This window comes from Mycobacterium sp. IS-1264, from assembly GCF_001954195.1.
In the GTDB taxonomy this organism is placed as follows: Bacteria; Actinomycetota; Actinomycetes; order Mycobacteriales; family Mycobacteriaceae; genus Mycobacterium.
Genome location: NZ_MBES01000081.1, coordinates 56,888 through 112,357, shown reverse-complemented (window position 1 = coordinate 112,357; position 55,470 = coordinate 56,888). Strand labels below are relative to the sequence as shown.

The 55,470-nt window shown below is 67.0% G+C and carries 56 protein-coding genes, 1 tRNA gene and 1 pseudogene (1 of these 58 running past the window's edge); 28 read left to right on the top strand and 30 right to left on the bottom strand.

All coding sequences use genetic code 11. From position 1 onward, the window contains the following. Together A5744_RS22160 and nudC are read left to right on the top strand one after the other, a co-directional pair. On the top strand, nt 1-184 hold the 3' portion of the coding sequence (locus A5744_RS22160) for a potassium channel family protein (RefSeq protein ID WP_076064517.1). The gene continues 887 nt to the left of window position 1, outside the view; only the last 184 of its 1,071 coding nucleotides appear in the window; the start codon falls outside the window, past its left edge; the stop codon is at nt 182-184. 49 nt (nt 185-233) lie between these two features. Then, complete coding sequence (gene nudC / locus A5744_RS22155; RefSeq protein WP_076064516.1) at nt 234-1,166, top strand: NAD(+) diphosphatase; 933 nt, start codon at nt 234-236, stop codon at nt 1,164-1,166. 12 nt (nt 1,167-1,178) lie between these two features. Here nudC and mrx1 read toward each other — a convergent pair whose 3' ends face one another. Beyond that, nucleotides 1,179-1,430, bottom strand: a complete 252-nt coding sequence (mrx1, locus tag A5744_RS22150) for a mycoredoxin Mrx1 (protein WP_076064515.1) — start codon at nt 1,428-1,430, stop codon at nt 1,179-1,181. A 111-nt stretch (nt 1,431-1,541) separates the two neighbouring features. Between mrx1 and A5744_RS22145 the strand changes: the two genes are divergently transcribed. The 3 genes and pseudogenes from A5744_RS22145 (at nt 1,542) to A5744_RS22140 (ending at nt 4,339) form a co-directional block, all read left to right on the top strand. After that, entirely contained in the window at nt 1,542-3,656 is a 2,115-nt protein-coding gene (locus A5744_RS22145) for an ATP-dependent DNA helicase UvrD2 (protein ID WP_170874564.1), read from the top strand. 115 nt (nt 3,657-3,771) lie between these two features. Then, nucleotides 3,772-4,076 (top strand): annotated as a pseudogene (locus tag A5744_RS24735) (hypothetical protein); the annotation flags it as partial. Further along, nucleotides 4,073-4,339, top strand: a complete 267-nt coding sequence (locus A5744_RS22140; RefSeq protein WP_076064513.1) for a WhiB family transcriptional regulator — start codon at nt 4,073-4,075, stop codon at nt 4,337-4,339. The pseudogene A5744_RS24735 and the gene A5744_RS22140, both read left to right, overlap by 4 nt. On the opposite strand, the gene A5744_RS22135 is transcribed toward A5744_RS22140, so the two are convergent. From A5744_RS22135 to A5744_RS24730, 3 genes are all read right to left on the bottom strand, one after another. Further along, nucleotides 4,336-5,679, bottom strand: a complete 1,344-nt coding sequence (locus tag A5744_RS22135; RefSeq protein ID WP_076064512.1) for an AarF/UbiB family protein — start codon at nt 5,677-5,679, stop codon at nt 4,336-4,338. The two genes, A5744_RS22140 and A5744_RS22135, sit on opposite strands and share 4 nt — an antisense overlap. Nucleotides 5,680-5,739: 60 nt before the next feature. Next, entirely contained in the window at nt 5,740-6,597 is an 858-nt protein-coding gene (locus tag A5744_RS22130) for a cyclodehydratase (RefSeq protein WP_076064511.1), read from the bottom strand. Between the two features lie 98 nt (nt 6,598-6,695). Then, nucleotides 6,696-7,691: a hypothetical protein gene (locus A5744_RS24730; protein WP_076064510.1), complete on the bottom strand. Its 996-nt coding sequence runs from the start codon at nt 7,689-7,691 to the stop codon at nt 6,696-6,698. A gap of 318 nt (nt 7,692-8,009) precedes the next feature. Between A5744_RS24730 and A5744_RS22120 the strand changes: the two genes are divergently transcribed. After that, nucleotides 8,010-8,300 carry a hypothetical protein gene (locus tag A5744_RS22120; RefSeq protein WP_076064509.1) on the top strand — a complete coding sequence of 97 codons (291 nt, stop codon included), beginning with the start codon at nt 8,010-8,012 and terminating at the stop codon, nt 8,298-8,300. Nucleotide 8,301: 1 nt separating this feature from the next. On the opposite strand, the gene A5744_RS22115 is transcribed toward A5744_RS22120, so the two are convergent. Next, nucleotides 8,302-9,663, bottom strand: coding sequence for a zinc-dependent metalloprotease (locus A5744_RS22115; RefSeq protein WP_076064508.1), 1,362 nt, complete (start codon nt 9,661-9,663; stop codon nt 8,302-8,304). 94 nt (nt 9,664-9,757) lie between these two features. Between A5744_RS22115 and A5744_RS22110 the strand changes: the two genes are divergently transcribed. Both A5744_RS22110 and A5744_RS22105 read left to right on the top strand, forming a co-directional pair. After that, nucleotides 9,758-10,780 carry a PDZ domain-containing protein gene (locus A5744_RS22110; protein WP_076064507.1) on the top strand — a complete coding sequence of 341 codons (1,023 nt, stop codon included), beginning with the start codon at nt 9,758-9,760 and terminating at the stop codon, nt 10,778-10,780. An 83-nt stretch (nt 10,781-10,863) separates the two neighbouring features. Further along, the gene (locus A5744_RS22105; protein WP_076064506.1) at nt 10,864-13,854 is read left to right on the top strand and encodes a UPF0182 family protein; all 2,991 of its coding nucleotides are present in this window, start codon (nt 10,864-10,866) and stop codon (nt 13,852-13,854) included. Between the two features lie 2 nt (nt 13,855-13,856). Here A5744_RS22105 and A5744_RS22100 read toward each other — a convergent pair whose 3' ends face one another. Further along, a complete protein-coding gene (locus A5744_RS22100) occupies nt 13,857-14,825 on the bottom strand; it encodes a GlxA family transcriptional regulator (protein ID WP_170874558.1) in 969 nt (322 codons plus the stop codon). A gap of 99 nt (nt 14,826-14,924) precedes the next feature. On the opposite strand from A5744_RS22100, the gene A5744_RS22095 reads away from it, so the two are divergent. The 4 genes from A5744_RS22095 to A5744_RS22080 all read left to right on the top strand — a co-directional run bounded on the left by A5744_RS22095 (nt 14,925) and on the right by A5744_RS22080 (nt 17,014). Further along, nucleotides 14,925-15,572 (top strand): HD domain-containing protein, encoded by a 648-nt coding sequence (locus A5744_RS22095; RefSeq protein ID WP_076064504.1) that lies wholly within the window; start codon nt 14,925-14,927, stop codon nt 15,570-15,572. Nucleotides 15,573-15,602: 30 nt separating this feature from the next. Beyond that, nucleotides 15,603-16,298, top strand: a complete 696-nt coding sequence (locus A5744_RS22090; RefSeq protein WP_076064503.1) for a nitroreductase family protein — start codon at nt 15,603-15,605, stop codon at nt 16,296-16,298. Between the two features lie 60 nt (nt 16,299-16,358). Further along, nucleotides 16,359-16,889 (top strand): cupin domain-containing protein, encoded by a 531-nt coding sequence (locus tag A5744_RS22085; RefSeq protein WP_076064550.1) that lies wholly within the window; start codon nt 16,359-16,361, stop codon nt 16,887-16,889. A gap of 51 nt (nt 16,890-16,940) precedes the next feature. After that, a tRNA-Met gene (locus A5744_RS22080) sits at nt 16,941-17,014 on the top strand. 55 nt (nt 17,015-17,069) lie between these two features. Here A5744_RS22080 and A5744_RS22075 read toward each other — a convergent pair. The 3 genes from A5744_RS22075 to A5744_RS24725 form a co-directional block, all read right to left on the bottom strand. After that, nucleotides 17,070-17,504 (bottom strand): DUF4383 domain-containing protein, encoded by a 435-nt coding sequence (locus A5744_RS22075; RefSeq protein WP_076064502.1) that lies wholly within the window; start codon nt 17,502-17,504, stop codon nt 17,070-17,072. A 71-nt stretch (nt 17,505-17,575) separates the two neighbouring features. Continuing rightward, the gene (locus A5744_RS22070) at nt 17,576-19,132 is read right to left on the bottom strand and encodes a succinic semialdehyde dehydrogenase (RefSeq protein ID WP_076064501.1); all 1,557 of its coding nucleotides are present in this window, start codon (nt 19,130-19,132) and stop codon (nt 17,576-17,578) included. Between the two features lie 38 nt (nt 19,133-19,170). Further along, nucleotides 19,171-19,308 (bottom strand): hypothetical protein, encoded by a 138-nt coding sequence (locus A5744_RS24725; protein ID WP_170874557.1) that lies wholly within the window; start codon nt 19,306-19,308, stop codon nt 19,171-19,173. A 145-nt stretch (nt 19,309-19,453) separates the two neighbouring features. Here A5744_RS24725 and A5744_RS22065 point away from each other — a divergent pair, with 145 nt between their 5' ends. Further along, a complete protein-coding gene (locus A5744_RS22065) occupies nt 19,454-19,882 on the top strand; it encodes a pyridoxamine 5'-phosphate oxidase family protein (RefSeq protein ID WP_076064500.1) in 429 nt (142 codons plus the stop codon). A 71-nt stretch (nt 19,883-19,953) separates the two neighbouring features. After that, nucleotides 19,954-20,295, top strand: coding sequence for a hypothetical protein (locus A5744_RS22060; protein WP_240563151.1), 342 nt, complete (start codon nt 19,954-19,956; stop codon nt 20,293-20,295). Nucleotides 20,296-20,375: 80 nt separating this feature from the next. Here the strand turns inward: A5744_RS22060 and A5744_RS22055 are convergent, their stop codons facing one another. Both A5744_RS22055 and A5744_RS22050 read right to left on the bottom strand, forming a co-directional pair. After that, complete coding sequence (locus tag A5744_RS22055) at nt 20,376-21,056, bottom strand: PAS and ANTAR domain-containing protein (protein ID WP_076064498.1); 681 nt, start codon at nt 21,054-21,056, stop codon at nt 20,376-20,378. Between the two features lie 227 nt (nt 21,057-21,283). Next, the gene (locus A5744_RS22050) at nt 21,284-21,733 is read right to left on the bottom strand and encodes an HSP20 family small heat-shock protein (RefSeq protein ID WP_076064549.1); all 450 of its coding nucleotides are present in this window, start codon (nt 21,731-21,733) and stop codon (nt 21,284-21,286) included. A 140-nt stretch (nt 21,734-21,873) separates the two neighbouring features. Here A5744_RS22050 and A5744_RS22045 point away from each other — a divergent pair, with 140 nt between their 5' ends. After that, complete coding sequence (locus A5744_RS22045; protein WP_076064497.1) at nt 21,874-22,230, top strand: helix-turn-helix transcriptional regulator; 357 nt, start codon at nt 21,874-21,876, stop codon at nt 22,228-22,230. Between the two features lie 9 nt (nt 22,231-22,239). Here the strand turns inward: A5744_RS22045 and A5744_RS22040 are convergent, their stop codons facing one another. Next, nucleotides 22,240-23,703 (bottom strand): ornithine decarboxylase, encoded by a 1,464-nt coding sequence (locus A5744_RS22040; protein ID WP_076064496.1) that lies wholly within the window; start codon nt 23,701-23,703, stop codon nt 22,240-22,242. Nucleotides 23,704-23,778: 75 nt separating this feature from the next. On the opposite strand from A5744_RS22040, the gene A5744_RS22035 reads away from it, so the two are divergent. Next, a complete protein-coding gene (locus A5744_RS22035) occupies nt 23,779-25,554 on the top strand; it encodes a glycoside hydrolase family 15 protein (protein WP_076064495.1) in 1,776 nt (591 codons plus the stop codon). Between the two features lie 62 nt (nt 25,555-25,616). Beyond that, nucleotides 25,617-26,168, top strand: coding sequence for a DUF1360 domain-containing protein (locus A5744_RS22030; protein ID WP_076064494.1), 552 nt, complete (start codon nt 25,617-25,619; stop codon nt 26,166-26,168). Between the two features lie 75 nt (nt 26,169-26,243). Here A5744_RS22030 and A5744_RS22025 read toward each other — a convergent pair whose 3' ends face one another. After that, nucleotides 26,244-26,513 carry a hypothetical protein gene (locus tag A5744_RS22025; protein WP_076064548.1) on the bottom strand — a complete coding sequence of 90 codons (270 nt, stop codon included), beginning with the start codon at nt 26,511-26,513 and terminating at the stop codon, nt 26,244-26,246. Between the two features lie 92 nt (nt 26,514-26,605). Further along, nucleotides 26,606-27,916, bottom strand: coding sequence for an NAD(P)/FAD-dependent oxidoreductase (locus A5744_RS22020; RefSeq protein WP_076064493.1), 1,311 nt, complete (start codon nt 27,914-27,916; stop codon nt 26,606-26,608). 215 nt (nt 27,917-28,131) lie between these two features. Here A5744_RS22020 and A5744_RS22015 point away from each other — a divergent pair, with 215 nt between their 5' ends. The 4 genes from A5744_RS22015 (at nt 28,132) to A5744_RS22000 (ending at nt 33,118) form a co-directional block, all read left to right on the top strand. Further along, nucleotides 28,132-28,839, top strand: a complete 708-nt coding sequence (locus A5744_RS22015) for a GAF and ANTAR domain-containing protein (RefSeq protein WP_076064492.1) — start codon at nt 28,132-28,134, stop codon at nt 28,837-28,839. Between the two features lie 39 nt (nt 28,840-28,878). Beyond that, nucleotides 28,879-30,060, top strand: a complete 1,182-nt coding sequence (locus A5744_RS22010) for a zinc-dependent alcohol dehydrogenase (protein ID WP_076064491.1) — start codon at nt 28,879-28,881, stop codon at nt 30,058-30,060. Nucleotides 30,061-30,128: 68 nt separating this feature from the next. Continuing rightward, nucleotides 30,129-32,285, top strand: coding sequence for a glycogen debranching protein GlgX (glgX, locus tag A5744_RS22005; RefSeq protein WP_076064490.1), 2,157 nt, complete (start codon nt 30,129-30,131; stop codon nt 32,283-32,285). Between the two features lie 65 nt (nt 32,286-32,350). Next, a complete protein-coding gene (locus A5744_RS22000) occupies nt 32,351-33,118 on the top strand; it encodes an SDR family oxidoreductase (RefSeq protein WP_083679369.1) in 768 nt (255 codons plus the stop codon). A gap of 6 nt (nt 33,119-33,124) precedes the next feature. Here the strand turns inward: A5744_RS22000 and A5744_RS21995 are convergent, their stop codons facing one another. Genes A5744_RS21995 through A5744_RS25255 form a run of 5 tightly spaced genes read right to left on the bottom strand, consistent with a single transcriptional unit; the run spans nt 33,125 to nt 38,687 of the window. Further along, nucleotides 33,125-34,093 (bottom strand): aldo/keto reductase, encoded by a 969-nt coding sequence (locus tag A5744_RS21995; protein WP_076064488.1) that lies wholly within the window; start codon nt 34,091-34,093, stop codon nt 33,125-33,127. Between the two features lie 30 nt (nt 34,094-34,123). Continuing rightward, nucleotides 34,124-35,146, bottom strand: coding sequence for a sensor domain-containing protein (locus A5744_RS21990; protein ID WP_076064487.1), 1,023 nt, complete (start codon nt 35,144-35,146; stop codon nt 34,124-34,126). 37 nt (nt 35,147-35,183) lie between these two features. Next, on the bottom strand, nt 35,184-36,410 hold the full coding sequence (locus tag A5744_RS21985) for a hypothetical protein (protein ID WP_139331452.1): 1,227 nt from the start codon (nt 36,408-36,410) through the stop codon (nt 35,184-35,186). A gap of 41 nt (nt 36,411-36,451) precedes the next feature. Next, nucleotides 36,452-36,934 (bottom strand): nuclear transport factor 2 family protein, encoded by a 483-nt coding sequence (locus A5744_RS21980; protein ID WP_139329624.1) that lies wholly within the window; start codon nt 36,932-36,934, stop codon nt 36,452-36,454. A gap of 25 nt (nt 36,935-36,959) precedes the next feature. After that, a complete protein-coding gene (locus tag A5744_RS25255; RefSeq protein WP_076064485.1) occupies nt 36,960-38,687 on the bottom strand; it encodes a serine/threonine-protein kinase PknH/PknJ in 1,728 nt (575 codons plus the stop codon). A gap of 257 nt (nt 38,688-38,944) precedes the next feature. Between A5744_RS25255 and A5744_RS21970 the strand changes: the two genes are divergently transcribed. The 3 genes from A5744_RS21970 to A5744_RS21960 are packed head-to-tail and all read left to right on the top strand — an operon-like array spanning nt 38,945 to nt 41,242. Continuing rightward, nucleotides 38,945-39,394 carry an oxidoreductase gene (locus A5744_RS21970; RefSeq protein WP_076064484.1) on the top strand — a complete coding sequence of 150 codons (450 nt, stop codon included), beginning with the start codon at nt 38,945-38,947 and terminating at the stop codon, nt 39,392-39,394. A gap of 8 nt (nt 39,395-39,402) precedes the next feature. Further along, nucleotides 39,403-40,899 (top strand): molybdopterin-dependent oxidoreductase, encoded by a 1,497-nt coding sequence (locus tag A5744_RS21965; RefSeq protein ID WP_076064483.1) that lies wholly within the window; start codon nt 39,403-39,405, stop codon nt 40,897-40,899. 1 nt (nt 40,900) lies between these two features. Next, nucleotides 40,901-41,242, top strand: a complete 342-nt coding sequence (locus A5744_RS21960) for a hypothetical protein (protein ID WP_076064482.1) — start codon at nt 40,901-40,903, stop codon at nt 41,240-41,242. On the opposite strand, the gene A5744_RS21955 is transcribed toward A5744_RS21960, so the two are convergent. Continuing rightward, a complete protein-coding gene (locus tag A5744_RS21955; protein ID WP_076064481.1) occupies nt 41,190-41,552 on the bottom strand; it encodes a hypothetical protein in 363 nt (120 codons plus the stop codon). The genes A5744_RS21960 and A5744_RS21955 overlap by 53 nt on opposite strands. A 23-nt stretch (nt 41,553-41,575) precedes the next feature. Next, on the bottom strand, nt 41,576-42,622 hold the full coding sequence (locus tag A5744_RS21950) for a hypothetical protein (RefSeq protein WP_076064546.1): 1,047 nt from the start codon (nt 42,620-42,622) through the stop codon (nt 41,576-41,578). A gap of 145 nt (nt 42,623-42,767) precedes the next feature. Here A5744_RS21950 and A5744_RS21945 point away from each other — a divergent pair, with 145 nt between their 5' ends. Beyond that, entirely contained in the window at nt 42,768-43,328 is a 561-nt protein-coding gene (locus tag A5744_RS21945) for a hemerythrin domain-containing protein (protein WP_076064480.1), read from the top strand. A gap of 115 nt (nt 43,329-43,443) precedes the next feature. After that, the gene (locus A5744_RS21940; protein ID WP_076064479.1) at nt 43,444-44,106 is read left to right on the top strand and encodes a UdgX family uracil-DNA binding protein; all 663 of its coding nucleotides are present in this window, start codon (nt 43,444-43,446) and stop codon (nt 44,104-44,106) included. Here A5744_RS21940 and A5744_RS21935 read toward each other — a convergent pair. The 6 genes from A5744_RS21935 to A5744_RS21910 all read right to left on the bottom strand — a co-directional run bounded on the left by A5744_RS21935 (nt 44,056) and on the right by A5744_RS21910 (nt 52,730). Then, nucleotides 44,056-46,983, bottom strand: coding sequence for an FAD-binding and (Fe-S)-binding domain-containing protein (locus A5744_RS21935; protein ID WP_076064478.1), 2,928 nt, complete (start codon nt 46,981-46,983; stop codon nt 44,056-44,058). The two genes, A5744_RS21940 and A5744_RS21935, sit on opposite strands and share 51 nt — an antisense overlap. Before the next feature lie 3 nt (nt 46,984-46,986). Beyond that, a complete protein-coding gene (locus A5744_RS21930; protein WP_076064477.1) occupies nt 46,987-48,780 on the bottom strand; it encodes a thiamine pyrophosphate-requiring protein in 1,794 nt (597 codons plus the stop codon). 40 nt (nt 48,781-48,820) lie between these two features. Then, the gene (locus A5744_RS21925; protein WP_076064476.1) at nt 48,821-49,873 is read right to left on the bottom strand and encodes an SDR family oxidoreductase; all 1,053 of its coding nucleotides are present in this window, start codon (nt 49,871-49,873) and stop codon (nt 48,821-48,823) included. Between the two features lie 92 nt (nt 49,874-49,965). After that, nucleotides 49,966-51,021 (bottom strand): DNA topoisomerase IB, encoded by a 1,056-nt coding sequence (locus tag A5744_RS21920; protein WP_076064475.1) that lies wholly within the window; start codon nt 51,019-51,021, stop codon nt 49,966-49,968. A 204-nt stretch (nt 51,022-51,225) separates the two neighbouring features. After that, nucleotides 51,226-51,648, bottom strand: coding sequence for a heme-binding protein (locus A5744_RS21915; RefSeq protein WP_076064474.1), 423 nt, complete (start codon nt 51,646-51,648; stop codon nt 51,226-51,228). Between the two features lie 311 nt (nt 51,649-51,959). Then, nucleotides 51,960-52,730 carry an NAD(P)H-binding protein gene (locus A5744_RS21910; protein ID WP_076064545.1) on the bottom strand — a complete coding sequence of 257 codons (771 nt, stop codon included), beginning with the start codon at nt 52,728-52,730 and terminating at the stop codon, nt 51,960-51,962. A gap of 369 nt (nt 52,731-53,099) precedes the next feature. Between A5744_RS21910 and A5744_RS21905 the strand changes: the two genes are divergently transcribed. Next, on the top strand, nt 53,100-53,336 hold the full coding sequence (locus A5744_RS21905) for a CsbD family protein (RefSeq protein WP_076064473.1): 237 nt from the start codon (nt 53,100-53,102) through the stop codon (nt 53,334-53,336). A 158-nt stretch (nt 53,337-53,494) separates the two neighbouring features. Next, nucleotides 53,495-53,773 carry a DUF3349 domain-containing protein gene (locus A5744_RS21900; protein ID WP_076064472.1) on the top strand — a complete coding sequence of 93 codons (279 nt, stop codon included), beginning with the start codon at nt 53,495-53,497 and terminating at the stop codon, nt 53,771-53,773. Nucleotides 53,774-53,787: 14 nt separating this feature from the next. Here A5744_RS21900 and A5744_RS21895 read toward each other — a convergent pair whose 3' ends face one another. From A5744_RS21895 to A5744_RS21890, 3 genes are read right to left on the bottom strand one after another with little or no spacing between them, the layout of a single operon-like run. Then, nucleotides 53,788-54,579 carry an endonuclease/exonuclease/phosphatase family protein gene (locus A5744_RS21895; protein ID WP_076064471.1) on the bottom strand — a complete coding sequence of 264 codons (792 nt, stop codon included), beginning with the start codon at nt 54,577-54,579 and terminating at the stop codon, nt 53,788-53,790. Further along, entirely contained in the window at nt 54,570-54,698 is a 129-nt protein-coding gene (locus A5744_RS25250) for a hypothetical protein (RefSeq protein WP_276206971.1), read from the bottom strand. The genes A5744_RS21895 and A5744_RS25250 overlap by 10 nt, the downstream gene beginning before the upstream one ends. After that, nucleotides 54,695-55,468 carry a PIG-L family deacetylase gene (locus A5744_RS21890; protein ID WP_076064470.1) on the bottom strand — a complete coding sequence of 258 codons (774 nt, stop codon included), beginning with the start codon at nt 55,466-55,468 and terminating at the stop codon, nt 54,695-54,697. The genes A5744_RS25250 and A5744_RS21890 overlap by 4 nt, the downstream gene beginning before the upstream one ends. Nucleotides 55,469-55,470 lie beyond the last annotated feature (2 nt).

The following is a 55,470-nucleotide window of genomic DNA, read 5'->3' as shown; positions in this document are numbered from 1 at the left end:
CGCCGGGATGGTGATCGCCGAGCGCGAGGTGGAGCAGACGGAAGTGGGCGGATCCCCACGGCATCTGCGCGACATCGTGCTCGGCGTGGTGCGCGACGGCCACCTGCTGCGGGTCGGCGCGCCCGAGGCGGACGCCATCGAGGCCACCGACCGATTGCTCTACATCCGCGACGTGGGACGTTAGCGGCGGCTCGCCGCCAGCAGGCTCGGCAGGAGACTCGGCAGGAGACTACGTGGAGTTCCAGCTGCGGGACGTTCCGGTGCTCTCGCGCGTCGGCGCGGACCGCGCCGATCAGTTGCGCACCGATGTCGATGCGGCCACCGCGGGATGGGCCGACGCGGCGCTGCTGCGGGTGGATTCGCGCAACCAGGTGCTGGTCGCCGACGGCCGGGTGGTGCTGGGCGCCGCGGCCGAGCTGGGCGACAAGCCCCCGGTTGACGCGGTATTCCTGGGCCGCATCGAGGGCGGCCGGCATGTCTGGGCGATCCGGGGCGCGCTGCAAGCGCCCGAAGACCCCGGCGTGCAAGCCGAGGTGGTGAACCTGCGCAGTCTCGGGCCCATCTTCGACGACACCAGCAGCCAACTGGTGTCGTCGGCCATTGCGCTGCTGAATTGGCATGACAGCGCCCGGTTTAGCGCGGTGGACGGCTCGCCGACCAGGCCGTCGCGAGGGGGCTGGTCACGCGTCAACCCGGTCACCGGTCACGAGGAGTTCCCGCGCATCGACCCCGCCGTAATCTGTCTGGTCCACGACGGGGCTGACCGCGCGGTGCTGGCCCGCCAGGCGGTGTGGCCCGAGCGGATGTTCTCGCTGCTGGCCGGATTCGTCGAGGCGGGCGAGTCTTTCGAAACCTGCGTCGCCCGGGAGATCAAGGAGGAAATCGGCCTGCACGTGCGCGAGGTGCGTTACCTGGGCAGCCAGCCCTGGCCGTTTCCCCGTTCGCTCATGGTCGGATTCCACGCGGTGGCCGACCCCGACGAGGGTTTCTCGTTCAACGACGGCGAGATCGCCGAGGCGGCATGGTTCACCCGCGACGAGGTCCGTGCCGCGCTTGCGGCCGGCGACTGGAGCAGCGCGGACTCTAAGGAATCGAAACTGCTTCTGCCCGGGTCGATTTCGATCGCCCGCGTGATCATCGAATCCTGGGCCGAGATTACCGGCTAGGCGGGTTGAGCCCTAGCCGACTTCGGCGAGCTTGGCTTTCACCTCGGCGGCGCTCGGGTTCGTCAGCGTGGACCCGTCGGCGAACTTCACCGTCGGCACCGTGCGGTTACCGCCGTTGACCGAGCTGACGAATTCCGCCGCCGCCGGGTCCTCTTCGATGTCGATCGCGTCGTAGGGGATCCCATTGGACTTGAGCACCGTCATGAGTCGGTGACAGAAGCCGCACCATGATGTGGTGTAAACGGTAATCGCCGCGTTGGTCATAGCCCGTTAACGTAGCGCGGCGACGATGAATTCCGAAGCGACTCTCAGCGTGGCGATGCACCTGGTTTGTCGGCCATCGCTGCCAAGATGGACGCCATGCCAATGGTCCCCGTGCCGACCATGACCGACCCGTTGACCGCCGGGCTCGACGACGAGCAGCGCGAAGCCGTGCTGGCCCCGCGCGGACCGGTCTGTGTGCTCGCGGGGGCCGGAACGGGCAAGACCCGCACCATCACGCATCGGATCGCCCAGCTCGTCGCGAGTGGCCATGTCGCCGCGGGGCAGGTGCTGGCGGTCACGTTCACCCAGCGGGCCGCGGGGGAGATGCGGTCGCGGTTGCGCACGCTCGACGCCGCCGCGCAGAGCGGCTGCGGAGTCGGCGCCGTGCGGGCCCTGACCTTTCACGCCGCCGCGCATCGCCAGCTGCGGTATTTCTGGCCCCGGGTGGTCGGCGGGACCGGCTGGCAGCTGCTGGACAGCAAGTTCGCCGTCGTGGCCCGGGCGGCCAGCCGCAGCAGGCTCAACGTCAGCACCGACGACGTGCGCGACCTGGCCGGTGAGATCGAGTGGGCCAAGGCGTCGCTGATCGGCCCCGAGGAGTACGCCGCCGCGGTGGCCGCCGCGGGCCGGGACATCCCGCTGGACGCCGCGCAGGTCGCGGCCGTCTACTCCGCGTACGAGGCGCTCAAGACCCGCGACGAGGCGGTGACCCTGCTCGACTTCGACGACCTGCTGCTGCACACCGCGGCCGCGATCGAAAACGACGCCGCGGTGGCCGACGAGTTCCGGGATCGCTACCGCTGCTTCGTGGTCGACGAGTATCAGGACGTCACCCCGCTGCAGCAGCGGGTGCTCTCGGCGTGGCTGGGCGACCGCGACGACCTGACCGTGGTCGGCGACGCCAACCAGACGATCTATTCGTTCACCGGGGCCTCGCCGCGCTTCCTGCTCGACTTCTCGCGCCGGTTTCCCGACGCCACGGTCGTGCGGCTGGAGCGCGACTACCGGTCCACCCCGCAGGTGGTGTCGCTGGCCAACCAGGTGATCGCCGCGGCCCGCGGCCGCGTCGCCGGCAGCAAGCTGCAATTGTCCGGCCAGCGGGCCCCGGGCCCGGCGCCGTCGTTTCACGAGCATCCCGACGAAACGGCTGAGGCCACCGCGGTGGCGGCAGCGATCACCAAGCTGATCGAATCCGGCACGGCGCCGGCCGAAATCGCAGTGCTCTACCGGGTCAACGCGCAGTCCGAGGTCTACGAGGAGGCATTGACCGAAGCCGGCATCGCCTACCAGGTTCGCGGCGGCGAGGGATTTTTCAACCGCCAGGAGATCAAGCAGGCGCTGCTGGCGCTGCAGCGCGCGGCCGACCGCGGCTTCGAAAACCGCGAAGACGGACCGCTGCCCGACGTGGTGCGCGCCATCCTGGAACCGCTGGGCCTGACGGCGCAACCGCCGGTGGGAACGCGCGCCAGGGATCGTTGGGAGGCGCTGACCGCGCTGGTCCAGCTGGTGGACGACGAAGTGGCGCACAATCCGCAGCTGGAATTTCCCGGTCTGCTGGCCGAGCTGCGGATGCGGGCCGACGCGCGGCACCCACCGGTGGTGCAGGGCGTGACGCTGGCCTCGCTGCACGCCGCCAAGGGACTCGAATGGGATGCGGTCTTCCTCGTGGGGCTGGCCGACGGCACGCTGCCCATCTCGCACGCGCTGGCGCACGGCGCCGAGAGCGAACCCGTGGAGGAGGAGCGCCGCCTCCTCTACGTCGGAATCACCAGGGCCCGAATGCATTTGGCGCTCAGCTGGGCGCTGGCGCGGAACCCGGGCGGACGCCAGAGCCGCAAGCCGTCGCGGTTCCTCAACGGGATCGCGCCGCAGGCGCGGCCCGATCCCGCGCCGAGCAGATCACGGCGCAACAAGGGCGTCCCCACCCGCTGCCGTATCTGTAACAGCGACCTGACCACCCCGGCGGCCGTCATGCTGCGCCGCTGCGAGACGTGTGCGGCCGACATCGACGAGGAACTGTTGCTGCAACTCAAGGCGTGGCGGCTGGATCTCGCGCGGGAACAGAAGGTGCCCCCGTACATCGTCTTCAGCGACAACACGCTGATCGCGATCGCCGAGGCGCTGCCCGCCGATGAGGCGGCCCTGGTCGCGATCCCGGGCATCGGCGCACGCAAACTCGAGCAATACGGGCCGGACGTGCTGGGGTTGGTGCGCGCCCGCGGCTAAACACGCAGGTCAGAAAATCGGTTGTCACCGTCGTCGGCTACCATTTACCCTCGAAACACGCATTCTGCTGCTGGCTGAAGGCTGGCAAGCGTCCAAGCGGGAGGAGGTGGCCACGATGATCCACAACACGTTCGGTGTAGCCGTGGCCGGCGCGGTGCTGACCGCGGGGACCTCCCATGCCGCTCACACCGCTACCCAGGCGGCCGCGGTCAAGCATCGCGCCGCCGCCACCGCGACTGACGTGTCCGTGGATCGGGGTCATACGTAAGCGCAACGTAACCCGCCCGATTTTCGCCGAATGGCCACGGACCCGAAGTCACCAGGATCCGTGGCCACACTTGTAGGGTCGACAGCCTCCCTACCTGGTCCGGATCAATCCCAGACATCCACCAGACCAGGAAGCAGGTGAGAAGGACATGTCGGCATCGACAGTCCCCAGACCGCCGCGGCCGGCGTTGCCGTGTCACGCCGGAGATCCCGACCTGTGGTTCGCCGAGACGCCGGCCGACCTCGAGCGCGCCAAGGCGCTGTGCGCGAGCTGCCCGATCCGGCGTCAGTGCCTGACCGCGGCGCTGGAACGCGCCGAACCCTGGGGCGTCTGGGGCGGCGAGATCTTCGAGCGGGGCTCGATCGTGAGCTTCAAACGCCCGCGCGGACGCCCGCGCAAAGACGTTGCCGCTTAGACGACGGCCGCGTCGGGCTCGGCGAAACCCGGGACCAGTTCCTCCGACAGCGCCTTGATCGGCACATGGGCATCCAGCTGGCAGAGGATCGCGGCCACCGACATGATCACCCGCATCGGGATCACGAGCTTGGGCGGCAGGTCCATCTGCCGTGCCGTCCTGATCTGCGACACCGACTTGTCGATCTCGATGGCGCTCATGCGCTGCAGCCACTTCCGGGTGTAGTGGAACACCTCGACCTCGATGGGCTCGACGTACTGGCGCAACATGTCGTCGATGTCGCGCACCGACACCTGCTGGCCCTTCTGGATGAAGCCGGCCTTCTCCATCGTCGGCAACAGCAAGTCGTAGTTCTTGTCGCGGGCCAACCGGATGGACATCCCGAGCTCGATCGGCAACCCGCCCGGCAGCGGCGCGACGGCGCCGAAGTCGATCACGCCCATCCGATCGTCGGGCAACAGCATGAAGTTGCCCGGGTGCGCGTCGCCGTGCAGCATCTGCAGCCGGCGCGGCGCGTCGAAGGTGAGCTCGAGCAGCCGGGTGCCGATCAGGTCGCGCTGCTCGGCGGTGCCGTGGCGGATGATCTCGGCCATCGGCACGCCCTGCATCCACTCCTGGACCACCACCTTGGGGGCGCTGGCCACGACATGCGGGATCGCGAAGTGCGGGTGGCCTTCGTAGGCCTTGGCGAACGCGCGCTGGTTGTCGGCTTCTAGCCGGTAGTCGAGTTCCATCTCGGTGCGCTCGATCAGCTCGTCGACCACGCCCTGGACGTCGGCTCCCGGCGCGAGCTGTTTGACCACCCCGACCATCCGCTGCATCGTCTTGAGGTCGGCGCGCAGCGCCTCGTCGGCGCCCGGGTACTGGATCTTGACGGCCACGTCGCGGCCGTCGGACCACACCGCCTTGTGCACCTGGCCGATGCTGGCCGAGGCCACCGGCGTGTCGTCGAACGAACTGAACCGGTCGCGCCACTTGGTGCCGAGTTGCGCGTCGAGCACCCGGTGCACTTTGGCGGCGGGCAGCGGCGGGGCGTCCTTCTGCAGCTTGGTCAACGCCTCGCGGTACGGTTCGCCGTACTCCTCCGGAATCGCGGCCTCCAGCACCGAGAGCGCCTGACCCACCTTCATCGCACCGCCCTTGAGCTCGCCCAGGACGGTGAACAATTGGTGGGCGGCCTTCTCCAGCAACTCGGCCTGGACCTCGTCCTTCGACTTGCCGGTCAGGCGTTTACCGAACCCGAGCGCCGCCCGGCCGGCGAACCCGACCGGAATGGTGGCCAGCTTCGCATTGCGCGCAGCACGGCCGCGTTTGATATCTGACACACCCCCATCATCCATGACGATTCGGGCCCCGCGGTGTTGATCTGGGTAACACCGGCGCTGCGTGTGGGAGATCCGTCAGCACGAGCACAGCGGATGCCTAGTCCACCGGCGCGCGACGATCGCGCCGGCATGCAGATCGAACTCGAGCGTCGCGTTGAGCGCCTGGGGCGGCTCGGGGTCCGGCGCCGCCTGCCCGCGCACGGCCGCGATCACCCGGTTCACCTGACTCAGCGCCAGCGCCGCGGTCGCGAGCAGCGTGGCCCGATCCGCCACGCCAACGGTCTCCCGCAGCTGAGCCGCGATCGCCGGCCACGCGGCGTCGCGGTCGCTGCGATGCAGATCGGCGCAGCCCAGGCAGCTGGTCACGCCGGGGATGACCAGCGGCCCGACCAGCCCGGTGCCGTCGCGCACCCGAACCGCGAGGTGCGGCACTCCCTGTAAGTGCAGGTCGCGCAGCATCCGGGGGTCGGCGACCAGGTAGTCCGACAACACCACCAGGTCGACGGCGTCGGGCGACACGGTCGCGTGCGGCTGGCTGCTGTGCGCAATGCGGGCCCCCGAGCAGCGCAACGCCTCCACCAGCAGGTCCGACAGCGGGCCGCGACCGTGCACCCGGATCGACGCGGCCCGCCCGCCGGACTGCCGGCGGCCGCGGGTCGCCACACCCGCGCCGACCAGTTGCGCGACGAGGCTGGTCAGACCGTCGGCGTCGGTTAGCCCGCGGTCGGCGGCCTGCCGCTGCAGCTCGGTGATCGGTATCGGTGATCGCATGGACCGCAGTAGCGCGGCCAACTCGGCCGCGGCCAGGCCGTTCGGCGGGCGGACCAGCACGGCCCGGCGCGGGTCCCAGCCGACCTGAACCGCGCCGTCGGGCCGCAGCAGCACTGGCATCGCCGGGTCCAACGCATACAGAGAAGGCGCGGCCCGCGGCATGAGTTCAGACTGTGCCACGCCGGGAGCCAACCGCCGGCTCAGTTATCCACAGAACCGCCGCGCCACCGCGCTGTTGGTCTCCCGCCCCGGCTTCCGCCTCAAGCAGCTCGCAGCCGGATCGCTCGCGTCCGCGCTTCGACGGCCAGAGCGGCGGCTTCGGCGGCTTCTGCTCGCGCCCGCGCTTCGGCGTTCAGAGCGGCGGCTTCGGCGGCTTCGGCTCGGGCCCGCCTTTCGGCGGCTAGCGCGGCGGCTTCGGCGGCCTCTGCTCGCGCCCGCGCCCGCGTCCGCGCTTCAGCAGTCAGAGCGGCGGCTTCGGCGGCTTGCGCCCGGGCCCGGGCTTCGGCGTTCAGAGCGGCGGCTTCGGCCGCTTGTGCTCGGGCGCGGGCTTCGGCGGCCAGCGCTTCGGCTTCGGCTGCTTCCGCTCGGGCCCGGGCCTCGGCGGCCAGCGCGGCGGCTTCGGCTGCTTCCGCTCGCGCCCGGGCTTCGGCGGCCACCGCGGCGGCTTCGGCGGCCTCTGCCCGCCCCCGCGCTCGCGCCCGCGCTTCGGCGGTCAGAGCGTCGGCATCGGCCGCTAGTGCTCGCGCGCGCGTTTCGGCGTTCAGCGCGGCGGCTTCGGCGGCCTCTGCCCGTGCCCGCGCTTCGGCCTTCAGAGCCTCAGCGTTCAGCGCCTCGGCTTCGGCGGCCTCGGCTCGTGCCCGCGCTTCGGCGGTCAGAGCTTCGGCGGTCAGCGCTTCGGCTTCGGCGGTGACGGCTTTGGCTTCGGCGGCGATAGCTTCGGCTTCGGCGGACACGGCTTTGGCCCCGGCGGTGACAGCTTTGGCTTCGGCGGCTTGTGCTCGTGCCCGTGCTTCGACGGCCAGGGTTTTGGCTTCCGTGGCCAGAGTTTTGGCTTCGGCGGCTTGGGCCCGTGTCCGCTCCTCGGCTTCCAACTGCGCTCGCGCCAGCTTTCGCTCGGCCCCTTTGTACAAATCCATCACGACGAAAGCCATGCCGGCCAGCACGGTCAGCGCCAGCGGCAGCACGAACACGAACAGAAATGGATGCCCGATCAAAGCGCCTACGAGGAATATCGCCATCGGCACCACGAGCGCCACGGCGACCCACGGATCGCGATCCAGCCATCTAATAATCGCGCTCGGAGACCGCGTGATCCCCTTCCTTCGCGGAGGTACTGGCACAGCGTCGCCCGGCTCGATGGCAGCGTGTGGGCTCGCGTGCTTGACCACCTTCAGAGCTTCCCACTAGCTGGCGGTGGTCGTCCAGCGCTGCGTGCCGTGTCCTAGGGAGAGCATGGTCCCGCCTCGCTCGCGCGTCGGTCCGCGCGCCTGGCGGTCGCACGTCACCCCGTCGGCAGGGACGTCGGCAGCGACGTCCTAGGTAACGTCAATGCGGTACCAGCCGACTTAACGTCCATGATGCTGAGAAGGCTTATCTGGCTCATTGTTACGAGCTTCTCCTTTGCGTTCATCATGACCGCCGCAGCGGGGCCGGTGGTGTCCGTCGTGGCCTGCGCCGGGGTGTTGATTTACGTGCTGGCGGTGGCTCGCGGGGACGCGGCGCACCGCCCCGAGGCGGCAGCAGCCGAGGCAGCAGAAGCCGAGGCAGCAGAAGCCGAAGCAGCGGCGGCAGAAGCAGTCATTTTTGAAGCCGAGGCGGTAATAGCGGCGGCCCGACTACGCCTGCTCGGAGAGGCCGGTTCCTGACCTAGCGGCCAGAACCGCCGCGGGGGTCTTCAGCGTCGGGGTCCTCGAGCTTGGCGATCGCCTCATCGATGCCGCTGGTGTCCCCGCCGATGACACGGTCGATGAAGCCGGCCGGCTCGTCGAGATCCTCCCCGCTGGGCAGCAGGTCCGGGTGTTGCCAGACGCCGTCGCGGGCGTCCACGCCGGCCGCTTGCGTCAGCCGCTCCCACAGCGCGGCGGCTTCGCGCAGCTTGCGAGGCCGCAGCTCGAGGCCCACCAAAGTGGCGAACGTCTGCTCGGCCGGCCCGCCGCTGGCCCGGCGCCGGCGCAGCGTCTCGGCCAGTGCGGCCGCGCCCGGAATCCGGTCGCCCAGCGCCGCGGTCACCACGACGTGCACCCAGCCCTCGATCAGCGCGAGCAGCGTCTCGAGCCGTTCCAGCGCCTGAGTCTGGGCGGGCGTCGCCTTGGGCTCGAATACACCTTGGCCGAGCAGGTTTTCGATGGCGGCCGGGTCGGACAGGGTGGCCGGATTGAAGTCGCGCGCCAGCTCCTCGATCCCGGTCATGTCGATCTTCATGCCCATGGCGTAGGCCTCTACGGCGCCCAGCAATTGACTGGACAACCACGGCACGTGGCTGAACAGCCGATGGTGTGCGGCCTCCCGTGCGGCCAGGTAGGTCAGGATCTCGCTGCGCGGTTGCTCCAGTCCGGCGGCGAACGATTCGACGGCATCGGGCAGGATCGCGGCGACGCCCTTGGGTCCCAGCGGCAGACCGATTTCAGTCGACGTCAGCACCTCGCGGGACAACCGGCCCAACGCCTGTCCCAGCTGCGAACCGAACGCCATGCCGCCCATCTGCGACATCATCGCCAGCAGGGGGCCGGCCATGCTCTTGGCCTCCTCGGGCAGCGCGGACGCCCACACCGTCGAAATCTGTTGAGCCATCGGGTCGCAGAGCCGCTTCCAGATGTCTAGCGTGTGGTCCACCCAGTCGCTGGGCGTCCAGCCCACCGCCTTAGTTGTGCCCGCGGGCAGCGCGGTGACGCCGTCCAGCCAGGTGTCGGCGAGGTGCACCGCGTCGGCGATCGCCGAGCTCGTCGTCGCCGGGATGGGCGCGACAAACCCGATCGAGCTTGTCGCCACGCGCCGGGCCAGTTCGTAGTTGACGGGACCCGCCGCTTCGCCGCCCTGTGTCATGGTGCCGGCGCTAGAGAACATCTGACCCAGCTGGGTGAAGATCTGCCCCAGGTCGCCCACGTTGAAATCGCCGCTCATGCCGAACGCGCCCAGCGGGTTGGACGCGCCGGACTCGGGATCGTTCTTCCCGCGCTTCTCGGGGTCGGGGTCATCTCCAGAGGAGAAGCCGAAAGGCAGGTCAGCCATAACTCAACGGTACTCACCGGTCGAAGGGAAAGCGCGGTCTGCGGTCATGCTTACAGCTGAACCCGCCGCGGCAGGGCCCCGATAGTGTAGCGGCGTGAACAGGCGGATTCTGACCTTGATGGTCGCGCTGGTCCCGATCGTGGCCTTCGGTGTGTTGCTCGCGGTGGTGACGGTGCCGTTCGTGTCGCTGGGCCCCGGGCCCACGTTCGACACGCTCGGTGAGGTCGACGGCAAGCAGGTGGTCGCGATCGAGGGCACGCAAACACACCCGACGACCGGTCATCTCAACATGACGACGGTGTCGCAGCGCGACGACCTGACCCTGGGTGAAGCGCTGACCCTGTGGTTGTCGGGGCAGGAACAACTGATCCCGCGCGATCTCGTCTATCCGCCGGGCAAGTCGCGCGAAGACGTGGACAAGGCCAATAACGCCGATTTCAAGCAGTCCGAGGACAGCGCCGCCTACGCCGCGCTGGGATACCTGAAGTACGCGCCTGCGGTGACCGTCGCGACGGTCAACGATCCCGGTCCGTCGGCGGGCAAGCTGAAGGCCGGCGACGCCATCGACGCGGTCAACAACACCCCGGTCGCCAACGTCGAGCAATTCACGGGGTTGATGAAGAACACCAAGCCCGGCCAGGTGGTGACGATCGACTTCCGCCGCAAGAACGAGCCCGCGGGGGTAGCTCAGATCACGCTGGGCACAAACAAGGATCGTGACTACGGCTTCCTGGGTGTCGCGGTGCTCGACGCGCCGTGGGCGCCGTTTGTGGTGGATTTCAACCTTGCCAATGTGGGCGGGCCCTCCGCGGGACTGATGTTCAGTCTGGCGGTCGTCGACAAGCTCACCACCGGTGACTTGGCCGGTTCGACGTTCGTCGCCGGGACCGGCACCATTTCCGCCGACGGCAAGGTCGGCCAGATCGGCGGCATCACCCACAAGATGGTTGCCGCCCACGCGGCCGGCGCCACAGTCTTCTTGGTGCCCGCGAAGAACTGCTACGAGGCGAGTTCGGACAATCCGTCCGGCCTGCGCCTGATCAAGGTCGAGACCCTCAACCAAGCGGTGGACGCGCTGCACGCGATCCAGACGGGGGGTCAGCCGCCGACCTGCTAGGCGAGCCCGGGATCGCACGTCGCGCAATGCGTAGAGTTGTTGTCGCCACATCGAGTCGCCACATCGATCAGGGAGCGTAGCCAGTGGGGATGCGGCCCACCGCCAGAATGCCGAAGCTGACTCGGCGTAGCCGGATTCTGATCTTGATCGCGCTGGGTGTGATCGTTTTGCTGCTCGCGGGTCCCCGAATGATCGACGCCTACGTCGACTGGCTGTGGTTCGGTGAGCTGGGTTACCGGTCGGTGTTCACCACCGTGCTGGTGACGCGCATCGTCGTGTTCCTGGTCGCCGGTCTGCTGGTCGGCGGCATCGTGTTCGCCGGGCTGGCGATCGCCTACCGGACCCGCCCGGTTTTCGTCCCGAGCAACGACAACGATCCGGTGGCGCGGTACCGCACCGTCGTCATGTCGCGGCTGCGACTGGTGGGCATCGGAATTCCAGTGGCGATCGGCCTATTGGCCGGCATCATCGCGCAGAGCTACTGGGTACGGATCCAGCTGTTCCTGCACGGCGGCAACTTCGGCGTCAGGGATCCGCAGTTCGGCAAGGACCTCGGCTTCTACGCGTTCGACCTGCCGTTCTATCGGCTACTGCTCAGCTACATGTTCGTGGCTGTGTTCCTGGCGTTCTTGGCGAACCTGTTGGCGCACTACATCTTCGGCGGCATCCGACTGTCGGGTCGTACCGGCGCCCTGAGCCGCTCGGCGCGCATCCAGCTGGTCAGCCTGGTCGGGATGCTGGTGCTGCTCAAAGCCGTCGCCTACTGGCTGGACCGTTACGAGCTGCTGTCGCACACGCGTGGCGGTAAGCCGTTCACCGGGGCCGGGTATACCGATATCAACGCGGTGTTACCGGCCAAGCTGATTCTGCTGGCGATCGCGCTCATTTGCGCGGCCGCGGTGTTCTCGGCGATTACCTTGCGGGACTTGCGGATTCCGGCGATCGGCCTGGTGTTGCTGCTGCTGTCGTCGTTGATCGTGGGTGCGGGCTGGCCGTTGATCGTCGAGCAGATCAGCGTGCGACCCAATGCCGCGCAAAAGGAAAGCGAATACATCAGTCGCAGCATCGCCGCGACCCGGCAAGCCTATGGGCTGACGTCCGACGTGGTGAGCTATCGCAACTACACGGGTGACGCGCAGGCCACCGCCCAGCAGGTCGCGTCCGACCGCGCGACCACCTCGAATATCCGGCTGCTCGACCCAACCATTGTCAGCCCGGCATTCACCCAGTTCCAGCAGGGCAAGAACTTCTTCCACTTCCCGGACCAGCTGTCCATCGACCGCTACCTCGACCGCAACGGCGCCCTGCGCGACTACGTCGTCGCGGCCCGGGAACTCAACCCGGACCGGCTGATCGACAACCAACGGGACTGGATCAACCGGCACACCGTCTACACGCACGGCAACGGATTCATCGCGTCGCCGGCCAATACCGTGCGCGGGATCGCCAACGACCCCAACCAGAACGGTGGCTATCCGGAATTTCTGGTCAACGTCGTGGGCGCCAACGGCAGCGTCGTCTCCGACGGGCCGGCGCCCCTGGACCAGCCCCGCATCTACTACGGGCCCGTCATCTCCAACACGTCCGCCGACTACGCGATCGTCGGGCGCAACGGCAACGACCGCGAATACGACTACGAGACTTCCACCGAGACCAAGAACTACACGTACACCGGGCTCGGGGGCGTTCCCATCGGCAGCTGGATATCCCGCAGCGTGTTCGCCGCCAAATTCGCCGAGCGAAACTTCTTGTTCTCCAACGTGATCGGCTCCAACAGCAAGATCCTGTTCAACCGCGACCCGGCGCAGCGGGTCGAGGCGGTCGCGCCGTGGCTGACGACGGACAGCTCGGTGTACCCCGCGATCGTCAACAAGCGACTGGTGTGGATCATCGACGGCTACACCACATTGGACAACTACCCGTACTCCGAACTCACCTCGCTGTCGTCGGCGACGGCCGACTCCACCGAGGTGGCGTTCAACCGGCTGGCGCCCGACAAGCAGGTCTCCTACATCCGAAACTCGGTTAAGGCCACGGTCGATGCCTACGACGGAACCGTGACGCTGTATCAGCAGGACGAACAGGACCCGGTGCTCAAAGCCTGGATGCGGGTGTTCCCGGGCACGGTCAAACCCAAGAGCGACATCACGGCCGAGCTCGCCGAGCATCTGCGCTATCCCGAGGACCTGTTCAAGGTGCAGCGGATGCTGCTGGCCAAGTATCACGTCAACGACCCGGTGACGTTTTTCTCCACGTCGGACTTCTGGGACGTGCCGCTGGACCCGAATCCGACCGCGAGCAGTTATCAGCCGCCCTATTACATCGTTGCGAAAAACATTGGCAAGAACGACAATTCGTCCTCGTACCAGTTGATCAGCGCGATGAACCGGTTCAAGCGTGACTACCTTGCGGCCTACATCAGTGCCAGCTCCGATCCCGCGACGTACGGCAAGATCACCGTGCTGACGATCCCGGGCCAGGTCAACGGTCCCAAGCTGGCTAACAACGCGATCACCACTGACCCGGCGGTGTCGCAGGACCTGGGCGTGATCGGGCGCGACAACCAGAACCGGATCCGCTGGGGCAATCTGCTCACCCTTCCGGTCGGCCAGGGCGGGCTGCTTTACGTCGAACCGGTGTATGCCTCCCCGGGGGCCAGCGACGCCGCCTCGTCGTACCCGCGCCTGATCCGGGTGGCGATGATGTACAACGACAAGATCGGATACGGCCCGACGGTGGGTGACGCGCTGACCGGCCTGTTCGGGCCCGGTGCGGGTGCGGCGGCGACGGGGATCCAACCCACCGAGGGCGGTGCGCCCGCCAACCCACCCGCGAGCCCACCGCCGCCGGCCGGCTCGCCGCCGGCACCGGCGCCACCGCCGGCAGTAGCGGCAGTGCCGCCCTCTCCCGACGGGTCGGTGACGTTGTCGCCGGCCAAGGCCGCCGCGCTGCAGGACATCCAGACGGCGATCGGCGCCGCCCGCGACGCGCAAAAGAAGGGCGACTTCGCCGCCTACGGCGCCGCGCTGCAGCGGCTCGACGACGCCATCAACAAGTACAACGCCACCAAGTAGCTTCAGGCGTAGGCCGTTCGGAACCTGTCTCGATAGGCTTTCGGGCTGATGCCCAGGTGGCTGACGAAGACCCGTCGCAGCGTTTCGATGCTGCCGAAGCCCGCCATGCCCGCGGTCTCGGTGACGGACCGCCCGGATTCGAGTGCGTTGCGGGCGAAGTCGATTCGGACCAATTCGACATAGCGTGCCGGACTCATCCCCAGCTCGGATTGAAAGAGGCGGGTCAGCTGGCGGGTGCTCAGGGATGCAAGGGCCGCAAGGGATTTCACACTGTGGTTCGCGCCCGGATCGGCCGCGACCGCATCGATCACCGCGCGCAGCGGCGACTGCGGCGGTGGATCGGCCTCGACCAGCACCGAGAATTGTGATTGGCCGCCGGCGCGTTTGAGGTAGACGACCAGCCACCGGGCCACGGCGCGGACCAGTTCGGTCCCGTGATCCATTTCGACCAACGCCAGCGCCAGATCGATGCCCGACGAAATCCCGGCCGAGGTGAAGACGTCGCCGTCGCGGACGAAGATCGCGTCCGGCTCGACGGTGACATCCCGAAAGGCCCGGGCCAACAACCGTGCATCGTGCCAGTGCGTGGTGGCACGACGACCGTTGAGCAGGCCCGCCTGCGCGAGGACGAACGATCCCGTGCAAATGGATGCCATCCGTCGGGTTCGCTCCGATAAAACCCTGATCGCCTCGATCAGCTCGGGGTCGATCGGCCGTCGGGGCAGGTTATCGCTGCCGGCGACCAGGACGGTGTCGGCCGACTCGATCGAAGAAAGGGCGTCCGTGACGCCCAAGCGCGTCCCTATCGAGGTCGTCACGTCGCGTCCGTCCACCGACGCGATCTTGAGCCGGTAGTCGGCGCCGAACCGGTTGGCCTCGGCGAACACCTCACCCGCGCCGGCGACGTCCAACATCGTCACGTCGTCGAAGACGACGATCACCACCACCCGCGAACCAGTCACGCAAGCCATTGTGTCGCTTTCTGTGGAGAGGACGGCCCGAACGCCCACGGTCGGGAAGACCGTGCCGCCGCAGACTAACTATCACCGCCGCCCGAAGGAGACGAGATCATGACCACATCGATCGAAAGCATCGCTGGCATCCAAATCCCGGATTCGCCGCTGGTGCGCGAGGCCACCGAATTCATTCGCCACGCCGAGGACGACCTGCTGTTCAACCATTCGCGGCGGGTATTCCTCTTCGGCGCGCTGGAGGGCCTGCGCCGCGGACTGCAACCGGACCTGGAGCTGCTCTACGTCGCGGCGATGTTCCACGACCTCGGCCTCACCGAGCGCTACCGCAGCTCGACCGTTCGCTTCGAGGTCGACGGCGCCAACGCTGCCCGGGACTTCCTGGCTGGCCACGGCTTCGGCAAAGCCGACATCGACAAGGTGTGGCTCGGCATCGCCCTGCACACCACCCCGGGCGTGCCGGAATTCCTCGCGCCCGAAGTCGCCTTGCTCCAAGCCGGCGTGGAAGTCGACGTGGTCGGCGTCGGGCGGGAGGACCTGGCCCCCGACGCGCTGGCCGCGGTGACGGCCGCTCACCCGCGCCCACAGTTCAAACAGCGCATCCTGGCGGCGTTCAACGACGGCATGAAGCATCGACCTGAAACCACCTTCGGAACGATGAACGACGACGTGCTGGCGCACTTCGATCCCGCCTTCAGGCGTGTCGATTTCGTCGACAACATCCTCAACAACAGCTGGCCCGAATAGCTGGCCCGAATAGCGGAAGGGAGCGGACAGATGGATATTCATGAAGCGCTGTACACCACCCGGATGATGCGGCGGTTGCGGCCGGACCCGATACCGCTGGACGTGCAGGCCCGCATCCTCGACGCGGCCGTGCGTGCCCCGAATGGGGGCAACACCCAGCGCTGGCACTTCGTGGCCGTCGACGACCCGGCACTCATACGCGAGTTCGCTCAGCTGTTCCGGCAGGCCCGCGCCCTCGAATACGAGAAGTTCAGGACCGGAACGGGACCGATGGTCGCGCCGGGGCCCGGCCTGGACCCGGCCGCTCACGCCGAGACGATGCGCCGAATCAAAGGCTCGGGGGACTACCTGGCAGACCACTTCGAAGAAGTTCCCCTGCTGCTCTTCGTCTTCGCGATCGACGACCTCGGGGGCGCCAACATCTACCCGGCGATCTGGAGCATCTTGCTCGCGGCCCGTGCCGAGGGCGTCGGCGGTGTCATGACGATGGTGCTCAACAATTTCCGGGACAGGGTGAACGAGTTGCTGGGCGTGCCCGTCGAGGAAGGCTGGAAGATGTCGGCCATGCTGACCCTCGGGTACCCGCGGGGCAAATGGGGTGTGGCAGCCAATCGGCGTCCCGTGCAAGAGGTTTCATCCCGAAACGGCTGGGGCAAGCCGTTCGGTGTCGAAGTGCCGCAGCCACTGTGGCCGCCTCGAAGCGAGACGACTGCAGGGCCTCAATAGTCGGCCGGAGTAGCGGCCGAAGCCTTGCGGCGCAACGGTATTGCGAGGAGCGTGTATCAGATGACGCAGCACAACGAAATCGGGGTCACGGTCGTGCGGCCGGGGGAGGGTGAGCACGTCACCCTTCCCGGGTTCGGCGCGGTGTTCAAGCTGTCCGGCAAGAGCAATGGGGGCGAGGTGTCCATCGTCGAGCATCCATTCGAGGTCGGCTTGCTCACCGCGGCGCACCGGCATACTCGCGAGGATGAGCATTCGTTCGTGTTGGCGGGTGAGATCGGCTTCCGTTCCGACGACAGCGAGGTGGTCCTCGGTCCGGGTGGCTACATCACCAAGCCTCGCGGGCAGATGCACGCCATGTGGAACGCCGGCAGCGAACCCGGTCGCATCGTCGAGATCATCACGCCGGGCGGATTTGAGAACTACTTCCGGGAACTCGGCGAACTGCTCGAAGCGCATGGCTCGGTGGACAAGTCACTTCATGAGCTGCCAGAGTTCGGCGAACTCGCTGAGAAGTATGGGCTGACCTACGGCGACCCGGAATGGATGGACGACATCGCCCGGCGATACGGGCTCAACCCGCCGTCGCACTGAACCCGCGATTTGGAGGCGCCACCCGGCGTTCGGTAACCTGGCATTTACCGACGCGGGGTGGAGCAGCTCGGTAGCTCGCTGGGCTCATAACCCAGAGGTCGCAGGTTCGAATCCTGTCCCCGCTACTAGCAAACGGCCCCCGGACAACTACCCGGGGGCCGTTTTGACGGGGCACCGTCGCTACGGAGCCTTCCTGAGATCGGCGAGCGAGTTTTTCAGCCCGCCGTCCATGCGGATCTGTGCGGCTGCCACCGCCAGCATCACCGCCGCGGTCACCAAGTGCACCACCGCGTCGGTCGTGTTGTTTGGAAAGCTGAAAACAACCGCGACCTGATGCGAGAAGAAGGCCCAGATGCCGGGCAGCGCCCCGGCGATCGCGGCGAGGATCAGATACAGCACGGAGCATGACTTGCGGATCGCGAACACCAGGCCCGGGCCGAACAGCGCCAGGCCGGCGACGGCGTGCCAGCCGTTGTAGTCCATACCGAGCAGTTGCACGGTCGGCGCGTTGGGCCCCGTCGCAAAGCTGGGCTCGAGGATGAAGCCGATTACCGCCTGAAGAACATGTAAAACGCAAATGATCAGCAGCCCGATCTGGGCGAAACTCCACCTCACGCAGCACCTCCTTGTGCACGGTGGGGAACAGCCCAAATACTACGCTAGGTAGTAGACGTACGGAAGCCGTCTTACTTCCGGCCGGGAAGCTTCATCACCGTCCGCACGATCGGCAACAGGGACTTTTGCCATAACGTCGCTGGAATGCCGAAGGGCGGATCGAGATTGAACACCCGGGCGGTCGCTACCGTCTGCGATTCCGTGTACTTCAGGAGGCCCTCCGGACCGTGTCTGCGGCCGACGCCGGAGACGCCCATCCCGCCCATCGGGGCGCCGAGGCTGCCCCACGCGAACGCATAGCCCTCGTCGACGTTCACCGTCCCCGACCGCAAGCGGGCCGCGATCTTCTGACCCGCCGCGGGGGAGCTGGCCCACACGCTGGCGTTGAGTCCGTACTCGGTGTCGTTGGCCTTTTCGACGGCTTCGTCTACGTCGGCAACGGGGTAGATCGACACGAGTGGCCCGAACGTCTCGTTGGCCGCGCACTCCATCTCGGGCGTCACGTCGGTCAGCACCGTCGGCTCGTAGAACAGTGGCCCAATGTCGGGTCGAGCTTTGGCGCCCGCAATCACCTTGGCGCCCTTGGCAGTTGCGTCGTTGACGTGGTCGGTGACCGTATCCAGCTGATCCGCGGAGATCAAACTCCCCATGTCGATCGAGAAGTCATATGCGGTGCCCAGCTTCATATTGCGCACCGCGGCGCCGAACTTGCTGATGAACTCGTCGGCGATGTCCTTCTCGACGTAGATCCGCTCAATGGAGATGCAGAGCTGGCCGGCGTTCGAAAAGCATGCGCGGGTGGCCGCTTTGGCGGCCTTGTCCAGGTTGGCTCCCCGCGCGACGATCATCGCGTTTTTACCCCCGAGTTCGGCCGAGAAGCCGATCAGCCGACGGCCCGCGTGCTCGGCGAGCCGGCTGCCGGTTGCGGACGAGCCGGTGAACATCAGGTAGTCGCAGTTGTCGGTGATTGCGGTGCCGACGACCGAGCCGGGGCCAGGCACGACCGCGTACAGGGCGCGCGGCAGGCCGGCCTGGTACAACAGCTCGGCACACGCGAGTGCGCAATACGGCGTCTGACTGTCCGGCTTGAGCACCACCCCGTTGCCGGCGATCAGGGCGGGGACCGAGTCGGAGGCCGTGAGCGTCATGGGGTAGTTCCACGGCGAGATCACGCCGACGACGCCCTTGGGCTGATAGCCGACCGTTGTTTTGCCGATTCCCGGGAGCAGCGCCTGCACTTTGCGTGGCTTGAGCAGGTCCGCGGCGACCCTGACGTAGTAGTTCGCGTTCGCCATCAGGTCGACGATCTCCTCCTGCGCCGCCCATCGGGCCTTGCCCGCCTCGGCTTGCAGAAGGTCCATCAAGAACTCACGGTTCGCGACGACCAGGTCGCGATAGCGGCGGATTACCTCAACGCGCTCGCTGACCGGGCGTTTCGCCCAGTCGATCTGTGCCGCGCGGGCTTCGGCGAACGCCGCTTCGACGTCTTCGGCCGTGCCGACCGGGATCGTGGTCAGCGGTTTGCCGGTGAACACCTCTTCGATGGTTTTGGTCTCGCGCGCGGTGACGTCTTTGATCGCCGCCAGCTGACGCAAGCGATCGAAGACCTCGGCTGACGGTGCGGGCATATCGTTCTCCTCCCAGCAGCAAGGCGGCTTGGTCCAGACTATTCGTCCTCAGAACCGGCGTCGTCGGCCTCGTCGGCCTCGTCGGTGTCGTCGGCGCCGTCCTCGGGCGAATCGACGGATGCGGCTTGTGGGGATTGTTTGTCCCCTTCGGGCGGCGGTTGTTCAGCGGTGGTCATTGCGTCTCCATCCGGACAGTTGTTCGCGTAGTCAGCTACCCCGGTTTGCGCGCGGAAAACCGAACCGAAGTCCCGTCGTCTGGGCGTTGGGTCGGATAGATCGTCTCGGGAATACCGCCCCGCCGCTACAGCGTTCAAGCCCGCCATGAAGCCTTTCACCGAAGCCGAACGTCAGGAGTTCCTCGCGGCGAAGCACGTGGGTGTGTTGTCCGTCGATGCCGCCGACGGCCGGCCGCCGGCCAGCGTCCCGATCTGGTACGACTACACCCCCGGCGGGAACATCCGGTTCAACACCGGTCCGGGGACCCGCAAGGCCAAGCTCATCGAGCGGGCCGGCGCGGTGACGTTGGTCGTCCAGCGCGAGGAGCCCCCGTATCAATATGTGGTCGTCGAGGGCACCGTCGTCGAGAACACCTCGCCGGCCCCGCTCGAGGCGCGGGAAGCCATCGCGATCCGTTACCTCGGCGAGGAGGGCGGGCGCCAGTTCGTCCGGAGCATGGAGGGTCAGGACAGCGTGTTGTTCACCATCCGCCCCGACCGATGGCTCGCCGCCGATTTCTCCGACGAGCTCTGAGTGGCCGGGCAACGGTAGGTCCCATAGCAAACAGGCCATGGAGCCAAAAGGCGACCAAATCATCGCCCTGAGTGAATGCCAAAGGCGTGCGGCTTTCGAACCTTTCAAACATGGGCATACCTCGCCATCGCGGTTTGATCCGCCACGGGACGGGTATCACCCTGAAGCCCCCATCAGAAAGGCCTCACATGTTGCACTCGGTGATCTTGGCGAGTTCGGACCCGGTTGCCGCGGGAATGATTCTCCGTGGAATCAAGGGAATATTCGTTGCCATCGGCAGTATCATTGCGGCCTTCGTCTGCGCGATCATCGCGGCAACCAAGGGCCGCAACCCTTTGGGTTGGGGAATACTCGGACTGTTCTTCTCCATCCTGACATTAATCGTCGTCATCGTCATTCCCAGCAAGAAATGACGGCCTTGGCGGCAATTGGCGACGGGTGACCGGTTAGGAATCCGGCGCACCCATCAGCAAATTCGCGCAAGCGGCCCTGACTATTCGACGGGTTGTTCGTCGGGGTCGACGCGCGAATGCGCGGTCATCAACAAATGGTCGAACTCCGTTTGAGAGGTCAGCGTCGGGCCGATGGCGCGGAAGTCGTCGGTGATCCGTTCGGCCAGGAGCCGCAGCTTGATGTTGGTTTCCTGCGACAACCACTTCAGCAGATCGAACGCGGCGTCGTCACCGATGCCGTAGATCAGCATCAGCATCCCCTTGGCCTGTTCGATGGCGGCTCGGTGCTCGGTGATCTCGGCCAGCTTCGCCGTGACCCACTCCTCGCGCTCCCGGTCGGCCACCGGGGTGACATCCACGTAGAAACCGTGGGTGCCGATCACGTCGCCTTGGTCGTCGTGGAGTTGGTCGCCGACCACGACCACATGGCGCACATTTCCCTTGGTGTCGATGATGCGATGGCGGGTGCTGAACGCCTTGTGGGTGTGCAGGATCTGGTCGATGGTGGCCGCGACCTGTCCGCGGTCGTCGGGGTGTTTGTGGGACAGCACCAACTCTGTGGTCGGGGTGACGGTCCCCGGCTCATAGCCGTGCATGCGCTGCACCTGGTCGGACCATTCCCACCGTTGATCGGCGAAATAGAACCGGAACCAGCCCGCGCGCTGCGCCGACCCGCCGGCGAGCGCCTGTTCGACCGTCTCGTCGTCAGGATTCGAACCCATCGCATCTCCTCGGGGCAGTTCAGGGCTAATCGGACCGCCGTCATGCGCATCGTCGGGCCCGATCGAGTGGCGGCAGATGCGACGTGGGGTGTCGTGGGGGTTGGCGCTACCTCTTGAACGCCGAGGACAGGCTGGATACGTTGCCACATTACCTGTGGCGGTAGGCGATGGCGGTGGCCGCCGGCGCGAGTCGAAGGCCGCGCCGGCCAGGCCGCCGCCGCCAGTGATCAGGCGTCGATCACCTCTCGCTTGCCGGCGTTTTCATTGATCGCCTTGTGGCCGTTGCCGTGCGCGACGGAAATCTTGCGCGGCTTGGCCTTTTCGGCGACCGGGATGCGCAGGCTCAGGACGCCCTCGTTGTAGGAGGCCTCGATCCGGTCGGTGTCGAGGTTTTCCCCGAGGACGAGCTGACGGCTGAACACCCCGCGGGATCGCTCCGCGGCCAACATTTCGCGGTTGGGGTCGACGGCCGGTCGCTCGGCACGCACGGTCACCACGTTGCGCTCGATGTCGATGTCCAGCGAGTCGGGGTTGATGCCGGGCATGTCGAACTCGACGACGAATTCCTCGCCCTCGCGCCAGGCATCCATCGGCATCACCGCAGGCCGTGCTGCCGTGCCTAGTACTTGCTGAGCGAAGCGGTCCAGGTCGCGGAACGGGTCGGTACGCATCAGCATGGCGGTCACCTCTCACTCCAATCTGTTGTGATGCGGCTATTACCTATGTCTAATGACATAGATTTGGTATAGCACTATCGACACATCATCGCAAGTGTGGTAAACAGGTTTTCTATCCGAATCAGTTGAGGAGTTGACCAATGGCCGACACGCCTGGTGATACCGGTGGGCCGGCATCCGATCATGGGGTGTACGGCATTTCCGTGGCCGCCGAACTGTCCGGCATCCCGGTACAGTCGCTGCGCCTTTACGAGCGTCACGGGCTGCTGAGCCCGGCGCGAAGCGACGGCGGCACCAGGCGCTACAGCGCCGACGACCTGGTCCGGCTACAGCGCATCAGCGAGCTGGTTGCCTCCGGGGTCAACCTGGCGGGCATCGCCCGGATCCTCAGCCTGGAGGACGACAATGCCGCGCTCTCCGCGGCCAACACGGATCTGCGTTCCACGAATCGCGCCTTGCGGGGCGCCGCGAAGAGATCGAACGACAACGCGACCTAGGAGTTACAGCTAGGCCGCGACCACCCGGAACTGTTGCGCGTTCGCGTCGACGGGGTCGGGCAGCGTCATGCCCGCTTCGACACCCGACCGCAGATAGTCGATCACGGCCTCATTGAGACGTTCGCCGGGCACCACCGCGGGGATGCCGGGCGGATACGGGGTGATCAGCTCGGCGGCAACGCGGCCGGCGGCCTTGGCCGCGGGCACCATTTCGGTGGGCCCGAAGAACGCGTCGCGAGGTAGGCAGACGGTCTGAAGTTCCAGCTCCTCCGGCGTGGGCAGCTTGATCGAAGGCGGCGGGTCGAAGTCCTCGGCCGCCTTGCGCCACTTGTGCATCGCGTCCACCAGGCGATCCGCCGTTTGCTTGTCGTCGGCGAACGACATCGTCGCCAAAAGCCGACGGTGATCGCTGAGGCCGAGATCGAGATTGCAGTGCTCGCGCAGCCAGTCGGCGGCTTGGTATCCGGACGTTCCGGTCGCGGAGACATCCATCAACACCTGGGTGATGTCGAGATCGCTCGACGCCTCCTGGCCCAGCAGCTCGTCCTCGAGGACCTCGACGTCGTCGATCTCGTCCAGGCGTGCGCGCAGATAGCGGGCAAGGTCGAGTTCGGCGCCGAGCAGATCGTGGCCGCGCTCGACCATCTGGCGTCGCCAACCGTCGAGCGCGGTGTACACGAGGACGTTCGGGCTGGTGGTCATCAGCAGGTCGGCGCATTTCGAAAGGCGGTGCGGGTCAACCAGATCCCCCTGCAGGTGAAACACGGATCCCTGCTCGAACCCCGCGCCCATCTTGTGGACGCTGACAACGCAGACATCGGCGTCCGCGTCCATCGCCCACGTCGGCAGGTCCTCGTGGAACGGAAGGTGCGCTCCCCAGGCCTCGTCGACTATCAGCGGCTTGCCGCGCTCGTGGCAGATGTCGGCGATGGCTCCGATGTCGGCGCATGTGCCATACGGGCTCGGGCTGACGATGAGGGCTCCAGCCGCGTCGGGATATTTCTCCCATGCCGCCCGCACCTGCTCCGGTGAGGGCGGATGAGAAAAGTGCCGTTCGGTATCCCACTGCGGGGTGATCCACCTCGGCCGGACGCCGGAGAAGATCAAGCCGCCCACGATCGATTTATGGCAGTCGCGGGTGACGAGCAGCCCACCATCCGCCCCGCCCGCCACGACCATCGTCGCGGCCCGCACGGACATCGAGCTGCCGCACGTGGAGAAGAACGCCGCCTCCGCGCCGACGGCGTCGGCCATCAAGTCCTCGGCCCTGGCGAGAAACTTCCCGCGGGACATCCGATCGTCGAGGCCATTGGTGGCGAGCACGTCGTTGCGAAATGGGTCCTTACCCATGACGGCTAGGACGCGCTCGTCGACCCCGGCGCCTTGCCGGTGACCCGGCGGTGTGAAGCCGTAGCGGTTGCTGCGGTGGTAGTCGGCCAGCGCGTCCAACAGTGGTGCTTGCGACTGATCCATGGCGGATCGGGTACCCGGCGTGTGAGGGCGCCAATCGGCGCTCGCCCGCTTATCAACCGGGACCGGGAGTGACAACTGCTATCCGACGACTTTCCCCCACACGTATTGCGGCAGTACGCATTGCTCGCGGACGGCGAACGCGGAGTTGTCGTCGGGCCGCGCGGTGACTATTGCTGGATGTGCCTGCCGCGCTGGCACGACGGTGCGGTGTTCAATTCCTTGCTCGGGGGCGGCGGCGTGTATGCCGTCGCTCCCGATCTGTCGCGATTCGTCTGGGGCGGCTATTACGAACCGCGGTCGTTGATCTGGCGTTCACGATGGGTCACCACGGACGGGATCGTCGAGTGCCGCGAGGCGCTGGCGCTGCCCGCCGACGCGCACACCGCGGTGTTGCTGCGCCGCATCCACGTCATCGACGGGCCTGCGCGAATGCGCATCGCGCTCGACATCCGCGCCGACTTCGGCGCGCACGCAATGTCGGACGTCTCCTGCCACGAAACCGATGGCGGCCGCGTGTGGACCGGGAGGTCGGGACCCCACCGATTCCGTTGGGCGGGAAGCGAAAACGCCGAACTCGCCGAGGACGGTTCGCTGCACGCGGTGCTGGATGTCGCCGCGGGACGCGACCACGACCTGGTTCTCGAGCTTTCCGACCAGGAACTGGACGCGGAACCGGTACGGGCGCAGGACGCCTGGCGAGCCACCGAACATGCCTGGGCGCAAGCGGTTCCGGCGATCAACGACACCCTGGCCGACCGCGACAGCGAGGTCGCGTACGCGGTCCTGCGCGGTTTGACGAGCAGCGGCGGCGGCGGGATGGTCGCCGCGGCGACCACATCGTTGCCGGAACGCGCCGAGCAGGGCCGCAACTACGACTACCGGTACTGCTGGATCCGCGACCAGTGCTATGCGGGGCAGGCGATGGCCGCCGCCGGGGGTTACCCGTTGCTCGATGACGCCGTTCGCTTTGTCAGCGAGCGGGTGCTCGCCGACGGCCCGGGGCTGCGGCCGGCCTATGCGGTCGACGGGAGTCCGCCGCCGCGCGAACGCGATCTTGACCTGCCCGGCTATCCGGGCGCCGCGGTGAAGACCGGCAATTGGGTGGCGGAGCAATTCCAGCTCGATGCCCACGGCGAGGCTCTGCTGCTATTTGCCGCAGCGGCCCGCCTCGACCGCCTCGACAGCCTGCACTGGGAGGCGGTCCATACGCTGGTGCGCACCATCGAACAGCGTTGGCGTGAACCCGATGCCGGGATCTGGGAATTGGACGACCGGCGCTGGGCTCATTCCCGCCTGACGTGCGCGGCGGCGCTGCGCAGCATCGGGGCGGTGGCGCCGGCGCGGCTGGGTGCCGAGTGGCAGCATTTGGCCGATCAGTTGATCGCCGACGCCGACGCGGATTGCCTGCATCCGTCCGGGAGATGGCAACGGGCACCGGGGGATTCGCGGATCGACGCGGCGCTGGTGCTGCCCGCGATTAGGGGCGCGATCCCGGCGAATGACCCGCGCACCGTCGCCACCCTCGAGGCGGTGCGCTCCGAGTTGGCCCAGCAAGGCTTCGTGTACCGGTTCCGTCCGGACGACGGGGCGTTGGGGGACGACGAAGGGGCCTTCCTCCTGTGCGGGTTCCTGATGGCGTTGGCGGATCACCAGCAGGGCAACGATCTGAAGGCGGTCCGTTGGTTCGAACGCAGCCGGACGGCGTGTGGGCCGCCCGGATTGTTCGCCGAGGAATTCGACGTCCAACAGCGTCAGCTGCGCGGGAACCTCCCGCAGGCCTTCGTCCATGCGTTGCTGTTCGAAACCGCGCATCGTCTCGCGGGTCGTGGGCTCGGCGAAGACGGTTCATGAAGCCAGCACCGGGTATCCGGCCTGCGGGAGTCGCCGATCCGAGCGGCCCTGAAGGAGTTGCAATGAGAGACGTCACGCAGGCCGGTGCCGAGAACGCGGCCGAGGACGTGGCCGACGCCGCACGGCACGAAGCCGCCGCCTACCGCGGCGACAATCCGCGTCCGTTGGCGGGGTATCTGGCGGTTTTGGGCATCTACGGCGCGGTGGTGGCCGTCGCGGCGGTATTCGCGGCACTCACCGGGCGCACGTTGCCGCCTCGCTGGCGCGTGCAGGACCTGGTCACGGTGACGCTGGGCACCCACAAGCTTTCCCGAATCCTGTCCAAGGACGCGGTGACGAGCCCGTTGCGGGCACCGTTCACTCATTACACGGGCACCGCCGGCCCGGCGGAGGTCAATGAGGAAGTCCGGCAGGACAGCCAATTGCGGCACAGCCTCGGAGAGCTGTTGACCTGCCCGTTCTGCCTGGACATGTGGGTCGTCACCGCGTTTGCCATCGGATTGATCTTCGCCCCCAGGGTCACCCGCCTGATCGCCGGCAGCTTCTCCGCGCTGGCCGGAGCCGACTTTCTGCAGCTTGCCTACTCGATGGCGCAACAATCAGCGGAAGGCTAGGCGGCACAAGGCATTTCGATCCCGGCATTTCGATCCCGGCATTTCGGCACACGTGTCGAACAGTGTCGAACCGGGTCACTCCTGAACATCGAAGAACGATTCGCCGTCCTCCGGCGTCCCGCTGACCTGGCCGCGGTCGCGACCGTGGGCGTCAGGGTCGACGTCGTCCAACTCATCGCGCTCCGATAGGTCGTCGCGTGGCCTTTCTGAAGTCTCTGCGGCGAGCTTCTCGTCGAGAGACTCGCTCTCGTCAGCCTTGACCCACGTGTCGGGCGGATCGACCACGGTGTCACCGTCGTCGTTGCGTACCTCGTCGGAGTCCAGGCTCTCGGACTGCTCCAGCATGTCGTCGTCGAAGTCGTTTCCCACGAACTGCCGATTGCCCGTCGCCGTGCGAATTAAACGGGCGAGTTAAACGGCCCCAGTTAAACGGCGGGTCAGCTCGTCTTGGGCATCGGGATGCCTTCGCTGGCCGCGAACTGCGCGTCCTGCAGGGAAGGCAATCCGAACGACACCACCGAGCGGTCGAACATCGTGTCGGTCAGGTACGCCAGCGACACCGCCCACCGGTTGAGCAGCCGTGGGATCGCATACAGGTGGTATGCGCGAGTCACGGCCTTGGCGGGCAATCCCGACAGTTGCACATTGAGCGGATTGGCCACGGCATACCGGGGTCCCAGGTCGACGACTAGCCCCAGGTTGCCGTGCTTGTATTGCTTGGGATTGCCGTAGCCGAGGCTGGCGGCCACGTTGCGGGCGAGCACCTTGCCCTGTCGGGTCGCGTGCTGTGCGGTGGGCGGGGTGATCTTGCCGGGTTGCGTCAGGTCGGGAACCGCCGCGGCATCACCGGCCGCGAAGACGCCGTCGTGCTCGGGCACCTGGAGGTCCGCCTGAACTTTGACCCTGCCCTTCTCCGTCGGCAATCCGAGCTCCTGGATCAACGGCGCGCCGGTCACCCCGGTCACCCACGCGATCGTGCGTGTGTCGATGCGCGAATCATCGCTGAGCACAACGTGATCCGCGTGTGCTTCCTTCAGCGTCATGCCCAGCCGAACATCGATGCCGCGTTTGCGAAGCACCTTGAGGGCGGCGTCGCCGAGTCTCTTGCCCACCTCCGGCATCACCTGCTCGGCCGTATCGAGCAACAGAAACTTCACCTCCGCGGCGTCAAAGCCCATCTGTTTGGCCGCGGCGTCCGCTAGGGCTCGTAGCTGCGCGACCAGTTCGGTGCCCGAATACGACGCGCCGACGACCACGACGGTGCGCCGCGCCGCCGCCACTTTCGGGTCGTCCTCGAGGCCGGCCAGCTCCAGCTGCTCGATGATGTGGTCCCGGAGGTAGAGGGCCTCGACCGTGGATTTCAATCCCAGCGCATGGGTCGCGATTCCCGGCACATCGAACAAACGCGTGACCGACCCGGGGGTGAGCACCAGGCGGTCCCAGGACATGTGGTGGGCGCGTTCCTCGGGATCGCGGTAGGTCAGGGTCCGTTGCGCGAAGTCGACACCATCCACCCGGCCGCGCACCGCACGAACGCCTTTGAGCGTGTTGGCCAGCGGCACCGCGACAAAGCGAGCGTCGACGACGCCGCCGGCGACGTCGGGCAGCAGCGGCGTGTAGAGCATGTAGTCGACCGGCGAAATGATGGTGATGTCGACGGGCGCGCGCCGTCTTCGGAGGAGCCGCGCGAGGCGGCGGGCGCAGGTGAATCCGGTGAAGCCGCTGCCGACAATGACGATTGAGGTCATCAACCCGAGTGTAGGGCGGACGCCGGCGAGGGCGGTAGCTGGCACGAAAGCCGTTGGCCACCAAGAGAATACGCGGCAGGGGCCCTGGGAGCCCGGGTCGGCCGCTTCCGGCACTTCGTTTTCTGGATGGCGAACTTCGTTTTCTGCGTAGCCACCCCGCCCAGCGAGGTCCACGATGACACCGTGAACCCGCGGCACTCCCGAGGGGTGAGGGCATGTCCGACAGCAACAACACGGTCGTCGCTCAGTTAGCGGAATTAGTCGCCAGTCTTGACCGGCAAGGGACCGAAACCAGGGCCGGCCTGCGCGAACTCATCGAGAGTGGCACCCAGCACGTGCCGGGGTCACACTACGCGGGGATTACCCTGGCCGAGCGGGGCCACGCGATCACCAACGTGGTGGCCACGCACCGCTACCCGGTGGAGTTGGACGAAATCCAGAACCAATTCGGCGAAGGCCCGTGCGTCGCCGCCGCTTGGCAGCACCACGTCATGCATGTTGCAGACTTGGCCGTCGACGAGCGTTGGCCGCGCTATCAGAAGTATGCGCTCGCGAACACACCGATCCGGTCGATCCTGTCGTTCGAATTGTTCGACGGCCACGACATGACGGCGGCGCTGAACTTCTTCGCCCACCATCCGCACGCGTTCACCGACGAATCAATCGAACTCGGCGGCATTTTCGCCACGCACGTCGCGTTGGCATGGTCGATGATGCGGCGCCAGGATCAGTTCCGCAGCGCCCTGGCGTCGCGCGACATTATCGGTCAGGCCAAGGGGGTCATCATGGAACGCTTCAACCTGGATGCCGTCGAAGCCTTCGACCTGCTCGCCCGGCTCTCGCAGCAATCCAACACGAAGCTGTTCGATGTCGCCCGGGCACTGATCGAGAACGAGCATCCGATCAAGTGCCTGCAGCACTGATCCAGTTTCGCCCGGCGCGCCGGGGGTAGCCAGCCGTTCATGAAGGCTGTCACTTGGCACGGGAAACGCGACGTGCGCGTGGAATCGGTTCCCGACCCGAAGATCGAGCTGCCCACCGATGCCATCATCGAGATCACCTCGACCAACATCTGCGGCTCGGATCTGCACCTCTACGAAATCCTCGGGGCCTTCATGAAACCCGGTGACATCCTCGGGCACGAACCGATGGGGGTGGTCCGAGAGGTCGGTGACGAGGTGGACGAGCTGCGGGTCGGCGACCGGGTCGTGATCCCGTTCCAGATCTGCTGCGGCAGTTGCTATATGTGCCGCAAGCAACTTTTCACGCAATGCGAAACCACCCAGGTGCGCGACCAGGGCATGGGGGCGGCGCTGTTCGGTTACTCGGAGCTCTACGGCGAAATTCCCGGCGGCCAAGCCGAATTGCTTCGGGTACCCCAGGCGCAGTTCACCCACATCAAAGTCCCTGTGGGACCGCCGGATTCGCGATTCGTTTACCTGTCCGACGTGCTGCCGACGGCTTGGCAGGCGGTGGCCTACGCCGACATCCCGGATGGCGGCACGGTAGCCGTCCTCGGCCTGGGACCCATCGGGGATATGGCCGCGCGCATCGCCGATCACCTCGGCTACCGCGTGATCGCCGTCGACCTGGTGGCCGAGCGTCTGGCCCGCGCCGCCGAGCGCGGCATCCACACCCTCGATCTGGGGCGGCTCGACTCGTCGCTGGGGGACGCGATTCGGGACCTGACCGACGGGCGCGGTGCCGACTCGGTGATCGACGCGGTGGGCATGGAGTCGCACGGTTCCCCGGCCGCCCGGCTGGCCCAGCAGGCGACCGGGGTGTTGCCGGACGCGGTGGCCAAGCGTCTGATGCAAACCGCGGGCGTGGACCGGCTCAACGCGCTCTACTCCGCGATCGACGCCGTCCGGCGCGGCGGAACCATCTCACTGATCGGCGTCTACGGCGGGATGGCCGACCCGCTGCCGATGCTCACCCTCTTCGACAAGCAAGTGACGCTGCGGATGGGTCAGGCCAACGTGAAGAGGTGGGTCGACGACATCATGCCGCTGCTCACCGACGACGACCCGCTCGGCGTCGACACCTTCGCCACCCACGTGCTGCCGCTCGACGAGGCGCCGCACGGCTACGAGATCTTCCAGAAAAAGCAGGATGGGGCCGTGAAGGTGGTGCTCAGGCCGTAATCGCGTTGTCCGCCAAGCGGTTTCGGACTCGTGTTTGACCACCTCACCGCTCGGGTATCAAGTGCGCCATGACCGCAGCACCCTCCGCCCCCACGCCCACCGGTGAATTGTGGCCGGGCAAGGCGTATCCGCTGGGCGCCACGTACGACGGAGCGGGGGCCAACTTCGCGGTGTTCAGCGAGGTGGCGGAGCAGGTCGAGTTGTGCCTGTTCGACGACCGGGATGTCGAGACACGGATCGCGCTGCCCGAGGTCGACTCGTTCGTCTGGCATGGCTATGTGCCGGGCATCGAGCCGGGCCAGCGCTACGGCTATCGCGTGCACGGTCCGTACCAGCCGGAAGCGGGACTGCGGTGCAATGCGAACAAGCTACTGCTGGACCCGTACTCGAAGGCCATCGACGGCAGCTTCGACTGGAACCAGTCGCTGTTCGCCTACGACTTCGGCGACCCCGATAGCCGCAACGACGTCGACTCCGCGTCCAGCATGCCCAAGTCGGTGGTGATCAACCCCTTCTTCGACTGGGGCTACGACCGCCCGCCGGATCACGAGTATGCCGACACCGTCATTTACGAGGCGCACGTCAAGGGCCTGACCGAGACGCACCCGGACATCCCCGAACAGATCCGCGGCACCTACGCCGCGGTGGCCTACCCGGCGATCATCGAGCACCTCAAGAGCATCGGCGTCACCGCGATCGAGCTGATGCCGGTGCACCATTTCGCCAACGACTCCACCCTGATCGAGAAGGGCCTCAACAATTACTGGGGCTACAACACGATCGGCTTCTTCGCGCCGGACACGAAGTATTCCAGCGCCACCTCGCCGGGCGGGCAGGTGCAGGAGTTCAAGGCGATGGTCCGGGATCTGCACGAGGCGGGGATCGAGGTCATCCTCGATGTCGTCTACAACCACACCGCGGAGGGCAACCACCTGGGCCCGACCCTGTCGATGCGCGGGGTCGACAACCCGGCGTACTACCGCCTCGTCGACGACGACAAGCGCTACTACATGGACTACACCGGCACCGGCAACAGCCTCAACGTCGGGCATCCGCACTCGCTTCAGCTGATCATGGATTCGCTGCGCTACTGGGTGACCGAGATGCACGTCGACGGTTTCCGGTTCGACCTCGCCGCGACGCTGGCCCGGGAGTTCTACGACGTCGACCGGCTGGCGGCGTTCTTCGAACTCGTGCAACAGGATCCGACGGTCAGCCAGGTCAAGCTCATCGCCGAACCGTGGGACGTCGGGCCGGGCGGCTACCAGGTGGGCAACTTTCCGCCGCAGTGGACTGAGTGGAACGGCAAGTACCGCGACACCGTCCGGGACTTCTGGCGTGGCGAGCCCGCAACGCTCGACGAATTCGCCTACCGCCTGTCCGGGTCGGCCGACCTCTACGAGCACACCGGGCGCCGGCCCGTCGCCTCGATCAACTTCGTCACCGCGCACGACGGCTTCACGCTGCGCGACCTGGTCTCCTACAACGAGAAGCACAACGAGGCCAACGGCGAGGACAACAACGACGGCGAAAGCCACAACCGGTCGTGGAACTGCGGTGCGGAGGGGCCCACTGACGACGCGCGAATCAACGAACTGCGTTCCCGTCAGCAGCGCAACTTCCTGACCACCCTGCTGTTGTCCCAGGGTGTGCCGATGATCTGCCACGGCGACGAGCTCGGTCGCACGCAGCGTGGCAACAACAACGGCTACTGCCAGGACAACGAGCTGACCTGGATCGATTGGGCCAACGCCGACGCCGGCCTGCTGGAGTTCACCCGCGCGGTGTCGGCCGTCCGCGCGAACCACCCGGTTTTCCGCAGGCGCCGGTTCTTTTCCGGCAAGCCTGTCGGCCGCCGCGGCCAGGACGGCCTGCCCGATATCGCCTGGTTCACGCCCGACGGCGACGAGATGACCGACGAGGACTGGGCCGCGAGCTTTGCCAAGTCGTTGGCGGTGTTCCTCAACGGCGACGGCATACCCGACCGCGATGCCCGGGGTCAGCGCGTGTTCGACGACTCGTTCTTGCTGTGTTTCAATGCCCACCGGGAGTCGATCGAATTCACCCTTCCGCCAAAGGAATTCGGCTGTGCGTGGCGCCTGGCGGTGTACACCGGGCCCGAGGAGGAGACGCCCGCGGAGGAAGTGCCCGGGGGAGGCACGCTCACCGTGGACGCGCACACCGCCGTGGTGCTGCGCGCCGAGCGGGAACCCCCGGTGGCCTGAACCCACGCTGATACGCTGTGCGTGCATCGGCTGCGTTACAGAAGTGGGTGAATATGTCAAGGACAGTGGTGGTCGGCGCCTCGAGTGGACTCGGGCGCTGCATAGGCGTTGGCCTGGCGCAACGGGGTGATCAAGTCGCGCTGCTCGCCCGGCGCCGGGGGCGCATCGAGGCCGCCGCGAAGGAGGCGGGGTCGGGCGCGATCGCCGTCGAATGCGACGTCACCGACGAGGCCTCCTGCCGTTCGGCGATCGCCGGTGTCGCGGACGCGTTCGGCGGCATCGACAACCTCGTGTACACACCTGCCATCGGCCCTCTCGTCCGCATGGTCGACACAGATGCCGAAACGTGGCGGCGCGTCTTCGACACCAACGTGATCGGTGCCGCGCTGGTCACGGCGGCCGCGATGCCGCACCTGACCGAGTCGACGGGCAAGGTGGTCTACCTGGCCTCCGACGCCGGCACCTTCGGGCCGCCCTGGCCGGGGCTCGGCGCCTACGGCGTCAGCAAGGCGGCCCTCGAACGACTGGTGGAGGCCTGGCGGGCCGAACACCCCGACGTCGGATTCACCAACCTGATCGTGGGGGAGTGCGGGGGCGGCGACGGCGACGCGGCGACGGGAATGACGACCGGCTGGGACATGGACCTCGCGATGAAGGCCGCCCCGCTGTGGGCGGCCCGCGGTTGCATGCCCGGCAAGTTGATGCCGGTCGAGGACCTCATCGAGGTGGTGCACACGATCCTGCGCACCAACGCGACGACGTCGATGCCGCTGGTGGTGGCGCGTGGCGCCCCGGCCAGCCCGCCGGCGTTCGCGGAAACGGCGCCGTCCTGACCCGTCCTACACCCCCAACTTTTCGCGGGCCTTGTCGAGCAGAAATCGCCCGTTCGACACCGGCCGGAACGCGCGCGCCGCGTCGGTGAGGGCGTCGCGGGAATCCGGCGGCAGCTCGATGTCGGCGGCGGCGACGTTGAACTCGAGCTGTTCGACGCTGGACGCGCCGGGGATGGCCACGACGCCCGGCAGGCTGATCAGCCACGCCAGCGCCACCTGCGCCGGCTTGGCGCCGACCTGCGTGGCGACGTCGCGCAGCGTCTGCAGCAGCGGCTCGATGCGGCGCAGGTTCTCGGTGCCGAAGTAGCGGTTCACCGCGCGGACGCCGCCGGGACGGTTGTCCACGCCGTATTTGCCGCCCAGCAGCCCCTGCTCCAGCGGTTGGTAGGCGATCACGATGCGGTTCTCGCGCTCGGCGAAGGGCACCAGGTCCTCCAGCGCGCCGGGGTGGGCGAGCGAGAAGTGCACCTGGTTGCTGATCACCGGCCGCCCGAGCGCGGCGTCGGCCTTGCGCCACCGCGCCAGCGAGTAGTTGGAAACGCCTGCGGCGCCGATCTTTCCGTCGTCGAGCAGGTCGCGCATCCCCGGCATGATCACCGAATCGGGGACGACCGGGTTTGGCTGGTGGATCTGGTAGAGCGGGATGCGGTCGAGTCCCAGCCGCCGCGCGCTCGCCCGCTCGCGCTGCTTGATGACGGCGGGGAAGGGGGCCACGGGCATGATCTTGCTGGCCACCGCGACCTCGGCGCGCTCGTCGCCGAGCGCCTCGCCGAGGATCCGCTCGCTCTTGCCCAGCCCGTACACCTCGGCCGTGTCGAACAGCGTCACCCCCAGGTCGAGGGCCCGCCGCACGATGTCACGCGCGGCTCCGGAGGCGTAACTGTCGCCGTAGCCCCACTCGCGCGAGCCGAACTGCCACGTCCCCAGCCCTATCCGGCTGACCCGTCCCACTCCATCGACGTCGAGATACTTCATGGGTTCACCCTAGGGCTTCGAGCGTGACCCCTAGCCGGGGATCTTGGTCAGGATGTAGTTGGCGATGCTCACCACCGTCTGCCGAGCCGTGTCGGCGTCGGTGGTGCCGAGGCTGGTTACCTCGAGGTCCACGACGACATTGGCCTTGGCCGCGAGGCCGCGGACGAAGCGCACTTTTAGTCCCTTGGGTGTCAGGTCCATCGTCGTGATGCCGTTGCCGGCGTCGGCGGGGGCGCTCAGGGAAAGGGGATACGACGGCCCGCTGCGATCCGTCACCGTCACGGTTGTCCCGCCGCACTGCCGCCAACCGTCGAGCAGTTTCGCCAGTTGCGATTGCGCGGCGGGCGGATCGGCAAAGGCGGTGACCGCTTGCATGACTTGGGTCGACTTGAGAAAGCTTCGGGTGTCATCGAATTCGGCCGCGTGGTACCCCCGGATGGCGCCCAGGGGGTAGGCCTCCGGAGCCCCGGGCGTGACGCTTTCCCAGCACTCCGGGCGGTCGATGCTCGCGTCTGTGCCGGACCCGACGGGATGGTCCCAGGTTCGGCCGGCCTCCAGGTTTTCGTCGGCGGTGATCTGCTTGAGGGCGGCGAGATCGGGCAGCAATGCGCCAATGTTGTCCGGCGCTACCGTCGGTCGCGGAGGCGCCTCGCTGGTGGTGGTTGTGGAACTCGCCGGTGCCGCGTTCTGGCGTGACGGGAACGCCGTCAGGGTGGCCCATCCGACGAGGGCGAGGATCGCCATCGTGATGAACGAATACGACAGCACCACCCCGACCAGGGCGCGGTCACGGCCAAGCTCGCCGGTGCGCCGGATTTGCGCCAGCCCCAGGTGCCCCAGAATCGCGCCCGCGGGGGCGAACACGAACGCGAACACCACCGACAGCGTTGCCAAGGCGTTGACGCGGGGCGGGTACGGCGGTTGCGTCGGCGGTGGCATGAAGTTTGGCGGCGGGAAGCCCGGCGGCGGGGCGGGCGGGCCCGTGAACGGGACGCGACCCAGCGGGTCGTACGTAAAAAGGTTGTCCCCGAACGGATCCTGAGGGTCGGTCACCCCAGCTGCCTCCTCAACGCTCCTTAACGCGGCCCGGCTATCCGGTCAGCATGCGATATTGGGCTGCGATCTGTTGATGTGCGGTATCGAGTTGGCGGGCAACGGCTTTGATGGCGTAGCGGCCGGCGGCCGCCAGGCACCAGAAGTGCGGCACCAACCCGCTGGCCCCGGCGACCCTGGTGCAGCGGCTCTGCGGTAGCCCCGGCACCGGTGCGGCGCCTTGCGCCGCGGTCGTCGCCGCCACGGTGTCGCTGTACGCCTGCGACAGGGTCTGCGCGCTCGCGGCGTCCTTGGCTTGATACACGGTCGTCAGGCTGGTCGACACGAGGTCGACACCCGCGGTGGTCAGGGCGGGACTGATTCGCGCCGGGTTGTCTTCCAGATGCAACGCGCCCGCTACCTGGTAGGCGGCCCCGGTCGTGGAGGTGCCCTGATCGGGCGGCAGCGGCAGCGTGCGGGCGACCAGCCGGGTGGGATCCCTTGGCAGCGCCGCGAACTGGTCGGCGGAAGTCGGCGAGAACTTGTCGATCAGTGGAATCTCAAGGTCGAGCGTGCGTGCGGCCAGCGGAGCTTCGCAGTCGGCGCCGGCGGCGCACCGCGCGACCTGGACCAGAACATAGGGACCGTGCGCGGTGAAAACGCTCAGTTCGCGTACGGTCTGGGGGCCTTCCTGGAACGTCAGCAGCGCCGCAGTGGCATCGGGATGGCCGGGGATCGGGACCGCGCGCTCGGGTTCGGTCACGATAGGCGTGGCGCTGGGAACGCGGGGCATCGCCATCGCCTTCCCGTACATCCCTTGGGCGGCAGTCGATGCCGCGGCCGGGCCCGCAAACCGCAGCACCGCGTTGCGCAGCAACATCTGTGAATCCGGGCCGGGGCCTTGGCGCTCGGACATGAACCCGACCACGAAAGGCAGGCCATAGGCGCCGCCCAGGATCGGCGTCCACATCACGTGGGAGAGCTGCTGGTAGTCCTCGATCACTACGGCCGCGCTGCTGGATCCCCGGGTGGACAGCCCCGCGTCGGCCTGCCATGGACCGACCACATAGTCGGCCATGCGCCTGCCCTCGATGAGCCGGCCATCGTGGTCGGAACCGGCGTTGCCGAGCGGCGACTGCGGGACGATCGGGTAATTGCCCGGGTCGAGCAGGGATACGTTCACCGATGCCGAAGGGCCCGAAGGCGATTGGGGCGCCGGACGCGCGGTGCCCTCCGTGGTCGTGTGGCTGCAGCCCAGTAGTGCGACGGCGAGTAGTGCCGCCATCGGTTTCCCGTGTCGCAGTTGGCTGGTCCGCATTGGGCTCATCACGTTTTGCAGATCTTCCAGCCGTCTTCGAGTTTCAAAGGCAGGCTGACCGTGCGGCTGCCCAAGGCCTCGTTCTGGGCGTCCATCGTTGCCGTGGCGGTATCGCCGGTGATCGCGACCGAGATGTTTTTGACCGAGGTAAGGCCCGTTTCGGCGCGGCCCTTCTTCACGTAACCCATTACCGGCCCGACGAATTGGGCCCGCATCGCCGAGCACATCAGCTCGGTGTAGGCGTCCCAGTTCTGGGTGTTGTAGGCGTCTTGAAACGCCATGACCGTCTGGCGGATCTGGTCTTCCGCCGAGGGCGATGCGGCGAGCGATGTGGTGGGGGCGGGCGCTGGAGCCGCCACCGGGGTGCCGCCGCCGTGCTGGGCCACGGGGGTGCCGCCGATGACGTTCGAACACGAGGCGGTGACCGCGGCGACGGCCAGCGCGGCCCCCACGGTGGCGAGAATCGACGTGGATGCATTCGATGCAGTCATGGATTCGACCTCTCTGTCACCCCAGTCACTGCCGGGGCACTTTTGCGGCCGTCGCGGTGACGAGCGCGGCGACGTCGGCGCCGCCGCCGGCATGGCACTGGACGATGTCGATGATCACGTTGCCGCGCTCCATCATTCCGTGCTGGCAGGACGCGTTGCCTCCGCGCAGGCCGGCCGAGATCGTCAGCACGCCGGAGGTGGTGAACGGCTGGCCGAATTCCCACACCTGCGGTCCCTCACCGGGCGGGGTGATCGTGACGGGTTTGCCGCCGCACAGCCCCCACTGCTCGCGTTGGGAGATATACGACAACCCGGCCTTGTCCTGGGACGGGAAGGCGATGACGGCCTGGGTGATGCTGTCTTGCCACGCCTTTTGGTACATGGCACGCAACTCCTGCGCGGCCACGCCGGTGTAGGCACTGTTCGCGTAGACCGATTGTTGCGCGGGGGCCCAGGCCGGCAGGCACTGCTGGTTGTCGATCGTCGCGGCGTCGTCGAGCAGGACGGCGCCGTCACGCTCGAGGGTGACGGTATCGCCATGTGCGACGCCGGCGATCTCCGCGGTGGTGAGCAGGATCGGGCGTAGCTGCGCGGCGGTGATATCGGTTGCCGGCGGCCCGTCCGCCAAAGCGGGCACGGATCCCTGGAGCCCGGATCCCGTCCGGGAGGCGCCGCCGGGGTTGTCGGTCGAGTCGTTGGGCCAGGCCAGGACGGCGACCGTGCCGACAACGAGCACCACCACCGCGGACAGCGCGAGGGCGATCAGGGTGCGCCGGCGCCGCCGGGCGGGCGGACCCGGCCCGGGGGCCATGGTGCGCGGACCGCTGTGCTCCCATCCCGGTCGTGCCGGAGAGTCGGTTCGCGGATAGGAGCGGACCTCGCGGCTGGGCACGGGCGGCAACGGCGCGCTCACCGTGCGATCGTGCAACGCGGCCGCCGCCGCTTCGGCCAGCGCGCCGGCCGAGGGGAAGCGGGCCGCGGGATCCTTGGCCATCGCGGTGGCAACGACGTGGTCGAGCGCGGCCGGCAGCCAGGGCATCGGCTCGGTGACCCGGGGCGGCGGGGCGAACAGGTGGGCCGCCATCACGCCCGCCACCCCGTTGGTGTCCGGGAACGGCGTCTTGCCCGTCAGCAGCCGAAACATGGTGCAGCCTAGGGAGTAGATGTCGATCCGGCCGTCGATCGGCGAATTCGACAGTACTTCCGGGGCGGCGTAGGCGACGGTCGCCATCACCGAATTCGTCGCGGTCAGGCCGACGTCGTCGAGGGCGCGCGCCACGCCGAAATCGCCGAGCAGGACCCGTTCGCCGGGACCGATGGGCCCCGAAAGCAGAAAGTTCGCGGGCTTGACATCGCGGTGCACCACGTTGCGGGCATGCGCGAAGTCGAGCGCCTTGGCCACCTCAACGAGGATGTGCACGACGCGTTGCGGGCTCATGGTTCCCGCGTGCAGCGCGGCATCGGCGTCGGTGCCGTCGACGAACTGCATCGCAATCCAGAGCTGGCCGTCCTCGGTCTGCCCGCGGTTGTACACCGACACGATCTGGGGGTGATCGAGGGCCGCCGCCATGTCGGCCTCCCGGATGAACCGCGCCCGGAAGTCGGGGTCGCGCGACAGCTGGGCCGAGAGCACCTTGAGCGCGATGTGGCGCGGAAGGCCGGGGTCGGCGGCCAGATAGACCGCACCCATCCCGCCCGTGCCCAGCACACGCTCAACGCGGTAGCCGCCCACCACGGATCCCACCGTCAGCATGCAAAACACCCTAAGGTCAACCCCGTTCCGCAGGGGCGTGTCCGGCAATGTTGCGGCAAAACCGGCAGATGGCCAAGTCACCCCGCCAACGCGCTCCCCTCGCCACCCGCCCTCGCCATCGGCCCGTCGGTGAAAAATCCACCGGCACAATGGCTCTCCGCGGGTGCCCAGCGCCGTTTGAGCCGGACGCGGCGGGGTACGCGCGAATCGTGGGCCTTCGTGTCGAGACATGGCCAGAAAGTTGGCATCAAAGCCGGATGTTTCGAGTGCTCAGCCTGGGCGGATATGTCGCTTTTGATTTGCCCAGGGCCGTAACGGGCTTGGGCGTCTTGTTGCTAGTCGGCATCGCCGCGATGCACATCTACGTGTGGACCAGCCAAGACGCGCTGCCGCCGTATTTTCAGGCTTACGCCGCTGTGGTGATCGCGCTGTGCCTGATGTTTGCCGGCAGCCTCGGATACGCACGGAATCCTCGTGTGGCACAGGCAGGTTGGTATTTCGGTAGCCTGCTCGCGTTCGCGGTTCTCGCCGTCGACGTCGGCACCCGGATGGCCAGCCTGCCCGGGCTGGTGGCCGTGACCGGAAGGTGGGACTTCGCGCCGGCGAGCCTGACGCTCGCGTTCGCGGGCGCCTTCATCGCGTTGCACGGATCGGTGCTGCTGGGCATCAACGTCGCCTATCCGCGGCGGCAGCACTGGGAGGACTGAGCGAGCGGATGACCGACGCAGTGCTCGACTACCCGGCGTGGCTACGCGTCGACCATTGGCTCAACGTCCTGTTTCTGACGTTGTTGCTGCGCAGCGGCATCGAGATCCTGTCCACGCATCCCAAGCTGTACTGGCGCGACGACAGCAAGCCCGGGACCGAATGGGCGCGCTTCACCACCAAGAAAATGCCGACCGACAAGCTCTACGACACCCTCGACGAAGAAGAGGACTACAGCTCCCTGATCGCGCTGCCCGGCCACAAGAAGCTCGGCATGGGCCGCCATTGGCACTTTGTCTCGGTGATCGGGTGGATTTTGGTGGGGCTTTCGTACTACATCCTGCTGTTCGCCACCGGCCAATGGCACCGCTATTGGCCGTACTCGTGGTCGATCTTCGGGGAGGCGTGGAACGACGTCGTCGCCTATGTGACATTCAACCTGCCGTCGTTGCTGCCCGGCGAACCCCTGGACGCCATCCAGAAACTCACCTACGCCGGTGTCATCTTCCTGCTGGCGCCGTTCCAGATCCTCACGGGCGCGGCGCAATCCCCGGCCATCGAGGCTCGATTCCCCTGGTTCGTGCGGCTCCTCGGCGGACGGCAATGGGCGCGCAGTCTGCATTTCATCGGATTGGTCGCGTTCCTGATCTTCATCGCGGTCCACCTGTCGATGATCTTTTTCTGGGGCTGGGGTCAACTCAACGCCGCGATGATCTTTGGTTCGGTACGCAATCTCACGCTGGCGGTCGTGTTGTCGTTCGTGATCATCGGCGTGATCGTCGCCATCCATGTCGCTGCGACGGTCTGGAGTCTGCGTAACCCCGTCCAGGTTCGCCGCATACTCGGCGCGGTGGTCACACGTGCCCGGCTCATCCTGCTGCGCCCGCTGGACTCGCGACAGAACTACCCGGAACGCATGCTGTCGCAGGAGCATCGAGTCAACGGTAAGCCGCCGTGTTCACCCGCCTACAAGGTGATGGCGGTGCACAACTTCGTGGACTGGCGGCTGCGGGTCGGCGGACTCGTCGAACGGCCGGTGACTTTGGACCTGGCCGCACTGCGCGCCCTGGCCGAACCGGAACGTCAACGCGTGCTGCACAACTGCGTGCAGGGCTGGTCGAGCATCGGTGAGTGGGCGGGGGTTTCGCTGGCCTCGGTCGCCGACCTGGTGCGGCCGCTTCCGCAGGCGCGGTACGTGTGTTGTCTGACGATGCAGGACACCGGCCGTGACGAGCCAAGCGCGGAAGGGGAGGGGCAGTTCTACGAGGTGATGGACCTCGAGCTGGCCTACAAGCCGCAAACCATCCTGGCGTATGAGATGAACGGAAAGCCGTTGCCCATCAAGCACGGTGCGCCCCTGCGGCTACGGGTGGAGACCCAGGTGGGCTTCAAGATGGCGAAATGGATCTACCAGATCGAGTTCATCGACGACCATCGCTGCATCGGCTACGGCTTGGGCGGCTGGCGCGAAGACAACGTCCATTACGACAAGGACGTGGAGATCTGACATGGGCGCCCCTACCGAAAACGCGGCCGACGACGTTCCACCCGACCACGTGCGCCCCGAGCTGTTCGCCCTGGACCGCGATTCCCGCGAGCGGGTGCTCGAACAGATAGCGGCCAAGGGCGGCTACTGCGAATCCTGCGGCGAGAAGAACTTCGACGTCGGCCACGCCCTGTATCTCGGCTTCCTATTTCTCGATGAGGACTCCGATGCCTATATGATCGCGCTGACCTGTCGGAACCCGGAGTGCGCCAAACCGCGGACCGGAATTGTCTTGCCCGAGAAGAGTTTTCTCAGCGAGACCGACGACGGAACCGCTTGGCCGTTGCGGGCCCGGGCTCGGTGAAATTCGGGTGAGCGAGCCGGAATCGATCGATCAGATGCGATAGCGCGCGCAGCTCGTCGCACAACGCGCGGAATCTGCGCTCGTCGGCGTCGTCGAGCCGGCCCAGCGAACTGTAGTGCACCAGCCGGCGCAGCCGCCCCGCCAGCACCGTGCCCCACCTGATGCTGAAGTCGTAGCGCTGTCCTTCGCTTATCGCCTCTTCGTCGTCCTTTTTGCCGAGTTCCTTGAGCGCCTTGATCTGTCCGCTGATCAATTCGACGTCATCGTCGATCTCGACCGCCGTGCGAGTGGGATTTTGTGTTGCGCTCATCGGTATCTCCTCTACTCACCTACTCACAAATGCGGTTTGGCGACGCTGACCACATACGGCGCATCGGCCAGTGTGAGGTATACGCGGTGCGGCCCGATCGCCATGCCCGACAGGCGTGCCGACTGGACCGCGCCGCCGGGCAGGTGGGCCCGGTAGTCGATGACGCGGATCACGTGAATCTTCCCGTCCGGGAAGCCGGTGAAGCTTGCCGTCTCGAGCACCACCACCTCGTGGTCGGTGGCGGCATAGATCCGGCTGTCGTCGGTGCCGAGTTCTCGGATCGCCGATGGCAGCTTGGCGCTGGCGAGCACATCCAGCCCGTTCTCGCCGTGGCGCGCGTCGATCGCATAAAGCGTGCTGTCGTTGCGACCGGCGACATAGGTGCGTTCGGCGTTGGCGCCGTCGCCCGCCGAAACCGTGGCGTCCATCTGCAAGGAACCCTGTTCCTCGGGGGGTGACGAGGGGCCCTCGTAGTAACGGATTCCCGACGGACCATAGAGGTGGTAGTCGATCTCGCGCCCGCGGTTGGCGCCGTCGATGGTGTCCGCGGGGTCGCCGGTGATGCCGGCGGTCGGTAGCTTGTGGTACCCATACTGGTCCACCGGCGTCACCGACTTCCCGTCTGCCGACAGGGCAAGCAAGACCCGCATGCCCGCGTCTTCGGCGAGGTAGGCCGGGGCCGGGCCGGCGTCGAAATCCTCGACTTGGCGCAGACTTTCAAGATCGACCTCGGCGACCCGGCCGCGCTCCGGCTGAGGCACGAACACCATGCGGTCGTCTTTCTGACTGATCTGGAGATTGCGCCCCACCGCCATCGGCATGGACAACCGCGTCTTGGCGTCGTGGTCGCGGGCGCTCCCCGTGACCTCGGCCACCCGGTTGTCGTCGGTGAGCGCGACCATGGCGTGCGTCCGATACGACCACACCGGTTGGTGCAACATGGCGCCGACCGACCACAGCAGGACCTCGGGAGCGCTCTCCAGTGTCGTGCCCGGCGTCGAACAACCGATCGCGATCAGTGCCGCGCCGGCGACGGCCAAGCGTCGGAGCAGGCACCTGCGATCGCCCATGTCGATCAAATACCCCGCCTCCACGCCCCTACACCCGATGACCTGGGAAACGTTTGGTGAAAGTGCTGCCGGGTAGCCGCTGAAAGGCGCGCAAACAGCCCGCGCGCCCCGACACGATGATCAGGACGATCAAGGGGAGGACACTATGGCTCCGACTGCCATCACGTCGCCCACCGACGTGGTCGAATTCCTTACTAGCCAACACGAGCGGATCATGTCGCTCTTCGCCAAAACGCTTGCCGCGTCGGGCGAGGCGCGGGAGAAGGCGTTCGTCGAACTCCGTCAACTGCTCGCCGTACACGAAACCGCCGAGGAGGAAATCGTTCATCCACGGGCGAAACGCAAGATGGCCGACGGGGAGTCGGTGGTCGGCGAGCGGCTGGAGGAAGAGCACGAAGCCAAGACGGTGCTGCAGAAGCTGGAGAAGCTCGACGTGGACAGCGAGGAATTCACCCGCGAGCTCACGGAGCTCCGCGACTCCGTCCTCGAGCACGCGAACCATGAGGAAAACGACGAGTTCGCCAAGCTGGGCGAGGAATTGAGCAGTCGCGAGCTCGAAACCATGGGCCGCGCCGCCAAGCTCGCCGAGGCGATCGCACCCACCCGGCCACACGCCGGGGTCGAGTCGCGGGTGGCCAACTTGGTCGCCGGTCCGTTCGCGGCGATGCTGGACCGGGCTCGCGACGCCATTGTCGGTAAGGGCTAGTCGGTAAGGGCTAGTCGGTAAGGGCTAGCCGGGAGTTTTCGGGCGGTCCCGCAGGGGTATGCCCAGGGGCATGACGTCCCTGGGCTACTTCCTGTCCTGCGGCGCTTGAGGCCCAATGAGTACCACGAAGACGACGAGCGCGGCGCGCTACCTGCCCGAGGACCGTCGCCTCGATTCGTTGAAGTCGGCGGCCGAACATTGCCGGGGTTGCACGCTTTTCCAGGACGCGACGCAAACCGTCTTCGGTCACGGGCCCCCCGGAGCGCCGATCATGTTGGTCGGTGAGCAACCGGGCGACCAGGAGGATCGTGCGGGTTTGCCGTTCGTCGGTCCGGCCGGGCGATTGCTCGCCCGGGCGCTCGACGAGGCCGACATCGATCCGGGGATGACCTACCAGACCAATGCGGTGAAGCATTTCAAGTTCACCCGCAAGGACGGCAAGCGGCGGATACACCAGAAACCCAGTCGCACCGAGGTTGTCGCGTGCCGACCATGGCTCATCGCGGAGATAGAGGCGCTGGGCCCCCAGATAATCCTGTGTCTCGGGGCGACCGCCGCGCAGGCGCTGATGGGACCGTCGTTTCGGGTCTCCACCGAGCGCGGCCACGTGGTGGCACTTCCCTCGGAGGGTGACCTGGAGTTCGACCCCGAGCCGAGCGTGGTTGCGACCGTGCACCCGTCGGCGGTGCTGCGTGATCGCAGTGACCGGCGCGATGAGGCGTATCGACTATTCGTCGACGATTTGCGCAGCGCGCGGGCCGCTCTCGTGGGCGGCTAGCGCCGCGGCGATGACCTGCGCGAGGTGCATCGGCTTGCGGTCGCTGTCGAGTTCGCGAATCTGGGTGCGGCAACTGAACCCGTCGGCCAGCACCAGCGTTTCGGGATCGGCGTCGCGCAGCGCGGGCATCAGTTTGTCTTCGGCGCACGCGACCGACACGTCGTAGTGGCCTTTTTCGAAGCCGAAATTGCCTGCCAGGCCGCAACATCCTGCGTCGAGCACGTCGGTGTCCACTCCGGCATCGACGAGCAGCTGCTTGTCGTGGCTGTAACCCAATATCGCGTGCTGATGGCAGTGCTGCTGAACCACCGCCTGGGCGCCGATCTGGGGTGGCTCCCAGTCCGGCGCCTTGCGCGCCAAAAGCTCACCGAGAGTGTAGGTTTGCTTGGCCAGCCGATGCGCATCCTCGTCGCCGAAAAGGAGCTCGGGCAGGTCGGAGCGGAACACCGCGGCGCAGCTGGGTTCCAGCACCACCACCGGTGTGCTCGTCCGCAGCGCCGGCCGTAGCGCCGTAAGAGTCCGGCGCAGAACGCGTTTGGCGATCTTCAGCTGACCCGTGGAGATCCAGGTCAGGCCGCAGCACACGGTTCGCTGCGGAACGTCGACGGCGAAGCCCGCCGATTCCAGCACCGCGACGGCGGCCTGTCCCACCTCGGGTTCGAAGTTGTTGACGAAGCTGTCCGGCCAGAGCACCACCCGTCCGCGTGGCGGCTCACCGGCGGCCGATCGGCGCCGGGAGAACCAACGGGTGAACCTCTCATCGGCGAAGCGCGGCAGCTCGCGATGCGGGTCGATTCCGCCGGCCTTCTTGACCAATGTCGAGAGCCCGCGCGCGTGTGTCACGGCATTGAGCGGGCCGGGCGCGGTCGCGGCCAGCCGGGCCCACAGCGGGATCCAACCCATCGAGTAGTGCGCCATCGGCCGCAGCCGACGTCGATAGTGATGGAACAGGAACTCCGCCTTGTAGGTGGCCATGTCGACGTCGACCGGGCAGTCGCTGCGACAGCCCTTGCAGGCCAGGCAGAGATCGAGCGCGTCGTGCACCGCGGTGGAGCGCCAGCCGTCGGTGATGATGTCACCCTGCACCATCTCGAACAGCAGCCGGGCCCGGCCGCGGGTGGAGTGCTCCTCCTCCTGGGTCGCGCGGTAGCTGGGGCACATCACGCCCGATTCGTGGCCGCGGCACTTGCCGACGCCCACGCAGCGCGCGGCGGCGCGGGAGAATCGGTGGTCGTCGTCCGGGTAGGCGAACATGACATCCGGCTCGGCGGGGCGGTAATCGACTCCGAAGCGCAGGTTTTCGTCGAGTTTGTAGGGGTGGACGACCTTGCCGGGGTTCATCCGGTTGTCCGGATCGAACAGCGCTTTGGTCTGCTCGAACGCCTGCACCACACGCTCGCCGAACATGATCGGTAGCAGCTCGCCGCGGGATTGTCCGTCACCGTGTTCGCCGGACAGCGAGCCGCCGTATTTCACGACCAGTCGCGCCGAATCTTCCACGAAGGAACGGTATTTGGCGATGCCCGCGGCGGTGCGTAACACGAACGGGATGCGGGTGTGCACGCAGCCCTGCCCGAAATGCCCGTACAGCGAGGCGGTCCCGTAGTCGTAGCGCTCGAGCAGCTCGCGGAAATCGCGTAGGTAATCGCCGAGCCGCTGCGGCGGCACCGCGGCGTCTTCCCATCCCTCGTGGGTCTCGGGCTCGTTGGGCGGATACGCGGTGGCACCGAGCCCGGCCTCCCGGGCGGCCCAGACTTCCTCCTTGCGGGTCGGGTCGTCCACGACGGTGACGCCGTTGTGCGACACCTTGTGCAACGCGTCGATCATCGACTTGGCCTTGCGGTCCGCGTCGTCCTGGTTGTCGCCGTCGATCTGCACCATCAGCCAGGCGTTGCCGTCGGGCAGCTGGCGCAGCGCCTGCTCGGCCAGCTTCTGTGAATGCTCGAGTTCCACCAGCCGGTGATCCAGACCCTCCAGCGCCGCGGGGTCATGTTCGAGCACGGCCGGCACCGCGTCGGCCGCCGAGGCCACGTCGTCGAAGCCCATGACCACCAGCGCTGTGGCGGCCGGTATGCGAACCAGCTGCAGCTCCGCCCGCAGCACGGTGACCAGGGTGCTCTCCGAACCAACCAGGGCCTTGGCGACGTGAAAGCCGTTCTCCGGCAACAACGAATCGAGGTTGTACCCGGAAACACGCCTCGGGATTTGGGGATAGCGCGACCGGATGTCGTCGGCATATCTTTCGGCGAGTGCCCTGAGGCCGCGGTAGATCTCGGCGCGCCGGCCACCTTCGTCGAGTATCCGGTTGTACTCGTCGTCGTCCGTCTGACCGACCCACATCCGAAGCCCGTCGTAGGTCACCACCTCGAGGCGGCGCACGGAGTCGACCATCTTGCCGTACGCCTGGGCCGAAGAACCGCAGGAGTTGTTGCCGATCATGCCGCCGATCGCGCAGCTGACATGGGTGGACGGTTTCGGGCCCACCATCCAACCCGAGGACTCCAGCTTGTCGTTGAGCACATCGAGCTTGATGCCGGGCTCCACCACCGCGATTCCCGCCTCGGTGTCCACCGAACCGATCCGGGTGCAGTACTTGCTCCAGTCGATGACCACCGCGGCGTTGCAGCTCTGCCCGGCCAGACTGGTGCCGCCGCCACGGGACAACACGGGCAGGTTGTGGCGGCGGCACACGTCGATGGTCTTGACCCCGGCCTCCAGGGTGCGCGGCACCACCACGCCGATGGGCACCTGCCGGTAGTTGGACGCATCGGTGGAGTAGGCCGCACGCGAGCCGGGATCGAACCTGATTTCCCCGTCAACCTCGGCGCGGAGGTCAGCGGCCACCGCTTCGAACAGCGTCGGTGTACGGCTCTTCACGGGTTAACTCTTCTTGTGCGGCAGGAACTCTTGTGCCTTCGCTTTGAGGCCCACCTTGACGAAGCCCCGCCGATCTTCGTCGCCACCGAGCACCGCGGCGCTGGCCGCCTTGAACTGTTCCCAGGTGGCGTGCGGCGGGATCGGCGGCATGTCGGGGTCGGTGAAGACGTCCATCACGGTCGGACGGTCGGCCGAGAGCGCGTCCCGCCAGGCGTCCCCGAGCTCCTCGGGATCCTTGACGGACAACGCGTTGAGACCGAGACTGGCCGCAAACGCCGCGAAATCGACATCGGGAAGCGCCTGGGACTCAACGAATTTCGGCGCACCGGCCATGGCGCGCATTTCCCACGTGACCTGGTTTAGGTCGTTGTTGTGCAGGACCGCGACGATCAGGCGCGGATCCTCCCACTCGTGCCAGTACCGTTTGATCGTGATCAGTTCGGCCATGCCGTTCATCTGCATGGCGCCGTCCCCGGCGAACGCGATGACCGGCCGTTGCGGGTGAGCGAATTTTGCGCCGATAGCGTACGGGACACCGGGGCCCATCGTGGCGAGGTTGCCCGAAAGCGAACCCCGCATGTTCCCGCGGAACTTCAGGTTTCGCGCATACCAGTTGGCCGCGGAACCGGAATCCGCCGTGACGATCACGTCGTCGGGCAGCTGGGGGGAAAGCTCCGAGAAAAGCCGCAGCGGGTTGATCGGGTGGGCGCTGACCTTGGCCTCCATGTCCATGGTTTCCCACCACCGGGCCACGTTCGCCTCGATGCCCTCACGCCAGGACCGGTCCTCCTTGCGGCGCAGCTTGGGAATCAGGGCCCGCAGCGCGGATTTCGCGTCGGCGACGATGTTGATCGAATACGGGTAGCGCATCCCGATCATCCGGCCGTCGACGTCGATCTGCACCGCTTTGCACTGCCCGAACTGAGGCATGAATTGGGTGTAGGGGAAGCTGGATCCCACGGTCAGCAAGGCGTCGCAGTCGCGCATGAGCTCGTAGCTCGGGCGCGTGCCGAGCAGTCCGATAGCCCCTGTGACCCAGGGCAATTCGTCGGGCAGCACGTCCTTGCCCAGCAGCGCCTTCGCCGCGCCGGCGCCGAGTAGGTCGGCTACTTCGACGAGCTCGTCGCGAGCCTCACGCGCGCCCTGGCCCACCAGCATGGCGACCTTCGTGCCCTCGTTGAGCACCTCGGCCGCGCGTGTGATGGCCTCGTCGTCGGGGGAGATGGCCGGCCATTCGATGCCCAGACTCGAGGGCACCATCTTGAAGGCGTGGCTGGGCGGCGAGTATTCCAGTTCCTGCACATCGGCCGGGATGATCAGGGCGGTCGTCGTGCGCTCGGTCAGCGCGACCCGGATGGCGCGGTCCAGGACGTTGGGCAATTGCTCTGGCACGGTGACCATTTGGACGTAGTCGCTGGCGACGTCTTTGTACAGGCTGAGCAGGTCGACCTCCTGTTGGTAGGACCCGCCCATGGCGCTGCGGTTGGTCTGCCCGACGATGGCGACCACCGGCACGTGGTCGAGTTTGGCGTCGTAGAGGCCGTTGAGCAGATGAATCGCGCCGGGCCCCGACGTGGCCATGCACACCCCGACACGGCCGGTGAATTTCGCGTACCCGACCGCTTCGAAGGCGCTCATCTCCTCGTGGCGCGACTGGATGAACATCGGCTTGTTGTCGGCTCGGCCCCACGCGGCGAGGATTCCGTTGATGCCGTCCCCGGGATAGGCGAAGACGTGCTCAACATTCCACGCCCGCAACCGCTCCAACAGGTAGTCGCTGACCTCTTGCTTGGACATGAATTTCCCTCCTAGTTTCGCTCCTGGTTTCGCGCGCCGGTCAGCGACGCCATCGTCGTAACCTGCGCACCGCCGCCCCGGCCGCGGCGGCAAACGCCGCCGTCGCGGTACCCCCGAGGAGGCCGTGGTGTTGCGAACCCCATAGCTGGAAACTGCGGTTGGTGGATGTGTCGTCGAAAATGCCGTGTGCGCCGTAGTCCCGGCCATCGCTGCCGTCGGCGGGCTCCCACAAGTTGGCCGGCTGGTCGGCCGGGCGGGGATCGTCGGTCTGCTGCGAGTCGAAGCCGGTGCGGGCGAGGTAGCGATCCAGCAGACCCGGCGCTATCGCGTTGGCGGCCAGGGTTCCCACGGTGCTGCCGCCCACCCAATACTCGCGTCGCTGTGGATGATCCGCGGCGTAGAGCACGGCTTGCGCGGGGATCTCGGGCTGGTAGATCGGCGGAACCGGCTGGGCCTGCTTGGGTAAGCGCGACAGGACCCAGGAGAACTGCGGGGTGTTGACCGCCGGCATCTGGACCATGGTGACGCGGACGTTGCTGTGTTCGTGCAGCAGCTCGCATCGCAGCGCCTCGTTGAAGCCCTGCGTCGCGTGTTTGGCACCGCAGTAGGCGCTTTGCAGCGGGATGCCGCGGTAGGCAAGCGCGGAGCCGACCTGCACGATGGTGCCGGCGTCGCGGGGCCTCATCCGCTTCAACGCGGCCATGGTGCAGTACACGAAGCCCAGGTAGGTCACTTCGGTCACGCGCTTGAACTCCGCGGGCGTGATTTCCCAGAACGGGGCAAACACCGAAGTGAATGCGACGTTCACCCAGACGTCTATGGGCCCGAAGGTCCGCTCGACCTCCTCGGCGGCGGCCTCGCACTGCTCTGGGTCGGCGACGTCGGTCGGTATGACGCACGCTTTGCCGCCGGCGGCTTCGACGTCGCGGGCCGCGGCGTTCAGTCCCTTCTCGCCACGCGCGACCAGGCCGACATGCGCGCCCCGCGCTCCGAACGCGGTGGCGGTGGCGCGCCCGATGCCCCCGCTGGCGCCAGTCACCACCACGGTCTGATTCGCGGTCTGATTCGCGCGTGCGCCTTCAGCACTCCCCACGCATCACGTCATACCCGGATTCTTCGCCGTTATGCGTCGCCGATCCGATTTTTTACGATAACGATTGTGTAATTACGTGGCGGCCCGTCGGGTCACGCGCTCTTGGGCAGGGCGGTCAAGCCAGATGCGCTGTCGCCCTTGGCTACTCGGCGAATCAGCGCGCGGGTGGCCCGCTCCAGGATTTCCTGGACGGCCTCTGGTCGGCGGGCGCGAGCGGCGCGAGCGGTCGCCGCGGCGATGGTCTGCCCCTGCCGGTAGCCGGTGACGACGCGCGGATCTACATAGGAGCCGCGGGCAACCGCCGGCGTATTGCCCAGTTCCTCGGCGACCTCCCGCATGACCGCGGCCTCGACGCGCTTGGCCACCCGCTGCGAGACGGCGGGGTCAGCGTCGGCGAACGCCGCCGCGGCCAGTACCGTCCCATGCCAGGTCCGCAGATCCTTGACGGTGTATTCGTCGCCGACGAGCTCCTTGAACCGGGCGTTGAGGTCGTCGGCGCGCACGTCTATCCATCCGGATGCGGTACGGCACACCAGCAATCGCTCGGTTCGCTCGGTCCGGCGCGTCAGTGCCCGCACCGCGCGGACCACCGCGGGGTCCTCGATTTCCAGAGTTCGCCGCACCCCGCTTTTGGCGGGGTAGTCGAATTCGACCGCCTCGCGACGCACCGTGACGTGCTCGCACAGCAGGGTGGCGATTCCATAGGATTCGTTCTCCTCGGCGTACTGCTCACCGCCGGCGCGGAAGTAGCCACGATCAAGGAGGCGCAGCGCGAGCGCCAGCACCCGCTCACGCGTCAGCCCCCGACCCGCGAGGTCCGCGGCGACGCGGTCGCGCCAGGCCGGCAACTGTGTGGACAGTTCCAGGACGCGGTCGAACTTCTCCTCGGCACGTTCCTGCTGCCAGGCCGCGTGGTAGAGGTACTGGCGGCGACCGGCGGCGTCGGTGCCCACGGCCTGTATGTGGCCGTTGGGGTGCGGTGAGATCCACACTTTCTTCCACGCCGGCGGGATCACGAGATCCTTGATCCGCTGCAGGGTGCGCTCGTCGTCCAGCGGCTCGCCATCCGTCCCGAAATAGGCGAAACCCTTGCCGCGGCGCTTGCGCGTGATCCCCGGCTTGCTGAGCTCACTGCGACGCAGCCGCATTGTGCCTTCCAGTCGTGTTGTCTGGCAGTCCCGTTGTCTGGCAGTCCCGTTGTCTGGCAGTCCCGTTGTCTGGCAGTCCCGTTGTCTGGCTGGACAATTACCCATCCGGCGACCCGTTCACACGGGGCTGGTTTTTGGGGCTGGTAACACCCCCCGCGCAGAACGACCCGCCACAGCGGTGGTGGCGGGTCGTTTCTGGGAGCGTCAGCCGGCCATGAACTCCTGGTAGGCAGACTCCAGATTCGGCGGTAGTGCCGTCACGCTGCACTGGCGCTCGGTGTCGCCGATCGGTGCCAGGATCCCGCGCAGGTCGTAGTACTCCTGCGGGTGCGCGGTGAAGTAGTTCCGCAAGTTGGATGCGGCCTGCGCGCGCGGCTGCCCGTAAGCGGCCATGACCACCTGGTTGGCACCCGGATGCCCGGCAAGGTATTGCTGGGCCGAGTCCGTGACCGAGGAGACGGTGGCGTTGACGCCGGCGGGGCTGCAGTCGGGTGCTGCGGCTGCCGACGGCGCGGCGACGATGCCCACGGCCATGCCCGCGGCCATGCCCCCGAGCAAGACGCCGGCGCTGACACCGGCCACTCTCCGGCGCGTGACCTGGCGCGTGAGGTTGTTGCTGATTTTCATGATCGGTGATTGTCCTTCGAATTCTCGCAGTGATTTCTCGTTGCTTCGATTTCTCGTCGCTTCGATTTTTCGTTGCTTCGCGCGGGCTCCCGAGGCCCGAAATCCAAAGTAGCCGGGGCGACTAGGGCCGGTGCCGAAGCAAAATCAACGCGAATCACTGCGTGCGGCCGGGTGCGTGACTAGACGGACAGATTGATGCTGATGTGCTAAGCGAATGGCCAAACTCTCAGAGAATCCGAGGTCTTCTTAGCGGATCGTGATCTCGATCGTAATAAAGCCGTGACCCGAAATGGCTGTTCTGTTCTGCTTTGCTAGGCGTTGGCCGAACCGTTCGTCACTCCGTCGGTCGCCACGGTGTCCAGCCACGTTTCGATGTCGGGGCCGAGGACCATGGCGTTGTTCGGTGCCAGCAGTGCGCCACCGGCGAGCGCCGTCAGGGCCGGTGGCACGGTGCGCACGCGACGGCCATCGCCCTGGGATTCGAGCAGTTTCGACGTGAGTTCGGGCAGTCGGATGTCTTGCGGGCCGGTGATGGTTCGCGGCGTGCGGGTCTGGCCCAGAGCGGCCTCGACCAGCACATCGGCGACCGTGTCGGCGGCGATTGGTTGTATCAGCCAATCCTCGACCAGCACTTCGTCGTCATCGCAGCTCACGGCCGCTGGGTGGGTGGCGAACTCGTGGTACTGCGTGGACTTGACGATCGTCGTCGGCACCGGACCGTTGAGCACGATCTCCTTGGCCGCGCGTTTGGCCACGTAGTAGGGGGATGCATCGAGCGTGGGGTCGTCGATGCCGGCAATCGTCAACGCCACCAGCCGCTGGACTCCCTGCGAGGCGCACGCACCGACCAGGTTGTGCGACGCGGTGGCCAGGGTGTCGATGATGTCGCCGTGATCGCCGTCCGGCACCGGATCGGACACGTCGATCACGACGTCCACTCCCTCCAGCGCCTCGGCCAGACCGCGCCCTGAGATCAGGTCAACTCCGCGGGAACGGGCGAGCTCGACCACCGCGACACCCCGGCCTTTCAGCCTGGCGGTGACGCGGGATCCGGCCGTGCCGGTCGCCCCAACGACAGCAATGTTGGTCGTCTTGTACCCACTCTCGTCAGCTTCCGGGACCCCGCTATACCCGCGATCAGAGCGTTCAAACAAGGCTCGGCAGATAAATTTTCGGCCGCTATCCGCCGGAGTGCCAAGCCACGCAACTTGATTCGGTTCGCGCCCGGGTGATTCAGGACACGCATGGGTCGACCAGGCGAAATCGGTTGCGATGCGGGGGGCGCGTTTGGCGGGCCGCGGCGCGGGAAGCCGATATACGCGGACGCGTTGATTAGCCCGGCAGCTAACGCACCGAGGAACCAAAGAACGCCGTGGCGCGTGCCAGCTGATCAGGCCGATCCGCATCCAGATGGGCGAAAGCTCAGCAACCACCGAAAGGGAGGTCGAACCATGGGCGATCACAAGAGCGGAGCACAAGAAGCCGTCAAGGGCGCCGTTGAAGGCGTTAAGGGTAAGGCGAAAGAGGTTGGTGGAACCTTGACCGGCCGCGACGACATCGTCGAAGAGGGTCAGGCGCAGCAAGACAAGGCCGACGCCCAGCGTGATGCCGGCAAGAAGGAAGCCGAAGCCGAATCCGCCCGCGCCGGCGCAAAGGCCGCCGAGGAACGGCAAAAGGAAAATCAATAGTCCGAACGAACGAGGGGCCCGGTTCCGTTGGGGGACCGGGCCTCTTCGTTTTGTGGACCTTCGTTTCGTGAAAGGCTGCGTGCAATACGGCTGCGTTTCAAACGGCTGCGTTTCAAACGGCTGCGTTTCAAATGGTATTGCGAGGCTATCCCGGCAAAATGAGCATGGGCGACCGGGTGGCGGGCATCGTCGCTTTTCTGCGTGCCGGGTACCCGAGCGGGACGCCCGTCGTGGGTTATGTGCCGTTGCTGGCGCTGCTGCCGCGTCGGGCGTCGGACGACGAGATCCGCTCGGTCATAAGCAAATTCGGGCCCGGACACGGACTCGTCGAGGCCGATTTCCGGGTCGATGTCGGGGTGGAGATCGCCAGGGTCACCCACGAGATGCCGTTACCGGACGACATCGAGCGTGTCCAACGCGGGCTCACCGCGATCTGAACCGGCGCGGCTGCTCAGGCGTGTTCGCCGTCGGCCACTTCGCCGTCGACCACCAAGTCAACCACCAGCGGGCGATGGTCAGAGATCGGCATCAGTTCCGCCTCGGCGGCACCGCCGCGCAAGCGATCGTCGTCGGTAAGGATGTGGTCGAGTTGGCGGCCGGGCGCATCCGCGGGAAATGTGGGGGCCATCGCCAGCGTCCGCATTCCCGACCAACGCCGAACCGCCTGGGGCGTCATGTTCAGGTCTCCCATCAGCAGCCGCGGGCCGGGAAAGCCGCGCAGGTCGTGGATCAGTCGGCGCAGCTGGCGCCGATTCCAGCCGGGTACGAAAGACAAGTGCGTGTTGGCCACCGTCAGAGCGCCGTGCGGGGTGTGCAGCCGTGCGATGACCGCCGCCCGCGGTTCTTCGTCGACGATCATCACCCGCCTGGGGCCCGGCAGGTACATGGGAAAGCGCATCGGAATGCGCGGTAGGCGCAGCACCTGCCAACTGGCGACCGGATACCTTGACAAGAGGGCAATTCCATATGCCGCGGTCCCGGGTTGTTCGCGGCCCGTGGCGGCCATCCAAGTCGCCCCAGGGGTGCCTGAGATAGCGGCGACAAACCGGTGCTCCACCGCTCCCATCGCTTGGGCCGCCGCCGCGGTGAGGTCGGCTCGCTCCGAGCGCGGCTGCTCAAAGTCGACCTCCTGCAACGCCAAGACGTCGGGATCGAGTCGCCGCACGCAGTCGCGTAGCCGTTGCGGATCCACGCCATCGCCGACCGTGCGACCATGCAGGATGTTGAAGGTCGCTACGCGCATAGGTCCTTGGGGCCGTCACCGGCACGGCGGTCCTTGGTGCCGTCACCGGCACGGCGGTCCTTGGTGCCGTCACCGGCACATCGGTCCTTGGTGCCGTCACCGGCACATCGCGCGTTCACCGGAACACCAGTTCCCCGACCGCCAGGAGCCGCGCGAGAACGAATGCCGGCAACACCGGTGCCGAGCCGGCGTTTCCCGCCTCGAGCTGGCTGCGAAAGCAATGCGCCGCAAGGCGTTTACGACTAAGAGCCCACGCGGGCAGCGGCGCCGCGTACGCCCGATCCCAGGGCACCGCTGAATCGGCCGGGCTGGCCCAGTGCCACATCCAGACCGGATACTCCAGCAGCGAGGTACCCGTGCGCGCACACGCCGCTGCGGCCGCGCGACCGGCCGCCTCGTGGTCGGGGTGCCCGTCGCCGCGCCAGGTGGCGGCACACCACGTTCCGGGCGCGGCGTCGTCGAGGATGTCGACCAGCGTGTCGGTGAGCACGCCCTCGTGGTCGGCGATACGGCCATCGGGAAGGCCGAGCGATAGCGGCGGAGAGATCCCTAGAACACCGGTCGCCCTGCGTAATTCGTATTTCTGTATCTCTGCCAGGCGAAGCCGTTCGGACCGCGAGGCGTCGGGCCGGACGGCGCCGCCGTCGCTGACCGACACCACCTGGACATTGGTGCCCGAGGCGACCAATTGCGCGATCGTCGCGCCCAGGCCGAGCGTCTCATCGTCGGGATGGGGTGCGACGACGACGAGACCGGGGCATCCGGTCAGATCCAGTCGCGGCGGGGCACCCCGGTCGAGGGCAGCGAGCCAGATTGGCACCGGGGTGCCGCCACGGGTCAGCGGCCTGGCCGCAAACCGGGTGCAATTGCTTGTCGCAGTGGTCCTCACCG

What these genes read in the sequence shown, in the direction of transcription:
- mrx1 (WP_076064515.1), bottom strand. Translation starts at nt 1,430, where the DNA reads ATGACCAACGCGGCGATTACCGTTTACACCACATCATGGTGCGGCTTC.
- A5744_RS22140 (WP_076064513.1), top strand. Translation starts at nt 4,073, where the DNA reads ATGTCGGCATCGACAGTCCCCAGACCGCCGCGGCCGGCGTTGCCGTGT.
- A5744_RS22135 (WP_076064512.1), bottom strand. Translation starts at nt 5,679, where the DNA reads ATGGATGATGGGGGTGTGTCAGATATCAAACGCGGCCGTGCTGCGCGC.
- A5744_RS22130 (WP_076064511.1), bottom strand. Translation starts at nt 6,597, where the DNA reads ATGCCGCGGGCCGCGCCTTCTCTGTATGCGTTGGACCCGGCGATGCCA.
- A5744_RS22120 (WP_076064509.1), top strand. Translation starts at nt 8,010, where the DNA reads ATGATGCTGAGAAGGCTTATCTGGCTCATTGTTACGAGCTTCTCCTTT.
- A5744_RS22115 (WP_076064508.1), bottom strand. Translation starts at nt 9,663, where the DNA reads ATGGCTGACCTGCCTTTCGGCTTCTCCTCTGGAGATGACCCCGACCCC.
- A5744_RS22100 (WP_170874558.1), bottom strand. Translation starts at nt 14,825, where the DNA reads ATGGCTTGCGTGACTGGTTCGCGGGTGGTGGTGATCGTCGTCTTCGAC.
- A5744_RS22095 (WP_076064504.1), top strand. Translation starts at nt 14,925, where the DNA reads ATGACCACATCGATCGAAAGCATCGCTGGCATCCAAATCCCGGATTCG.
- A5744_RS22090 (WP_076064503.1), top strand. Translation starts at nt 15,603, where the DNA reads ATGGATATTCATGAAGCGCTGTACACCACCCGGATGATGCGGCGGTTG.
- A5744_RS22085 (WP_076064550.1), top strand. Translation starts at nt 16,359, where the DNA reads ATGACGCAGCACAACGAAATCGGGGTCACGGTCGTGCGGCCGGGGGAG.
- A5744_RS22070 (WP_076064501.1), bottom strand. Translation starts at nt 19,132, where the DNA reads ATGCCCGCACCGTCAGCCGAGGTCTTCGATCGCTTGCGTCAGCTGGCG.
- A5744_RS24725 (WP_170874557.1), bottom strand. Translation starts at nt 19,308, where the DNA reads ATGACCACCGCTGAACAACCGCCGCCCGAAGGGGACAAACAATCCCCA.
- A5744_RS22065 (WP_076064500.1), top strand. Translation starts at nt 19,454, where the DNA reads ATGAAGCCTTTCACCGAAGCCGAACGTCAGGAGTTCCTCGCGGCGAAG.
- A5744_RS22055 (WP_076064498.1), bottom strand. Translation starts at nt 21,056, where the DNA reads ATGGGTTCGAATCCTGACGACGAGACGGTCGAACAGGCGCTCGCCGGC.
- A5744_RS22050 (WP_076064549.1), bottom strand. Translation starts at nt 21,733, where the DNA reads ATGCTGATGCGTACCGACCCGTTCCGCGACCTGGACCGCTTCGCTCAG.
- A5744_RS22045 (WP_076064497.1), top strand. Translation starts at nt 21,874, where the DNA reads ATGGCCGACACGCCTGGTGATACCGGTGGGCCGGCATCCGATCATGGG.
- A5744_RS22040 (WP_076064496.1), bottom strand. Translation starts at nt 23,703, where the DNA reads ATGGATCAGTCGCAAGCACCACTGTTGGACGCGCTGGCCGACTACCAC.
- A5744_RS22030 (WP_076064494.1), top strand. Translation starts at nt 25,617, where the DNA reads ATGAGAGACGTCACGCAGGCCGGTGCCGAGAACGCGGCCGAGGACGTG.
- A5744_RS22025 (WP_076064548.1), bottom strand. Translation starts at nt 26,513, where the DNA reads ATGCTGGAGCAGTCCGAGAGCCTGGACTCCGACGAGGTACGCAACGAC.
- A5744_RS22020 (WP_076064493.1), bottom strand. Translation starts at nt 27,916, where the DNA reads ATGACCTCAATCGTCATTGTCGGCAGCGGCTTCACCGGATTCACCTGC.
- A5744_RS22015 (WP_076064492.1), top strand. Translation starts at nt 28,132, where the DNA reads ATGTCCGACAGCAACAACACGGTCGTCGCTCAGTTAGCGGAATTAGTC.
- A5744_RS22010 (WP_076064491.1), top strand. Translation starts at nt 28,879, where the DNA reads ATGAAGGCTGTCACTTGGCACGGGAAACGCGACGTGCGCGTGGAATCG.
- glgX (WP_076064490.1), top strand. Translation starts at nt 30,129, where the DNA reads ATGACCGCAGCACCCTCCGCCCCCACGCCCACCGGTGAATTGTGGCCG.
- A5744_RS21995 (WP_076064488.1), bottom strand. Translation starts at nt 34,093, where the DNA reads ATGAAGTATCTCGACGTCGATGGAGTGGGACGGGTCAGCCGGATAGGG.
- A5744_RS21985 (WP_139331452.1), bottom strand. Translation starts at nt 36,410, where the DNA reads ATGGCGGCACTACTCGCCGTCGCACTACTGGGCTGCAGCCACACGACC.
- A5744_RS21980 (WP_139329624.1), bottom strand. Translation starts at nt 36,934, where the DNA reads ATGACTGCATCGAATGCATCCACGTCGATTCTCGCCACCGTGGGGGCC.
- A5744_RS25255 (WP_076064485.1), bottom strand. Translation starts at nt 38,687, where the DNA reads ATGCTGACGGTGGGATCCGTGGTGGGCGGCTACCGCGTTGAGCGTGTG.
- A5744_RS21970 (WP_076064484.1), top strand. Translation starts at nt 38,945, where the DNA reads ATGTTTCGAGTGCTCAGCCTGGGCGGATATGTCGCTTTTGATTTGCCC.
- A5744_RS21965 (WP_076064483.1), top strand. Translation starts at nt 39,403, where the DNA reads ATGACCGACGCAGTGCTCGACTACCCGGCGTGGCTACGCGTCGACCAT.
- A5744_RS21960 (WP_076064482.1), top strand. Translation starts at nt 40,901, where the DNA reads ATGGGCGCCCCTACCGAAAACGCGGCCGACGACGTTCCACCCGACCAC.
- A5744_RS21955 (WP_076064481.1), bottom strand. Translation starts at nt 41,552, where the DNA reads ATGAGCGCAACACAAAATCCCACTCGCACGGCGGTCGAGATCGACGAT.
- A5744_RS21950 (WP_076064546.1), bottom strand. Translation starts at nt 42,622, where the DNA reads ATGGGCGATCGCAGGTGCCTGCTCCGACGCTTGGCCGTCGCCGGCGCG.
- A5744_RS21945 (WP_076064480.1), top strand. Translation starts at nt 42,768, where the DNA reads ATGGCTCCGACTGCCATCACGTCGCCCACCGACGTGGTCGAATTCCTT.
- A5744_RS21940 (WP_076064479.1), top strand. Translation starts at nt 43,444, where the DNA reads ATGAGTACCACGAAGACGACGAGCGCGGCGCGCTACCTGCCCGAGGAC.
- A5744_RS21930 (WP_076064477.1), bottom strand. Translation starts at nt 48,780, where the DNA reads ATGTCCAAGCAAGAGGTCAGCGACTACCTGTTGGAGCGGTTGCGGGCG.
- A5744_RS21920 (WP_076064475.1), bottom strand. Translation starts at nt 51,021, where the DNA reads ATGCGGCTGCGTCGCAGTGAGCTCAGCAAGCCGGGGATCACGCGCAAG.
- A5744_RS21915 (WP_076064474.1), bottom strand. Translation starts at nt 51,648, where the DNA reads ATGAAAATCAGCAACAACCTCACGCGCCAGGTCACGCGCCGGAGAGTG.
- A5744_RS21905 (WP_076064473.1), top strand. Translation starts at nt 53,100, where the DNA reads ATGGGCGATCACAAGAGCGGAGCACAAGAAGCCGTCAAGGGCGCCGTT.
- A5744_RS21900 (WP_076064472.1), top strand. Translation starts at nt 53,495, where the DNA reads ATGAGCATGGGCGACCGGGTGGCGGGCATCGTCGCTTTTCTGCGTGCC.
- A5744_RS21895 (WP_076064471.1), bottom strand. Translation starts at nt 54,579, where the DNA reads ATGCGCGTAGCGACCTTCAACATCCTGCATGGTCGCACGGTCGGCGAT.